Source organism: Dokdonella sp. (genome assembly GCF_035511235.1).
Taxonomy (GTDB): domain Bacteria; phylum Pseudomonadota; class Gammaproteobacteria; order Xanthomonadales; family Rhodanobacteraceae; genus Dokdonella.
In genome coordinates, this window is record NZ_DATKFQ010000003.1 from 1 (window position 1) to 57,671 (window position 57,671).

Consider the following 57,671-nt stretch of genomic DNA (forward strand, 5'->3'; position numbering starts at 1 on the left):
AGAATGGCGGCTCAGAATGCGCACAATTGAGCATCCACAGCGATTCACGCGCCTCAGACCGACTCCGGAGCCTCGAGCGCGTCGAGGACGCGACGAATGGGGTCGACCAACTCTCTCGGCGACTTGTTCAGACCTTCCCTAAGCTGCAGCGGACCGCTGCCGACCGGTCAGCACCCGGTGGACGTGCTCGTAATGTATACGCCGAACATGATCAACGGAACGTCGCCGCTTGGGTACACGTCGCTTGGCGCGTTCACGGCTGCGGTCCACTCGGCCATCGACGATGCCAACCAGGCGCTGCGCAACGTCGGCATCTATAGCTACTCGTATGCGCTGCGGGGCATCGAGCCCGCTGACACGCAGGTTCCCAGCGATTACCCTGCCATGGGCATTAGCGACGCACTGGCCGCCTTCTCGGGGAACGAGAATCTCGACCCATTCGTCGCGCCGTGGTGCACGTACACGACGAACGCCTACGTATCGAGCCGTCGCAATGTGATGTGGGCCGACGTGATGGCCTTGGCTCGCGCCAGTTCCATACCCAACGATAACTCGTGTGGTGTCTCCAAGGCCCAGCGGTATGTCGTGCAGTACGATTGTCCGCGTGAGCCGGGGCCGGGCTTCGATCGCTTCTCGTACCTGGTGTTCAACCCCAAGTGCGATCCGGACAAGCTCAATCTCGCCCATGAGCTGGGGCATCTGCTCGGGATGGAGCACGATCCACTCAATGCGAGGAACCTCGCTGGCGCAAATGCGCCGTCCTGCCCATGGTCCTTTGGCCATCGCAGGGCTGACGCTGCCCTCCCATCGCGGTTCCACTTTCGCTCGGTCATGGCGTACTACGATACGCCGTTGAATCAGCCTGGTCCGCCTGGTCCCCCCACGTGCGGAACATCAGCAAACTGTCCGCAAATCGATGCGTACTCCGATCCACTGCAGGACTGGCATGACGAGAATGACGGGATCAACCCGCCGCCCTATGGTCTGCAGCCCATCGACCCCCTGGATGGCGCGCCGGCGATCGGCGAATTGAGTCATCCGTCATGGACGCCTTCGCAGGCTACGCAGACGCTTCCGCGTCTCGCTCCGATCGTCGCCGCGTTCCGACCCCGTCCCGACTTGATCTTCGCCGATGGCTTCGAACCCTGATCACCGGCTGCGTCTGGTTGGCGTCGCTGCGCTCATAGGCCTCACGTCGAGTGTCGCAGCGATCGAGGTCGGTCCGCCGGTGCTGGTCAGCCACACGCCGGATGGCCAGCCCACAGGCGGTATCTGCTACGGCCCGCGGTTGTCGCCTACAGGTCGATTCACCGGCTTCAGTTGCATGGCCTTCGACGTGATCTACGGCGAGCCTGGCGTCGGCGATGCGCTTCTACACGATGGCGAAACCGGGGTGATTACCGGCCTCAGCTATACCGATCAAGGTGAATGGGGCTATTGCGACGGCGCGGAGTTGGGAACCTGTTCCAGCGGCAGTATCGCGGTCTCCGATGACGGCAGTCTTGCCGTACTGAACTCCAGCGCTCCGCTCATGGAGAACTCTCCACAGCCGACGCCGGATCACGGCTTCCCAGGTGTGTACATGCGCGATGTTGTCAACCAGACCACGACGTGGCTGATGCCTCCGCTACCGCCCCATCCCCCGAACGACTCGCCACGCGCGCTGGATGCATCGATGGAGAGAACCGAAGCACTCATCAACACGGAAAGAAACTACACGGGCAATCCCGATACCAACGGCCCCACGCCCGATGTGTTCGTCGTGAACTGGGAGACCCGCGAAGTCGAGCTGATCTCGGCGAAACCGAACGGTCAGCAAGGAGAGGGCGCTGGCAGCACCGGCGCGCTCTCGCCCGATGGGCGCTATGTCGTGTTCGGGACCACCGCTTCCGACCTCACGGACGACAATCCGCAGGGTCTGCGCAATCTGTTCCTGCGTGACCGCGTGTTGCGGACTACACGTCGGCTGACGTACCCCTGGAACGGCGGCGAGTTCACGTCGCAGCCGGATATCCAGCCCAACGTGCATATCACGTCCGACAACCGGTACGTGTTCTTCGCATCGAGCGGTCAGGAGTTCACGCCGGACTCCGATCCGAACGTGCCGCTGGCGGTCTACGAAATCGATCTGCAGACCGGCCAGACCCGCCTGATCTCGCGTGGGGTGAACGACGAACCATTGAACGCTTCCGCGTTCGGGGCGTCCTTCAGCCACGACGGCCGCTACATGGCTTTCGAGACCACTGCAACCAATGTTTCCGAGGATCCTGGCCTGTTGCCCGCCGTGTTCGTGCGGGATCGGCTGACCGGCGAAACCGTCAACGTCAGTGCGGCGCTCGGCGACCCTCCGCATACCCTGCCAGGCCATGTGACTCTGTCCGCAGACGGATCGAACGTCGCCTTTTCCTGGCCACAGTGGAACGTCACCTACCCGACGCTGCTCGACAACCAACAGATCTACACGGTGCGTCTGCGCGGCGATCCGCCGCCGCTCGAAGCCATCGCGCTGCCGGTCGTTTCTCGATCCGCGCTCGTGCTGCTAGCTCTGCTGCTGTCCATGGCCGCATTGCTTGGCGCAAAGGCCACTAAATAGGGGGGGGCGATCGGGAGGGTCCTTCCGCGCGTCGCTGAAGGAAGATTGCCGATGGAGCCCGGGATGTGGCGAGGTGGGTGCCGTCGCGTCGTTCCAACGCAATGCCCGGTTCGCACGCCTGGAACCGCGTCTCTTGCACGAACAGGAATTCCACGCGCTGCACCCTATTCGAAGCCTCCGCCCGGACCACGCCGAACCCACAGAGGAATCCGGATACCCAATTTATCATCGCCGTCGGCGAGCTGATCATCATTGAGCGGTACGTGATGCGCTGGCTCCGGTGCGAGCACAGCATGGCTGATTTGGGTCGAGATCGACCGCTCGCAACTCCTGACGAGGTGTTCTCGGTGCCGGATTGAATGATCACACCCTTCGAACTCCGCACTTGGAACGTTTCGCGACGTGGGTCGCGCGCTCACGAGCCTCCTGAAGTTCTTTCCTTGCATCATCCAGCTCAAGGAGCAGGCTCAGGACGCGACTAGCTTCAAACTGTTGCTTGATCGTGAGTTCGGCAACGACTGCCTTAAGCCGATTGGTGCCGTCTCCTTTTGTCAAAGGCTCGCCGGAGCTGTTCGCCTTGTTGTACGCCTGGATCTCGTCGACCAGTTCGGGAAATCTCTCCCTCCGAAGCGCCGATGGATGCTTGCCAGCTTCTCTCGCCGTGTTGTTCTGCGTTGCTTCCGAGCCCGCTTTAAGTACTCGCGGAATCCCGGCTTTGAGCCGTTCGTATGCCTCCCGAAACCGGGCCTCTGCTGTTTCACGCTGTGACATCGAGAATCTCCTTTATCGCGTGCAACTGGACCGCCAGGCTTTCCGCGACGAGTTCTTCGCCGGGTTGGCACTCCTCCAAGTCGGCCTCAATGAGCGCCTGCATTCGCTTGACCAGGGGACGCTTACTCCGTTGTGCATATCCGAAGGCGCATCCGACGCATTTGGCGACATCCTCCCAACCCCCATACGGGCACGGATCTGGATTGGTGCAAAGACCTGGGCCGGTTTCCCGAAGAGCGAAGCGCCCCTCTTCGGCGGCTTGCCTAAGCGCGCGCTCTTCGATACCGGTCAAGAGCCTGACCGCAATCGACTTGTCGCGGCGCGATAGCGGAACGAAGTCGCTGTCCGCTAGCTCCTGTCCCCGAATGAGCAAGATCTCGACCTGAGCCCGCGCAAACTCATCCGCAAGGTCCGGATCGACGTGCAGATCGAAGTAGTTCCTTCGATAGTGTAGGGCCATCCATGGGCCAACATGCTTCAATTGCCAAGCGGTCGAGGCGATCGAAACGCCCGCACCTGCCGCGAGACAGACAAACGTTCTCCTAAACTGGTGCCACGCTAACGGCCAGCGCTTTCCCACGGCGAACCGCTCAGGGTTGAGGTCAGGGTCGAGACGGAGGGCTTGTTCCAGGTCCTCCTTCTGAATCACTAGTTCCTTTTCGTCGAGGAGCTTCTTCGATACTCTAAGTACAACGGAGAGCGTGCTCATTGCGCGGACCGTGAGACCAGCAGCTGAAAGTGACTGAAGAACGTCAGTTCGGCCGATCCATGGATCGGTAACCCTGGGAAACAGCGGCTTGATCTTTGTGGAAAGCAAGCCCTTGTACTTGGGGTTTGATGCAGCTTCGCACGCTCTCAGGGCTGCAACGGACGCGGCAGCTTTGACTGCCTTCTCCGACACCGAGGATGTTATCCAATAGGCACGCTTATCTTTCTTCGTCTTCTTTGTGGCCCCAGAGAGAAGAAAAATGCGTCCAATTACCTCATCGTCGCGAGTCTCAAGGCAGTCACGTCGAAAGCCCGCGTGCTCCTCATCCCTTGCGGCGCTAAAGGCTGCAACAAGGATTCGTGCTGCCAATGCGACGGTCGTTAGATACGTGCCGAACTGCTGAGTTCCGAGAGTGCGCTTGGATTCAGTAAGCGACTCGATCTCGCCCAGTACGCCGAACTTCTCCGCCAGTTGCCTAAAAGAACCGCCTGCATACATGTCGAGCGCGCCGATCCTAACGCATCTTCCATCGACAACTCGCTCCTTGAGCGCGCCGATAAGCTTCTTCGGACCAAACTCAATCCTGGCCTTGGAGTAGGCATAAGAGCAAATCCTGTACAGCCGCTCCATCGCGTTCTGGTTTTTGAGGTACGCGTCAACCACCCTCTCGCAGCGCTCCAGGATGTAGAAGTAGATACGCTCCGGGATATAGGCTGTCTGCTCGTGCACTCGCGCAGGGATCTTTCGTCCTATCTCAGACAACTGCTCTGGTCCAAGCACCTCGAAGCCTAGGAGATCGCGATCGTTGTACAAGCGATGAAGCAGCGTTCGAAGTGTCGGCCATATCGACGCCGGAACGCTCGAGAGGCGTCGGTATATCCTCGGGAATCGACTCAGCTGGTCGATTCGGACGCCGGCCTCGGAGCAAACCTTCACGACGTAGCGAAAAGCTTCGAACATCTTTGCAATGGAGCCCGCCGCAACTGGAGTGCGGAGTCCGTACAGCGTCCAGAAGATCACTCGCTTCCAAGTCGCCTTGTTGGCTCCTGAGAGGACAGACCCTCGTCGCTCAAGCTTGAGTTTGAAATGCAGTCGCCGGATCCTGGATGAATAGGGAGTGAGATCCCATGTGTCATGGAAGAAGTAGCTCAAGACTGCCCCATTGTTGTCCATGGAGATAATGGATCGAACTGTGGGCTTGAGAGAGTCGGTGCCGTAGTTATCAACGCCCGGACCGGCGTTCGGATGGTCAATGTTCAACGTGTATGGCATTGTTCCCTCCGGCAATAGCGAGCAGCTCAATCCATCCGCTCCACGAACGGTGGTAGTCACCGTTATCGACTGCCTCAACGATCTCCTCGGACTCATGCCTGAGGCGTTCGCTACTTCCTGCTACTTCCTCGACAAAGTCATTGATCCTCTCAATGGTCGGAATGACCACTTCGTCGACCATGACCGTACTGCTCGCAGACATCCCCGACCTCAACCGGAGGAAAGCTCTGTAGCTGAGTATCCTGTGCAGATACTCCTTGGACTTGACACCTCTGTAGTGCTGGCAGAAGAAGCACCCCGCCGGGTTGATGCAATCGGGCGACGGACTGCCTTCACTCAGTCCCGGAATGGCCTGAGGCTTGTCGGGCCGCTTGCAATCTCCACCGACGCGCACCTGATGCCTTGCTCGACGCTCGGAGATGACCTTCAGGAACTTTAGGAACTCGATTGTCGCCATTTGCTGCGAACCAACTAGATAGCTTCGCATGACGACTTCCACGGTGTTTTGCAGCACGCTTGATACCGCAGCGAGGTCTCCTCCAGTCGCAGCGAGCCGAATGACCCGCTGGCCTTTGGCGAAGCGCAGCAGGGATGGCGGTACAAATTTCCGATCAACTGACTGGAAGATGCGTTGCAGGCTTCGAAAGCCCCTTGTCGCTACATACTTGCTTTGAGACCCCTCCCTTCCAAAGAACGGGAAGAGTGGCAGCGTTTCGTGAGAGCCGAAGATCTTTCGACGAAACTCCAAGTATCGATCGAAGGCAGGTCGATATGGCTTGCTTATCCGGACAACGATGTCATGCCCTGCCCGGTGCTTGAATCCAGAGAGCTCGTACTCGCCAGAGTAGCTTTGATACTCGATCTGTCCCACCGTCAGCTCCAGTACTTGCGCCAGGTTCATTGCGGTCGCCTCGATGAAGCGAAGGCACTCCGCCTGCACTCGGAGTTGGATAATCGGCTGTCGTCTCTCGAAGCTGATGTCAGCATTCTTCAGTTTGAACTTCTCTATACGTTTCGCGTTCCATCCCTTGAAGCTGTGAACTCCCCCGACAGGCTTTGGCCCGAATCCGAAGTAGAGAAATGTCTTATCGTCACTGAGATCTATTCGGATCGGGAATGAGCCAAACATTCGGTCAGAAAGCGATGCTATCAACAGTCGCAAGTCCTTGAGGAATGCATCGACCACCGCAAGATCGAGCTTTTCGTGTGCACACGCCTGCGTACCTGGGTTGACGCGAGGCATGGTTGTTCTGCCAATGAGCTGGACTGAGCTAAGATCGAGAGCACCCGCCAGGAGTCCCAGCGCACTCCATGCGATTTGGCCCGCAGTCCTCTCCTGGAGCCGGCCCTTTCTGTACTGCGCGACAAGGTCCGTTGCGAATGAAGAGATCGCGCGTTGAACGGGGAGGAACGCCGTGCCCCTGAACCGTAAGTCTTGTGCGTCGCAGAACCTCCAGAACATGCGGATAGCGACGATGGTGCTGCCCAAGGTTATCTGGGCGGCGCCAGCTTCCTTGCGTTCCAGATAGGCCTCATGCAATGCCCTGACAAGTTCGATTCGACCCTTTTGAATCGGACCAGAGCGCCTTCTGGCCAACTCGTCGACGGACTTTAGTGGCGAAAGTTTCGCGCCGCCCCTGTGCATGAAGGCCTGAAAGTCGTAGGTGAAGTGTCCGCCTTGGAGTTCACCGAATGCGAGCAGAGGATTGGAGATCAAGCGCAAAGTTCCTCGTCGATCTTGGAATTTGCTTCTTCCTTTTCGACAAAGTGAACGTAGCCAAGGGAAACCCTGGCGTCCTTGTGGCCCATCAGCGTCTTTAATCGGCTGAGGATCCTATCGAGGCTCACGCCGGCCCTCAGTCCGGCATTGACGATGGTCGTCCCAAACGTGGCGCGGCTGCAGTGGAAGTAGAAGTTCGCGAGATCGAGGACTCCCTTTGTCGCGCGTCGGAGCCGAGCCATGTCCTGAGCGATGGAAGTCGACTCGTCCGCTCCCCTGCGGTTGTACCGCTTGCCGAATCGGTTCAGGAACAGCACGTCGCAATCGACCTCGGAGGCCTTTGCAACCCTGAGAGCCCTTCTTGGTGAGACTGCGTACTCCCTCAGTCGCTCCAATAGGTCCAGCGGAACCTGCAACTCGTAGTTCACACCACCCTTCGTTGCGACCCCGTGCTTTGGCCCAACGGGAAGCATCAAGAGGGTCTCAGTCCTTCGCCTTCGCGCATTCTCGAGCGTCGCGCACTTCAGATCGCAGATCGTTTGGATTCTCGGCCCGCTTAGGAATCCGAGTTCCAGCATGAGCGCGAATTCGATGCTGCAATGCTTTCGAGCCGCCCCAAGAATCTCGTCCCGCATCGCACGGCTCACTGGCTTCAAGCCGCCTTCAACACTATTACGATCGGCAGCACGGTATCGAATTGCCAAGTCTGTGGTTCTGACCTGGATGCTTCTGCGCAGCCCGTGAGCTGTCCTGGTCTGGATGGTGATGTGCTTGACTTTGCACGGAGGGTGTTGGAACTGCGCTGCTCCGGTGTCAATTAGCCACAGGAAGAATCTCGCAATCGCCGCAATTCGATTCGATACCGTCGATGCAGCCAGTTGCTTGAGCTTCGATCCGTCGTCTCGTGTCGCCTTTCCATCGCGTTGTTGAATGAGTCGCCCCTTGAATAGGTAGGTCGGCTTTTCGTACCGACGCTTTCCAAACTTCATCGGGTCTAACGACTTCTCCTCACAGAACTCGAGATATGCGCGAAGTTGCCAAGCGGAAGACTGAACCGACTGGAGATCTGCCCCCGCCTGGTCCTCGGCGATATCTCTGGCCCATGAGGTCAGGTATAGCGCAGCCTCTTCCCATAGCCGGCCATCAGAGAAGTACAGAACCGGCAATCCCTCGATCACACCTAGGCGACCTGGGCGCAGCCCGGGACATCCATCTTCATTCGACTGGAAATGCTGGAAGGCGATTCGGCTGACTGAGGCCAAGGTGGCGCGCTCGCTGGTCTACAGCCGACATCGTTGCATCGCTCGCGCTCATTTGAAATCATTCATTTCTCGGATCTTTTGAAAGAATCTCACTTGACCCTTTCGGCAGTCGAGAGGCTTGCGAACAAGACTTGGGCGCGGAGACTCCGTTCGGCTGCACTGGAATCGGCCAATGCCGGCCTCTTGCGGACCGCGGGTCCCGTCCAGGACACGTGGACGTGGTTGGCCAAGGCATTGCTCGACCCCGGCGCTTTGGACGATCCAGAAGCCGATCGCTTCCAAGGCCTCTTCAATGTCAAAACCAAGGGTACCGATCCTCGCAAGGCGATCCGCTTGATCCGAGTCGATGCGGGTCGTCTTGAGGAAGTCCCTCAAGATGGGGTGTCCGTCCGGAGACCTCCAGGGCGGGCTCAGAAGGGGACTGACGCGGTCGCCGAGCCCGTCGCGTATCAGAAGGTGCCTATCGACCTTGTCGCCCGAGGCGAGCTGCTCGTCCCGGGGTCAAGCCGCTGGGCGGACTCGCCGCTATGGTGGTTAGCCGCGCAAGCGCAGCTTCCGGACCTGGAGCAAGTCCGAATTCTGATTCGAGAACTGCTGAGGCTGCATGGGCTCTGTCGGCTGCCGACCGCTTGGTCGGCAAGCTCGCCGGCTACGCAAGACTTTTCATCGGACAGCACCATCGCACGCGAGCGCTACCGGCGATCGCTGGCGCCCTTGGCTTGCTACTTGAATCCAGACTCGATCTGCTTGCTGGCAGCTCTCTCCATCGAAAGCTTCATCGTGGGAAACCACGAGCTGCTCGAGCTGCAGCAGTCGCTACTCTGTCGCCAAATTAGCAGCTTAATGTCGGACCCAAACATGCATGACATCCGCGATGAATTAGTGAGCGTTGTTGTCGAAAAACTAGTGAACATGGTTTGGGATGACCCGCCACCTTTCTCCGCTTGCTCTCTAGAAAGTCCTCTGATGCCTATACCTCCAGGTTCGATTTCGATTTAAAGAGCTCTCTTTTCTACCTGTTCGTGAGCTTCAACCAGACGTAAGAGGTCGTGATGGTGCGTCGCTGAGAGCTCGCTGAGGCCGCCCAGCCGATTCTAGAGCCAGGCAACCTGTGCCCCCGACCCGGCCCTGCCTCGTGCCATGTCGACGCTGGATGTCCGGCTGTTGATCGGATGGGCTCTATGTCAACTGTGGCCAAGAAGGTCTGCAACGTCTACGCCGGCTCGGCGCTGCTGCAGGACGAGGCCCTGGTCGGCCGCATCCTGGCCGCGGTCTGCGCGGCGGTCCAGGTGCCGGTGACCTTGAAGATGCGCACCGGCTGGGACCGCGACCACCGCAACGGCGTGCGCATCGCGCGGATCGCCGAGGACAGCGGCATCCGCGCGCTCGCGGTGCACGGCCGCACGCGCGCCGACCTCTACAACGGCCAGGCCGAGTACGAGACGATCGCCGCGATCAAGGCCGCGGTCTCGCTGCCGGTGCTCGCCAATGGCGACATCGACTCCCCGCACAAGGCGCGCGAGGTGCTCGCGCGCAGCGGCGCCGACGGCGTCATGATCGGACGCGCCGCACAGGGACGGCCGTGGATCTTCCGCGAGGTCGCCGCGTATCTGGCGACCGGCCGTGTTCCGCCGCCGCCGTCGCCGGCCGAGGTGCGCGATCTGCTGCTCGGCCATCTGCAGGCGCTGTACGCGTTCTACGGCGAGACGGCCGGCGTGCGCATCGCACGCAAGCACCTGGGCTGGTACGCCAAGGACCGGCCCGAGAACGCCGCGTTCCGCGGCGTCGTCAATCGCGCCGAGACGGCGGCCGCGCAGCTCGAGCTGACGCGCGAGTACTTCGACGCGCTGGCGGCGGGTCTGGAACCGGGCACGGTGCTGCGGCTCGCGAGCGCGGCCTGAACGGGGCTGCCGCGGCTGCGGCTCGGATCGGCCGCGCCGGCCATCGCGGCGTGCGGCGTTTTCGTGCAGATCGGATCGCGACGAGGGCGCGGATCGGTCTTCAGGCCGGTGCGCGGCGGGGCAGCGCCTGGCGATAGCCGACGTCGTGCGGGCCATCGGGCGCAGGTGCGCGGATCGTCGCGGCGGGATCTTGCGGCGTGCGGAGGCGATCGGTCGAGCGCCGCGTGGTGCGTGGTGCGAGACCGCGTGGCGGGTCGCGCCGCGCGTCGACCACGCGCGCTGCGATCAGCGCTCGCGGCGCAGCCGGATCGATTCGACGGCCTTGAGCCGTTCGGCATCCGCGTCGGCCGGATCGAGGCCGTCGCTGCGCGCGACCGCCACGCCGTCGAGCAGCAGCTGCAGCTCGGCGCGGCCGTCCTCGCGCGTGCCGATCGTGACCTCGAGACCGGCGAGCGCGTCGATGCGCCGGCGCAGCGCGATCGCGGCCGGCTTGTCGCCGAGGTCGCCGGTCGCGAACTCGCCGCGTTTCGAATAGGCGATCGTCAGCGAGAAATCACGGGCCGACGGTCCCTTGACCAGCAGGGCGGCCGGCGCATCGTCATCGTCCGATGCCACGGCGCCGGCGGCTTTCGTGTCACCGCCGCCGGTCGCGACGTCGCGGCGGAAATCGCTCAGGCCCACCGCATCGCGCAGATGCGCGACGAACGGCCCGGCTACCGCACGCGCCTTGTCGGCCCCGTGGCGCAGGATGTCCTCGAGCTCGTCGGGACGCGCGATCAGGGTCTGATAGCGCTCGCGCAAGGGCGCGAGCTCGCGCTCGACGCGCTCGAACAGGCGCTGCTTGGCCTCGCCCCAGCCGAGGCCGGCGATCAGATCCGCCTCGAGCGCGCGCGCCTCGTCGGCCGAGGCGAACGCGCGATAGATCGCGTACAGATGCGCCTCGTCCGGGTTCTTCGGTTCGCCCGGCGCGCGCGAGTCGGTGACGATCCGCGCGATCGTCTCGCGCAGGCGCCGCTCGCCGCCCTCGAACAGCGGGATCGTGTTGTCGTAGCTCTTGGACATCTTGCGGCCGTCGAGGCCGGGCAGGGTGGCCACGTTCTCCTCGATCAGCGCCTCGGGCAGCACGAACGGCTCGCGGTCGACGCCGGCGGCGGCGCGATAGGCCGCGCCGTGCAGATGGTTGAAGCGCTGCGCGATGTCGCGCGCCATCTCGATGTGCTGGATCTGGTCGCGTCCGACCGGCACCCGGTGCGCATTGAACGCGAGGATGTCGGCGGCCATCAGCACCGGGTACATGTACAGGCCGGCGGTGACGCCGGCGTCGGCATCCTCGCCGTTGGCGGCGTTCTGGTCGACTGCGGCCTTGTACGCGTGCGCGCGATTGAGCAGCCCCTTGGCGGTCACGCAGGTCAGCAGCCAGGTCAGCTCGGGGATCTCGCGGATGTCCGACTGCCGGTAGAACACGACGCGCTCGGCGTCGAGGCCGCAGGCCAGCCAGGTCGCCGCGATCTCCTGGCGCGAGCGCCGGACGCGGGCCGGGTCGTCGCTCTTGACCAGCGCATGGTAGTCGGCGAGGAAGAAGAACGACTCGACGCCGGCCTCGCGGCTGGCGGCGATCGCCGGCCGGATCGCGCCGACGTAGTTGCCGAGGTGCGGCGTGCCGGTGGTGGTGATGCCGGTGAGGACGCGCCGGCGCGGGCCCGTGTCGCGACCGGCCACGTCAGCGCAGCTCGCAGAAGCAGTGCGCGAACGTGCCGAAGCGGCGGCCGCGCAGCGTGTCGAGCACGGCGCTCGCCTGGCGTACCTCGTCGCTGGCCAGCCACGCCGACCACGGCAGGCCGCTGCGGCCGGCGATGCCGGCCAGCGCTTCGCTGCCGCTGAGGCTCAGCGCAAGGCGGTCCCAGGCCGACAGCGGCTGCTCGACGTAGGCGACCTGGACGTCGGCCGGCAGGCCGGCGCGCGTCGCAGCGGCCGCGATCGCCTCGTCGAGGCCGCCGAGCTGGTCGACCAGGCCGCGCTCGAGCGCCTGGCTGCCGGTCCAGACATGGCCCTGGGCGATCGCGTCGATCTCCTCGGGCGTGCGGTTGCGCGCCTCGGCGACGCGGCCGATGAACTGGCGGTAGCCGCGGCCGATGATCGAGGTCAGGATCGACTCGACCTGCGGCGACAGCGGCTGGCGGATGTCGAACGCATCGGCCAGCGGCGTGGTCGCGATGCCGTCGGTGTGCACGCCGATCTTCGCCAGCGTGTCGGGGATGCGCGGGAACAGGCCGAAGATGCCGATCGAGCCGGTGATCGTGGTCGGCTGCGCGTAGATCTCGTCGGCGTTCATCGAAATCCAGTAGCCGCCGCTGGCCGCGTAGTCGCCCATCGAGACGACGACCGGCTTGCCGGCGGCACGGGTCTGCTCGACCTCGCGGCGGATCAGCTCCGAGGCGACCGAATCACCGCCCGGCGAGCTGACGCGCAGCACCAGCGCCTTGACGGTCTCGTCCTCGCGCGCGCCGCGGATCAGCTGTGCGGTCGAATGGCCGCCGATCGAGCCTTGCGGCTGGCTGCCGGGCAGGATCGTGCCCTCGGCGACGATCACGGCGATCTTCTCGGACGCCGGCAGCTGCGGCGGCAGCTGCGCGTCGTATTGCTGCCAGCCGATCTGGCGGAAGCTGTCGCCTTCGGCCGGCACGCCCTGTTCGCGCAGCCACTGCCGCGCCTCGGCGCGCGTCGCGATGCGGTCGACCAGCTTCTGGTCGAGCGCCAGGGCCGCCAGGTCGCCCTGGTGCGCGGCGAGCCGCTGGTCGTAGTGCGCGATGTCCTCGGCGATGCGCGCCGCGTCGATCTTGCGCAGCGCCGCGACCTCGTCGAGGTACTGGTTCCACAGGTCGCCCATCCATTCGGCGTCGGCCTGCTTGGCCGCCTCGGAGGCCTCGTTCATGACGTACGGCTCGGCCGCGGACTTGTACTGGCCGACCTTGATCAGGTGCACGGTCACGCCGAGCTTGTCGAGCGCTTCCTTGAAGTAGCTGCGATGGCTCGACAGGCCGGTCAGGACCACGCCGCCCTCGGGGTCGAGCAGGATCTCGTCCGAATGCGCGGCGAGGTAGAACTGGCCCTGGCCGAGGTCGTTGGCGATCGTCGTGACCGGCTTGCCGGCTGCGCGGAAGCGCTGCAGCGCCTGGCCGATCTCGCGCAGGGTCGAGACGCCGGCGCCGGTCAGGTTGTCCGGGATCAGCACGATGCGGCCGATCCGCGCGTCGCCCGCGGCGGCGTCGATCGTGCGCAGCACGTCGCGCAGCTGGATTTCCTTGCGCTCCGAGCCGGCCAGCCGGTCGAGCGCGCGCTCGGTCGCGGCGGTGCTGTACTGCTCGACGATCGTGCCCTCCAGATCGAGCACCAGGGCGGTCTGGTCCTGCAGCGGCGGGCGCGACTGGAACAGCGCCGCCAGCACGAACACGAGGATCGCCAGGAAGATCAGGTTCAGCACGAGGCGCCGCGTGAAGTTCAGCGTATTCCAGATGCCGATGAAGAAGCGCAGCAGCGGGCCGCGACGGGTGTCAGCCATGGGGGTCGTCCTTCTGCGGGCCGCGAGGCGCCGCGTTCGATGTGAGGGTGAGACGCGGTGGCGCGGCGTCCACCTACGCCCGAAAGCCTAGCTCAACGGCTGCGCCCGCGCATGCGGCGATCGTCACCGTGCCGGCCGGCACGGTCCGCGCCGGGAAGCCGCTTCACTTGACCACGCGCAGGCGCGAGCGGCGATCCTGCGGTTCGGGCGGCGGCGTATCCGGTTCCGGCGCGGGCGGCGCGTCGTCGGCCGGGAACATCATGCCCTGGCCGTTTTCCTGCGCATAGATCGCCAGCACCGCGGTCATCGGCACGTCGACGCTCTGGCTGACGCCGCTGAAGCGGGCCAGGAAGCGGATGCCGTCGTTGCCGAGTTCGAGCTTGTTGACCGCGCGCGCGGCGATGTTGAGGACGACCTTGCCGTCCTTGGCGCTGCCCGGCGGCACGCGCACGCCGGGCTGCGCCGCGTCGACGAGCAGGTACGGCGACAGGCCGTTGTCGCTGATCCACTCGTACAGCGCGCGCAGCAGGTAGGGGCGATTGGACGTCATCGCCGGCGAATCGGTCATTTTTCCATCTCGTGCAGTTCCCGCTCCTCGGGCATCAGGCTGCGCGTGTAGGCGGGGTTGCGGAAGATCCGCTCGCCGTAGTCGAGCACGATCTGCGCTTCGCGCGGCAGGTCCACACCGAGCGAGGACAGCCGCCACACCAGCGGTGCCAGCGCGCAGTCGGCCAGGCTCATTTCGGGGCTGAGGAAGAACTTCGAAGCGCGGAACGCCTGGACGTTCTTGACCAGCTCCTCGCGCAGCGCCTTGCGCGCCGCGTCCGCGCCGCGCCCGCCTTCCTCGATCTGGTCGACCAGGGTCAGCCAGTCGTTCTCGATGCGTACGATCGACATGCGCAGGCGTGCCCGCGACAGCGGATCGACCGGCATCAGCGGCGGATGCGGGTAGCGCTCGTCCAGGTACTCGCAGATGACGTTGGTGTCGTAGAGGACCAGGTCGCGATCGACCAGGGTCGGCACCGAATTGTACGGGTTGAGGTCGATCAGGTCTTCCGGCGGATGGTCCAGATCGACCGCGATCAGGTCGTAGCTGACGCCCTTGGCCGCCAGCACCAGCCTGACGCGGTGGCAGTGTACGCAATCGCGGGCCGAATACAGGGTTAGAACGGTTCTCGAACGCTGACTCAAGGCCATGCTTTTGACCCCTCCCTCCCGCCGTTGGCGGACGGAACGATTCCGTCCGTTGGCGATGTTTTGAATGCCCCCGCGGACCGCAGGCGGCCCGGCCCGGGCAATCCCGGATCCGGACCGTCACGGTCTGGATGTCGGCGGACAATCTACTACGCAGCCGCCGTGACGCATAGGGACGGGGGAGGGTGGTTCAGTGTACGTCCTTCCAGTATTCCTGCTTGAGCAGCCAGGCCAGGAACGTGAACAGCGCCAGGAACAGGATCACCCAGACGCCGACCGCGTGCCGCTTGAGCGCCGCCGGCTCGGCCGCGTAGCGCAGGAAGTTGCTGATGTCGCGCGCGACCACGTCGAACTCGGCCGGGCTCAGCGTGCCGGGCTGGTGCAGCTCGAAGCGGTCGAACACGTGTTCGCCTTCCGGGCCGGTCTTGAACACCGCGGTCTGCACGCCCTGCAGCTCCCACAGCGGATTGGGCATCGACACGTTCGGGAACGTGGTGTTGTTCCAGCCGAGCGGGCGCGTGGGATCCAGATAGAACGACTTCAGATACGTGTAGATCCAGTCCGGACCGCCGGCCTTGGCGCGCGCGACCAGCGACAGGTCCGGCGCGGCGTTGCCGAACCAGGCCTTGCCGTCGTCGGGATTCATCGAGCGCGGAATCTGCTCGCCGAACTTGGCGCCGGTGAAGTTGAGGTTCTGCATGACCTGGTCCTCGGTCAGGCCTAGATCCTCGGCGATGCGCGAGTAGCGCATCAGCTTCAGCGAATGGCAGCCCGAGCAGTAGTTGAAGAACAGCTTGGCGCCGTTCTGCAGCGAGCCGCGGTCGGACAGGCTGGTGCTGGAGGCCTGGAGCGCGCCGCCGCCGGCGGCCATCGCCGCCGGCGCGAGCGCGAGGCCCAGGCCGAGGACGAAACCAACGATCGAACGTCGCGTCTGCTGCATGATCGTCTCAGTCATGGGTGGTCACCCGTTCCGGAACCGGCTTGGTCTTTTCCCACCCGAAATAGGTGTACGCCCACACGAACGCGAAGAAGCCGAAATACAGGGCGGTCAGGAAGCGGCCGATGATCGTCTCGACCGGGTCGGTGCCCGGGCCGGCGCCGATCTTGCCGAGCCACACGAAGCAGATGCCGAGCACGAACAGGGCGACCCGGAAGCCGGTGCCGCGGTAGCGCCAGGACTTGACCTTGCCGCGGTCGAGCCACGGCAGGAAGAACAGGATGACGATCGCGCCGAACATCGTCAGCACGCCGAACAGCTTGTCCGGGACTACGCGCAGCATCGCGTAGAACGGCGTGTAGTACCACACCGGCTTGATGTGCTCGGGCGTCACCAGGCGGTTGGCCTCGATGAAGTTGTCGTGCTCGAGGAACCAGCCGCCGACGGTCGGTTCGAAGAACAGGATGAACGCGCAGATCATCAGGAAGAAGCCGGTGTAGAACGTGTCCTTGACCGTGAAGTACGGGTGGAACGGGACGCCGTCGGCCGGGGCGGCGGGCGACCAGCGGTTGCCCTTGGGGCCCTTCTTGATCTCCACGCCGTCGGGGTTGTTCGAGCCGACCTCGTGCAGCGCGAAGATGTGCAGCACCACCAGCAGCAGCAGGACCAGCGGCAGCGCGATCACGTGCAGCGCGAAGAAGCGGTTGAGCGTCGCGTCGGACGGCAGGTAGTCGCCCATGATCCATTCGGTCAGCGCGCCGCCGACGTACGGGATCGCGCCGAACAGCGAGATGATCACCTTGGCGCCCCAGAACGACATCTGGCCCCACGGCAGCACGTAGCCGAGGAACGCCTCGGCCATCAGCACGAGGTAGATCAGCATGCCGAGCACCCAGACCAGTTCGCGCGGACGCTTGTACGAGCCGTACATGACGCCGCGGAACATATGGATGTAGACCACGATGAAGAACGCCGACGCACCGGTGGAGTGCATGTAGCGGATCAGCCAGCCCCACTCGACGTCGCGCATGATGTATTCGACCGAGTTGAAGGCTTCCGCCGCACTCGGCTTGAAATGCATCGTCAGGAAGATGCCGGTGACGATCTGATTGATCAGCACCACCATCGACAGCACGCCGAAGATGTACCAGATGTTGAAGTTCTTCGGAGCGTAGTACTCCGACATGTGCTTGCGGTAGAACGGGCCGAACGTCGGTGCGCGTTCGTTGAACCAGTCCTGCAGGCCGGCGCCGGCGCGGGTCAGGAAGTTGGCCATCATGCCGCCCCTTCGGCGTTGACGCCGATCATGATGTGGTTGTCGTCGACGAACGAATACGGCGGGACCACCAGGTTGCTGGGCGCCGGGACGCCCTGGTAGACGCGGCCGGCCATGTCGAAGCGCGACTTGTGGCAGGGGCAGAAGAAGCCGCCCTTCCACTCGGCGTCGAACGGCTCGGGCTTGAGCTCCGGATGCAGCTGCGGCGCGCAGCCCAGGTGCGTGCACAGGCCGACCAGGACCAGGACCTCGGGCTTCATCGAGCGGTACTCGTTCTGCGCGAAGGACGGCTGCTGCTCGGTGTTGGTCGACTTCGGATCGCGCAGGCGCGCATCCTGGCTCGGCAGCGCATCGAGCTGGGCCTGGGTGCGCCGGATGATCCACACCGGCTGGCCGCGCCACTCGAAGATCACCATCTGGCCTTCTTCGAGCTTGCTGATGTCCGCTTCGACCGGAGCGCCGGCGGTCTTCGCCCGCGCGCTGGGTTCCCACGATTTGATGAAAGGCACGGCCGCCACGACGATTCCCGCACCACCGACGACAGCCGTCGTCGCGGTGAGGAATCGGCGGCGGCCCTTGTCTACGCCGTCAGTCGCCATCCGGTACTCCGCAATAGCTCGCATTCAAACTCGGCACGCCGGACGCCGCTGCCCGCTTAAGGGCGGTATCCGACCGCTGGCTATGCACCCTAACGCGCCGCCGTCTCGCGAATCGATCGTCCGGCGCGGCAGCGACTGCCCCTCGGAACCGCTCCGGAAACGATGCGCGCCGGTTAGGGCGGCCCTCAAAATCATGTTAGTTTAGCGAAGCACCCCAACCCGCACAATCAACGCGGACGCGACGCCGGCCGATCTGCGCCGCCTCCGTCGAACCGGCCCTCCATGCGCAGCAGCACCGTCCGCCTCCTCGCTTTCATCGGCCGCTTCGCCGTGCTCGGGCTCGCGCTCGCGTTCGTGTTCAGCCTGATCTCGCCGGCGCTGGTCGAGCGGCTGCGCGGCGCGTTCGCGCGGCCGGCGGCGGTCGGCACGCCGCCGCCGGCCGGCGCTGCGACCAATGGCCGCAGCCGCGGCCCGGTCTCCTACGCCGACGCGGTCAACCGCGCGTCGCCTTCGGTCGTCAACATCTATGCCGACAAGATCACGCCGTACCGCCAGCTGCAGCCGCGGGTCGTGCTCGACCCGCTGACCCAGCGCCTGCTCGGCACCTACTCGATGGGGCCGCTGATGCAGCGGCGCGACCAGAGCCTGGGCTCGGGCGTGATCTTCAGCGCCGACGGCTACGTGCTGACCAACAATCACGTCATCAGCGGCGCCGACGACATCCAGGTGCTGCTCGACGACGACCGCGTCGCCAAGGCGCGCGTGGTCGGCACCGACGCCGAGACCGACCTGGCGGTGCTCAAGATCGACGTCGGCAACCTGCCGGTCATCGCCATCGCCGACGGCGCCGAGGCCACGGTCGGCGACGTCGTGCTGGCGATCGGCAATCCGGTCGGCATCGGCAAGACCGTCACGATGGGCATCGTCAGCGGCACCGGCCGCCAGCTGCGGCTGTCCTCGTACGAGGATTTCATCCAGACCGACGCGGCGATCAACGCCGGCAACTCCGGCGGCGCCCTGGTCAACGCGCTCGGCGAGCTGATCGGCATCAACACCGCGATGTATCCGCGCACGCCGACCCGCGACGGCCGCGGCAGCGTGACGCCGGGCGCCGAGGGCATCGGCTTCGCGATCCCGGTCGCCACCGCGCGCGCGGTGCTCGACCAGATCGTCCGCAACGGCGTCGTCGTGCGCGGCTGGTTCGGCGTCGACTACGCCGACATCCCGGTCGCCAACGGTGAGACGGTCGCGCGGCGCGGCGTGGTCGTCGCCAACGTCTATCCGGATGGTCCGGCGGCACGCGCCGGCCTGCGCGCGGGCGACCTGCTGCTCAAGCTCGACGGCAAGGACATCCTCGACCAGGCCGACCTGCGCAACCGCGAGGCCGCCCTGGCGCCGGGCAGCACGGTCCGGCTGGAAGGCATGCGCGGCACCCGTCCGCTCGACCTGTCCCTGGCGCTGGCCCAGCGTCCGACGCCCGGCAGCACCGGCACCTGACGGCGCCGCGTCACGGCGGCGGCGTGTCCTCTTCGTCCTCGTCCTCGCCGACGATGCGGTTGCGGCCGCGCCGTTTGGCGCGATAGAGCCGCCGGTCGGCCAGCGCGAGCAGCGGGCGCGGGCCGAGCGGTGCGCGCCAGACCGCCAGACCGATGCTGGCCGTGCACTGCAGCGGCCGCTCGCCGCTGCCGTCCAGGCGCCACGCGGCGATCCGCTCGCGCAGGCGCTCGAACGTCTGTCGCGCCGCGGCCGGCGGCTGGCCGGTCAGCGCGATCAGGAACTCCTCGCCACCATGGCGCGCCGCGAAGCCGTCGGCGCCGAGCGCGTCGATCAGCAGCGCGGCGACCTCGCGCAGCACCGCGTCGCCGGCATCGTGGCCGTGCTCGTCGTTGATCCGCTTGAAATGGTCGACGTCGAGCAGGCCGACGCAGAGCTGGCCGCCGCCGGCCGTGAGCCGCGCGATCGTCTCGGCCAGGTAGGCATCGGCGGCGCGCCGGTTCGGCAGGCCGGTCAGCGGATCGTGCAGGGCCTGGTATTCCAGGCGGCGCAGCAGATCCTCGCGCTCGCGGTCGGCGCGCTCGAGCGCGGCGTTCTTCGCGCGCAGGTCGCGCGTGTGCTGGTCGATCAGCGCGGCCAGGCGCCGCTCGCGGCGCCGGTAGTGCAGCGAGCGCAGCCGGCTGGCGAGGTCGACCAGGATCACGGCGGCGACCAGCGCCGCGGCGACGAAGCCGCTGCGCCGCCAGAACGGCGGCTCCACCTCGATGTCGATCGTCGCCGGCGCCGCGTCGCTCTCGCTCCAGTCCACCGGCACCCGGGTGGCCTGCACCTCGAACCGGAACCGGCCCGGCGGCAGGTTCGTGTACACCGCCTCGGCATCGGCGCCGGCCTCGAGCCAGCCCTCGTCGAAGCCGCTCATGCGATAGCGGTAGCGCACGTCGCGCGGCGCCCGGAAGCTCAAGCCCGCGAACGCGATCGCGACGCGCCTGACCTCCGGTCCGAGCGTGTAGCGCGGCGCCGGCGGCCGTGCCTGGCCGTCGATGAGGACCCGCTCGAACGCGATCGGAATCTCGCCGCGCGGCTGGCGGTCGGTCGCCGCGGGATCGATCACGGCGACGCCGGCCGCGGTCGGGAACCAGAGCCGGCCGTCGCGGCCGATCCAGCCGGCCGGCGCGCTGCCGCCGTTGCTCTGGCTGCTCGGCATGCCGTCGGTGCGGTCGAACACCTCCAGTGCGAGCTGCCGGCGCCGGCCCTGGTCGAACGCGTCCAGCGCCTCGCGGGCGATGCGGAACACGCCGTGGTTGCTCGACAGCCACAGCTGGCCGCGGTCGTCGTCGAGGATCCGGAACACGGTGTCCTTGGGCAGGCCGGCGTTGCGGTCGTAGACCGTGAAGCGGCCGTCGCGCAGGCGCAGCAGGCCGCGGTCGCTGGCGATCCACAGCGTGCCGTCCGGATCGCCGAGGAAATCGAAGCTGCCCATCGCCGGGAAGTCCCGGTCCGGGTGCCAGGCGCGGATCGCCTCGTCCGCGCCGATCGCGGCGATGCCGGCCGAGGTGCCGATCCACAGCACGCCGTCGGGCGCGCGGTAGAGCACGCGGATGAAGCCGGCCGGCAGGCCGTCGGCGGGGCCGAATACGCGCATGCGGCCGTCGCGGCGACGCGCCAGTCCGTGCGTGGTGCCGATCCACAGCGTACCGTCCGGGTCTTCGAGCAGGGCGCGGACGTGGTCGGCCGGCAGCCCGTCGGCGCGCGTCAGCCGCGGCAGCGGCGCACCGCCGGCGGGACCGGGCAGGTGCAGCACGCCCTGATCGTAGGTGCCGAGCCAGAGGCCGCCGTCGCGGGCCGGCGCCAGCGCCAGCACCGAGGCCGGGCGGTCCCCGAGGCCGGGCAGCGGCACTGCCTCGACGCGCTCCTCGCGCAGACGATCCAGGCCGCCGGCGTGGCCGATCCAGACCGTGCCGTCCTCGCTCTCCATGACGACGCGCGCATAGCCGTCGCTGAGCCCGCGCGCCGAGTCGATGCCGTAGACCGGCCCGTCGGCAATCCGGTACAGGCCGTTCGTGGTGCCGACCCAGATCAGGCCTTCGCGATCCTCGAACAGCGCCGGGCTGCCGCGGCCCGACAGCGCCAGATGCGCCGGGGCGTCCCGGAACCGGTCGTCGCGATAGCGGAACAGGCCGTCGCCGGCCGTCGACAGCCAGATCTGCCCGTCGCGATCCTCGAGCATCGCCTCCACGCGCGTCTCGATCAGCCGCTGCGCGGCGGTCGCGCCGGGACCGATCCGCCAGGCGCCGGCATGGCCGCCGGCGAGCAGGCTGCCGTCGCGCACGGTCAGCAGGCTGCGCACCGGTGCCGCCGGCAGGCCGAGCGCGGCGCCCCACGGCGTCGCCGCGCCGTCATGGACGCGCTCCAGGCCGCGCTCGGTGCCGACCGCCAGGTCGCCGTCGGCGAGCTGCAGCAGGCTGAAGACGAGCCGCCCGGCCAGTCCCTGCTCGGGACCGAACGAGGCGAGCCGGCCATCGGCGTCGAGCCGGTGCAGGCCGTTCTCGGTCCCGATCCACAGCGCGCCGTCGCGGTCGCGCAGCAGCACCGTGACCTGCAGACGCTGCGCGTCGGCACCGCCGAGTCGCTGCCAATGGCCGTCGGCCAGCCGGAACACGCCGTACTGGGCGGTGCCGAACAGCATCGCGTCGCCGTCGAGCACGATGCTGCGCACGCCGACCAGATCGACGCCGGGCACGGCATGCGCGTCGAACGTCGTGAAGCCGCGGCCGTTGAAGCGTGCCGCGCCTTCCCAGGTGCCGATCCACAGAAAGCCCTCCGGACTCTGTGCGACGCGCTGCACGAGGTTGTGCGGCAGCCCGTCCTCCATCGTCCAGCCGGTGATCGTGTACTCGTCGACGCGGCGCTCCGGGTCCAGCGCATGCGCGCCGCCGCCGGCCAGGGCGGCCAGCAGCAGGAGCAGGGTGCGCGCGGTGCGGCGCGAACGGGCGAGGGCGGTGGTCGGCGAAGGCATCGAACGGGACGGGGAAAGGCGAATCGACGGGAGACGGCCGGTCCGGCGCGCGGGCGCGCACGGTCGACGGCCGCCGGCGGCGGTCCATCCCGGGAGGCTGCACGCAGGCTTGGCGATTTAACCATCAATCCCGGCCCGGCGAGCAATCGGCGGCTGCGCCGGCGCTGCGCCGGTCGGCGGCGCGTCAGGTTGTCGCAGGTGCTCGTCAAGTGCGTGCCGCTCGGCCGATGCCGGCATCCGACTTGATCCTGGTCAAGTCGTCCCGGCAGCGCGGCGCCGACACTGCCGCCCGGGATCTTCAATGGGATGGCACATGCAAAGCGGCGAGGACATCTACAACGACACCGTCGTCCGCCAGTTCACGATCGCCACCGTGGTCTGGGGCATCGTGGGCATGGCGGTCGGCCTCTTGATCGCCGCCCAGCTCGCCTGGCCGGCACTGAACTTCGGGGTGCCGTGGCTGAGCTACGGGCGGCTGCGTCCGCTGCATACCAACGCGGTGATCTTCGCGTTCGGCGGCAGCGGCCTGTTCGCGACGGCCTACTACGTCGTGCAGCGCACCTGCCATGTGCGCCTGTTCGGCAACGCGCTGGCCTCGTTCACGTTCTGGGGATGGCAGGCGGTGATCGTGCTGGCGGCGATCACGCTGCCGCTGGGCTTGAGCCAGGGCAAGGAGTACGCCGAGCTGATCTGGCCGATCGACATCCTGATCGCCCTGGTCTGGGTCGCCTACGCGGTCGTGTTCTTCGGCACGATCGTCAAGCGCCGCGTCAAGCACATCTACGTCGCCAACTGGTTCTTCGGCGCGTTCATCCTGGCCGTGGCGGTGCTGCACATCGTCAACAGCATCGCCATTCCGGTGAGCTGGACCGAGTCCTATCCGGTCTACTCCGGCGCGGTCGACGCGATGGTGCAGTGGTGGTACGGCCACAACGCGGTCGGCTTCTTCCTGACCGCCGGCTTCCTCGGGATCATGTACTACTACGTGCCCAAGCAGGCGCAGCGGCCGATCTACTCCTACCGCCTGTCGGTCGTGCACTTCTGGGCGCTGATCTCGGTCTACATGTGGGCCGGTCCGCACCATCTGCACTACACGGCGCTGCCCGACTGGGCCCAGTCGCTCGGTATGGTGTTCTCGCTGATCCTGCTCGCGCCGAGCTGGGGCGGCATGATCAACGGCATCATGACGCTGTCGGGTGCGTGGCACAAACTGCGCACCGACCCGATCCTCAAGTTCATGATCGTCTCGCTGTCGTTCTACGGCATGTCGACCTTCGAAGGTCCGATGATGTCGATCAAGACGGTCAACTCGCTCTCGCACTACACCGACTGGACGATCGGACACGTCCACGCCGGCGCGCTGGGCTGGGTCGCCTTCATCACGATCGGCGCGATCTACAGCATGCTGCCGCGGCTGTACGGGCGCGAGCGCATGTACTCGATCAAGGCGATCGACGCGCACTTCTGGATCGCCACGATCGGCATCGTGCTCTACATCGCCGCGATGTGGATCGCCGGCGTCATGCAGGGCCTGATGTGGCGTGCCACCAATGCCGACGGCACGCTGACCTACACGTTCATCGAGTCGGTCCGGCAGACCTATCCCTACTACGTCACCCGCTTCGTCGGCGGCCTGATGTTCCTGTCCGGCATGCTGCTGATGGCCTGGAACGTCTGGCGCACCGTGGTGCCGCTGCGCGAGCCGCCGCGGATCCCGGTTGCGGCACCGGCGCACGCCTGAGGAGCCCGCGATGAAACACGAACTGATCGAGAAGAACGTCGGCCTGATGGCGATCCTGATCGTCCTGGCGATCGCGGTCGGCGGCCTGGTCGAGATCGTGCCGCTGATGTTCCAGGCGCAGACGATCGAGCCCGCGCCCGGCGTCAAGCCGTACTCGCCACTGCGCCTGGCCGGCCGCGACGTCTACATCCGCGAGGGCTGCTACGGCTGCCATTCGCAGATGGTGCGCACGCTGGCGTCCGAGACGCTGCGCTACGGTCCGTACTCGACCGCCGGCGAGTCGGTCTACGACCGTCCGTTCCAGTGGGGCTCCAAGCGCACCGGACCGGATCTGGCGCGCGTCGGCGCCCGCTACTCGGACGACTGGCATCGCGTGCATCTGAAGAATCCGCGCGACGTGGTGCCCGAGTCGAACATGCCCGGCTATCCGTGGCTGTCGCAGGCACTGGTCGACCCGGACCAGATCGAGAAGAAGATGAAGGTGCTCGCACTGATGGGGCATCCATACAGCGAGGAGGACTTCGCCGGCGCACGCGCCGCGGTGACCGGGCAGACCGAGGTGGACGCGGTCGTCGCCTATCTGCAGGGCTTGGGCGTCACGCCGAAGGAGGCCGCGCCATGATGTCGGGAATCTTCACTGCATTGCTGCTGACGCTGTTTCTCGGCGTCTGGGTCTGGGCCTGGGGCGCGCCGCGCCGCCAGCGGTTCGGCGAGGCGGCACGCCTGCCGCTCGAGGACGATGCGGCCGCCAAGCCGGCACGCGAGGTGCGGCCATGAGCGGCGGCTGGAGTCTCTACGTCATCGCGCTGACCGTGCTCAACATCGTCGGCCTGGTCTGGCTGCTGCTGGCCACCGCCCGCGGCAGCGCGCCGACCGCGCCGGATGCGCCGGTCGAGACGATGGGCCACGTCTGGGACGGCGACATCGCCGAGCTCAACAATCCGCTGCCGCGCTGGTGGCTGTGGCTGTTCGTGCTCAGCGTGGTCTTCAGCATCGGCTATCTGGTGTTCTATCCGGGCCTGGGCAACTTCGCCGGCCGGCTCGGCTGGACCTCGGGCGGCGAGGTCGAGCGCACGCTGGCGGCGACCAACGCCAAGCTCGAATCGCTGTACGCGGGCTTCCGGGACCGGCCGCTGGCCGAGCTCGCGCGCGATCCGGCCGCGACCAAGGTCGGCCGCAACGTGTTCGCGAACCAGTGCGCGGCCTGCCACGGTTCCGATGCGCGCGGCGCCAAGGGCTATCCGAACCTGGTCGACGCCGACTGGCTGTACGGCGGCGATCCGGACACGGTGCTGGCCAGCGTGCTGCACGGCCGGCACGGCATGATGCCGCCGCTGGCCGCGACGCTGCCGGGCGAGGGCGTCGACGAGGTCGCCCATTACGTGCTGTCGCTGTCCGGACAGGATCACGACCAGCGGCTGGCCGCGCTCGGCAAGCCGAAGTTCGAGACGATCTGCGCGGCCTGCCACGGCGTCGCCGGCACCGGCAACAACGCGCTCGGCGCGCCGAACCTCACCGACGACGTCTGGCTGCACGGCGGCGGCGATCTGGCCGCGATCCGCGAGGCGGTCGTCTACGGACGCAGCGGCACGATGCCGGCCTGGGAGCCGCTGATCGGCACCGACCGGGCGCGCCTGGCCGCGGCCTGGGTGCTCTCGCAGGCGGCCGAGAATGCCGCGGCCGATGCCGCCACCAGCGCCGACCGCGCGACGCCGGGAGCGGGCGCCTCGCCATGAGCACGTACCGCCCCGAGCCAGGTGCATTGCGCCCAGCCGAACGATCCGCGCGCGACTCTGCCGCGCGCCGGATCGGGGCGGTGGTCTGGCCCTCGTTCTTCGCCGCCGGCGTCGCGACGATGGTGTTCTTCGCGATCGTCGATCCGCTCGATCTGGCCGCGATCACCTGGCCCAAGGTCGAGATCAGCCGCCAGGCCGGCTATACGATCGGCTTCTTCATGTTCTGGCTGTGCACGTTCGGCGCGTGCGCGTTCACGGCGCTGCTGATCGCGCCGCCGCTGCACGCGCCCGACCGCGATCCGCCGGAGCCGCTGTGAAGCCGCGCCTGGACATCGCCGTGCTCGGTGCCGACGGCGGGCTCTACGCGAAGGAGTCCAAGGTCTATCCGCGCGAGGTCGACGGCCGCTTCCAGCGCCTGCGCACGGCGGCGGTGTTCTGGCTGCTCGGCATGTTCTACGTGTTCCCGTGGATCAGCATCGGCGGCCAGCAGCTGGTGCTGTTCGACCTGCCGGCGCGGCGCTTTCACGTATTCGGTCTGACGTTCTGGCCGCAGGACTTCTACCTGCTGACGATGCTGCTGGTGATCGCCGCGGTCAGCCTGTTCTTCTTCACCGCGCTGGCCGGCCGGCTGTGGTGCGGCTATGCCTGTCCGCAGACGGTGTGGACCGAGGTGTTCCTGTGGATCGAGCGCCGCATCGAGGGCGACCGCAACGCGCGCATCAAGCTCGACAAGGCGCCGTGGAGCCGCGCCAAGCTGCTGCGCAAGACCGCCAAGCAGGCGGTGTGGATCGGCTTCGCGCTGTGGACCGGTTTCACGTTCGTCGGCTTCTTCACGCCGATCCGCGAGCTGTCGGCCGAGCTGCTCGGCTGGACGCTCGGCGGCTGGGAGGCGTTCTGGATCGTGTTCTATGCGCTGGCGACCTACGGCAACGCCGGCTTCCTGCGCGAGCAGGTCTGCAAATACATGTGCCCGTACGCGCGCTTCCAGAGCGCGATGTTCGACAAGGACACGCTGGTCATCAGCTACGACACCGCGCGCGGCGAGCCGCGCGGCCACCGCAAGCGCGGCGCCAACCTGCGCGTGGTGTCCGACGCCGCGCGCAGCGAGAGCGCCGAACCGGTCCTCGGCGACTGCATCGACTGCCTGGCCTGCGTGCAGGTCTGTCCGACCGGGATCGACATCCGCAACGGCCTGCAGATCGAGTGCATCGCCTGCGCGGCCTGCATCGACGCCTGCGATGCGGTCATGGACAAGATGCGCTACCCGCGCGGCCTGATCCGCTACACGACCGAGAACGCGCTGGCCGGCCAGCGGCCGCGCCTGCTGCGCCTGCGCACCGCGATCTACGCCGGGCTGTTGAGCGCGTTCGTCGGCGCGTTCGTCTGGGCGGTGGCGGCGCGCGCGCCGGTCATCGTCGAGGTGCTGCACGACCGCAACACGCTGTTCCGCAGCATCCGCCAAGGCGCGATCGAGAACGGCTATGCGGTCAAGCTCGTCAACAAGACCGACGCCGAGCTCGCGCTGACGATCCGTCCCGATACCGACCTGCCGCTGCGCATGCTCGGCGCGCCGGCGGTGACGCTGGCCGCCGGCGAGGTGTACTCGCTGCCGATGACGCTGCGCGCCGAAGGCGGCCAGGTCCACGGACGCCACCGGATCGCGGTGCTGGTGACCGGCCCCGACGGCACGGTGCTGGCGCGCGGCAAATCCCACTTCTTCGCCCCGGAGTCGCCATGAACGCCCATTCCGCTGCGCTGCATCCGTCGACGCGGCCGGCTCTGGCCTGGTATCGCGTGCCGGAGGTCTGGCTGATCGTGGTGCTGCTCGGCGCCACGGTGATCGGCTCGCTGTCGCTGGTCGTGACCGCGGTGCGCACGCCCGATGCGCATATCGCCGTGCCCGGCGACGTGCCGCGGCCGAGCAAGATTCCGCCGATCGCCCAGCAGCCGCCGCCGCTGCCGGCGAAGGCCGGCTGACGAAGCCGCCGTGACGCGCTGCTTCCATTGCCACGAGCCGGTGCCCGCCGCGGTGCGGCTGAACGCTCGCGTCGGCGGCGGCGAGCGGCCGGTGTGCTGCATCGGCTGCCGCGCCGCGGCCGAATGGATCGACGGCCTCGGCCTGGCCGACTACTACCGCCTGCGCAGCGAGCCGGCCGCGCCGGCCGCAGCCGCCGATGCCTACGAGGCCTGGGATCGTCCGCAGCTGGCGCGGCTGCACGTGCGCCGGCGCGGTCCCGATCGCGCCGAGGTCGTCGTGCTGGTCGAGGGCCTGCGCTGTGCGGCCTGCGCCTGGCTGATCGAGCGCGCGCTCGGTGCCGAGCCGGGCGTGCACGAGGTCGGCGTCAACGCGGCCGCGCGCCGCGTCGTGCTGGCCTACGATCCGAAGCGTACGCAGCTCTCGTCACTGCTGTCGGCGCTGGCGCGGCTCGGCTACACGCCGCATCCGCTGACCGCCGACGCGATCGATTCGCTGCGCCAGCGCGAGACGCGCGATGCGCTCAAGCGGCTGGTCGTGGCCGGACTCGGCGCGATGCAGGCGATGATGTACGCGGTCGCGCTGTATGCCGGCGTGTTCGACGGCATCGACCCGGCGGTGCGCGACTTCTTCCGCTGGCTCGGCTTCCTGGTCGCCACGCCGGTGGTGCTGTACTCGGCGCGTCCGTTCTTCGCCGGCGCGCTGCGCGAGTGGCGCGCGCGCCGGCTGTCGATGGACACGCCGGTCGCGCTGGCGATCGGCGCGATCTACGTCGCCAGCCTGGTCGAGACGCTGCGCGGCGGCCACGAGATCTATTTCGATTCGGTCAGCATGTTCGTGTTCTTCCTGCTGGCCGGGCGCATGGTCGAGATGCGCGCGCGGCATCGCGCCGGCGACGTCGTCGACGCGCTGGCGCGGCTGCAGCCGCCGCTGGCCGAGCGCCGCGGCGGCGAGGGCTTCGAGACCGTCGGCGTGCACGAACTGGTCCCCGGCGACGTGGTACGCGTCGGCGCCGGCGCGGCGATCCCGGCCGACGGCGTGCTCGCCGGTCCCGCCTGCCGCGTCGACGAGTCGCTGGTCAGCGGCGAATCGGCGGCGCGCACGCGCCGGCCCGGCGAGACGGTGATCGCCGGCAGCCTCGTGCTCGACGGCCCGGTCGAGATCCGCGTCGAGCGCGTCGGCGCCGATACCGTGCTGGCCGGCGTGGTGCGTCTGGTCACGCGCGCCGCCGGCGAGCGCCCGCAGCTGGCACGGCTGGCCGACGCGCGCGCGTCGCGCTTCGTCGTGCGCGTGCTGCTGCTGACTATCGCGACCGCGGCGGTCTGGAGCCTGATCGACCCGGCGCGCGCGTTCACCGCAGCGCTGGCGGTGCTGGTCGTCAGCTGCCCCTGCGCGTTCGCGCTCGCGGTGCCGGCTGCGCTGACGCGCGCGGTCGCGGTGCTCGCCGCGCGTGGCGTGCTGGTCGTCGACGCCGACGCGCTCGAGGCGCTGGCGACGGCCGACCGTTTCGTGTTCGACAAGACCGGCACGCTGGCCGAGCCGCAGCTCGACCTGGCCGCGACCGAGGTCCGGCGCGGCAGCCGCGATGCGGCCGTCGCGATCGCCGCCGCGCTCGAGCAGGGCAGCGATCATCCGCTGGCGCGCGCGGTGCGCCGCGCCGCCGGCGCGTGCGCAGTGCCGCCGGTCGAGGAGCTGCGCCATGTCGGCGGCGCCGGCGTCGAAGGCCGCGTCGGCGGCCGCCGCTACCGGCTCGGCCGCGCCGCGTTCTCGCTCGGCGATGCGGCAACCGGAGACGATGCGCTGGTGCTGTCGGACGCCGACGGCATCGTCGCGCGGTTCGCGCTGTCCGAGCAGCCGCGCGCCGGCGCTGCGCGCCTCGTGCACGGCCTGCGCGCCGAAGGCGCCGGCTGCGAGATCGTCAGCGGCGACGCGCCCGCGCGCGTCGCGGCGATGGCCGATCGGCTCGGCATCGAGTGCTGGCAGGCCGCCGCGCAGCCGGCCGACAAGCTGGCCCGACTCGGCGAGCTGCGCGCACAGGGCCATCGCGTCGCGATGGTCGGCGACGGCGTCAACGATGCGCCGGTGCTGGCCGGCGCCGATGTCGCCGTGGCGATCGGCGAGGGCGCCACGCTGGCGCAGGCGGCCAGCGGCATCCTGCTGCCGGCCGAGCGACTCGATGCGCTGCTCGACGCGCGCGCGATCGCGCGGCAGATGCTGCGTACGCTGCGCCAGAACCTCAACTGGGCGCTCGGCTACAACCTGTCGGTGGTACCGCTGGCCGCGTTCGGCCTGGTGCCGCCGTGGCTGGCGGCGATCGGCATGTCGGCCAGTTCGGTCGTCGTGATCGTCAACTCGCTGCGGATCGGCCGTGCCGCGCCGCGGCCGCAGGCGCCGCCGCGCGCGGTCGCGGTACGCCCTCGGGAGCGCACGGCATGAACATCATCCTGCTGCTGATCCCGCTCAGCATCGCCTTGCTCGCGCTGGCGGTCTGGGCGTTCTTCTGGGCCGTCAACCACGCCCAGTTCGACGATCTCGACACCCCGGCGCTGAGTCCGCTCGCCGAGGACCGGCCGCCGGCCGGGGAGGGCGGCCGATGAGCACGCCGCTCGGCTCCGTCGCGGCCCTGCTGCTCGGCGTCGTCGCCAGCGGCCATTGCGTGCTGATGTGTGGCGGCATCTCCGGCGCACTCGGCATCGTCACCGCGAAGGACCGGCGCGGCGGTACGCGCCGCCTGCTGCTGGTCGGCTACCAGGCCGGTCGGATCACGTCCTATGCGCTGGCCGGCGCGCTGATCGGCGGCATCGGCGGCGGCATCGTCGGTCTGCTCGACATCGACGGCGTCCGCGCCGCCCTGCGCGCGGCGAGCGCCGCCGCACTGCTGCTGTCGGCGCTGGTGATCCTCGGCCGTTTGCGCGATCCGGGCGACATCGTCGGCCGCCGGATCTGGCTGCGCCTGGCGCCGCTCGGACGCAGGCTGATGCCGGTCGCGACGTTCCCGCGCGCGTTCGCGTTCGGCATGGTCTGGGGCTGGATGCCGTGCGGCTTCGTCTACACGGTGCTGCTGATCGCGGCGGTCTCGGCCGATCCGGTCCAGGCCTCGGCGACGATGGCCGCCTTTGGTCTCGGCACGCTGCCGGCGATGCTGGCGGCCGGCTGGGGCGCGCCGCGGCTGATGGCCTGGTCCGGCCGCCGCAACGTGCGCCGCGCCGCCGGCATGGCGCTGCTGACCTGCGCGGCACTGGTGATGTCGGGGCCGTGGCTGGTCGCGCAGATGCCGGGCCTGCATGGCTGGTTGCCGTTCGACTGCACGACGGCGTACTGAGGCGTCGCTGCGGCGAGGCGGCGGACGAGGCGCATTCCATGCGTTTCTCAATTGCGAATGGTTCGCATCTGATTTAGACTGCCAAATCTCCGCCCCAGCCGCGTCAGCCCGGGCTCCGCTTTCTCTCGGGGATCCCGCCATGAAGTCACCCTCCTCACTGGTCGGCGGCCTGCTCGCCGCGCTCGTTCCATTTCTCGCCCACGCGCACACGCCATACCTGGCGCCGGCCAGCTTCGAGCCGATGCACGGCGGCCGGGTCACGCTCGACGCCGCGTTCGCCGAAGAGCTGTTCGTGCCCGAGGTCGTGTTCGACGACAGCGAATTCGTCGTGCTCGGTCCCGACGGGGCGCGCGTGCCGGCGCAGACCGTGCATCGGCTGAAGACGCGCGCGGTGATCGAGCACACGCTGGACGCGAAGGGCACCTACCGTTTCAGCAGCGGCCGCCGGCTCGGCGCGGTGTTCCGCACCTGGACGCTCGACGGCAAGACCGAGAGCACGCGCGATCCGGCCAAGCAACTGCCGCCCGGCGCTCAGCTGATCGCGCACTACCAGTCGGTCAACCTGGCCGAGAGCTACGTCACGCTCGGCGCGCCGTCGCGCGCGGCATTGACGCCGACCGGCTCGGGCCTGGAGATCGTGCCGGTCACGCATCCGAGCGACCTCTACACCGGTGAGGACTTCGCGTTCGAGCTGCGCTTCGACGGCGCGCCGCTGCCCGGCGCGACGGTCGAGATCTTTCCGGCGACCGGCGACGGCCGCAGCAAGCAGGCGGCCGCCAAGCTGACGACCGATGCCGCCGGCAAGGCGACGTTCGCGCTGACCACGGCCGGGATCTGGCTGGCCGTGGTCCGCCATCGCGGCAAGGCACCGGCCGGTGCGGCCGCGCCGGAGTATGGCTACGGCTACACGCTGAGCTTCCGCGTGCTCGATCCCTGAGTCCGCGCGCCATCCGTTTCCGCACCTGCACCGAGGCTGCCGCGAATCCGGACTCCGCAGGACCTTTCACGCCGGCGCGATCGCGCCGCCGGCGCTCCATTCGTTCCGTTCGACGAGGTTGTCATGAACAAGCATCCGCTGGGCGTGCTGATCGCCCTGGTCCTCACCGCGTGCCCGGCGTTCGCCGCCGGGACGTCCAACGCCGCCACGGACGCTGCCAAGGGCGCCGCCAAGGGCGCCGCCAAGGCGACCCTGGCCGAGCCGGCCGGCCATCGCGAGGACGGTGCGGCCGCGATCGCGCGCTTCGTCGAGCAGTTCGACAGCAGCGGCGACGGCCGGGTCGATCGCGCCGAGTTCGACGCCTTCCGCCTCAAGCGCTATGCCGAGACCGACGAGAACGGCGACGGCAGCGTCGAGGTGGACGAGTACGTGCTCGAGTACGCCGTGCGCAACGACCGCCAGATCGAGGCGGCGCGCGCGCGTCATGTCGAACAGACCCATACGCGCTTCCGTTCGCTCGACGCCGACGGCAACGGCTACGTCGACCGCGCCGAGTACGACGCCTCGGGAACCCGCGCATTCGCGCGCGGCGACGCCGACAAGAACGGGCGCATCGAGGCCGCCGATCCGGAGCCCGGGCGCGAGGCGCCGGCCGCCGCGGCTGGCACGGAGATGGTGGCGGCCAAGGCGGCTAGCACCGGTGCCGCGCGCGCGTCCGGTGCACCGCGGCGCGACGTCATCGCGATGCCGAGCACGCATACGCGCGCCGGCATGCTCGAGATCTACGATGCCGACGGCGACGGCGCGGTATCGCGCGAGGAGTTCGACCGGCTGCGCGGCGAGGCGTATGCGCGCACCGACGCCAATGGCGACGGCCGGATCGACGCGGAGGAATACCTGCTCGAGTTCGAGGACCGCCTCGACCGCCAGATCGCGCGCACGCGCGAGAATCGCGACAAGCAGTCGGCGGTGCGCTTCAAGGCGCTGGACACCGACAAGGACGGGCGCATCAGCCCTGCCGAGTACGCCGCGTCCGGCAAGCGCATGTTCGAACGCCTGGATACCAATGGCGACGGCGTCGTGGCCGGTGACGATCCGCCGCCGCCGCCGCGCGAGAACGCCGCAGGCGCCGCGTCGCGCTGATCGCGCCACCCGACATCCGCCGGCCCCGCGAACGCGGCAGCCGGCACCGGAGACAACGACGATGAACCATGCCATTCGCGGCGTGCTGGCCGCGCTCGCGCTCGCGCTGGCGGTACCGGCCGCAGCCGAGCCGTCCCTGCGTCAGCGCGACAACGTGCTCGGCACCTCGTTCGAGCTGGCCATGGCCGGCGTGCCCGAGGCCGACGTCGACCGGGCACTGGACGCGGCACTCGCCGAGATCGCGCGCCTGGACGGCGTGCTCAGCGTCTGGCGCGACGACAGCGAGCTGGCGCGCTACAACGCGGGCAGCGAGCCGCGCAGCCTGTCGCCGGAACTGAAGGCGGTGCTGCGCGCCTGCGAACACTGGCGCGAGCAGACCGCCAGGGCCTTCAGCTGCCGGCTCGGCAGCGTACTCGCGCGCTGGCGTGCCGCGGCCGGCGCCGATGCCCCGCCGGACCGGGCCGAGCTGCGCAAGCTGGCGCGTGCGATCGATCGCGCGGCGGTCGACCTCGATGCCGAGCGCGTCGTGCGGCCGGCCGGGATCGCCTGGGAAGCCGATGCATTGGCCAAGGGCTGGATTCTCGACCGCGCGCTGGAACGGGTGCGCCGGGCGGCGCCGGCCGCGACCGGCATCCGCATCGACATCGGCGGCGACGCGGTCTACTGGGGCGAGCCGGCGCGCGGCACGCCATGGCGCGTCGCGCTGGCCGATCCGCAACGGCCCAGCGACAACGGCGGTGCGATCGCCACGCTCGAGCTGCGCTCGCAGGCGATCGCGGCGAGCGGACACGGCAGCCGCGGCATCGAGATCGCGCGCAAGCGCTACGGCCACATCGTCGATCCGAAGGAGGGCTGGCCGCTGGCGTACGCGCCGTCCGCATTCGTCGTCGCCCCCGACGCCGCCACCGCCGATGCGTTGGCTACCGCGCTGACGGTGATGCCGATCCGCGCCGGCCTGGACCTCGTCGAGAGCCTGCCGGACGTCGAGGCGCTGATCGTCACCGAGGCCGGTACGCCGTTCGCGTCGTCCGGCTGGCCGGCGCTGCTCGGCGCCGGGACGCGCAGCGATCCGTCCTGGCCGGCGGGCTTCGCGTTCGCGGTCGACTACGAGATTCCGCAGCAATCGGCGGCCGGGTACCGCCGGCCGTACCTGGCGATCTGGATCGCCGCCGCGGACGGCGCGCCGCTGCGCCAGCTGATCGTGCTCGGCGACAGTGCGCGCTGGCTGCGCGAACTGCCGACCTGGTGGCGCCGCTACGGCCGGCGCGACGAGTCGGCGATCCACGGCATCGCGCGCGAGACGCGCCGGCCCGGCCGCTACACGGTGACCTGGGACGGCCGCGACGACCACGGCCGGGCGCTCGCCGCCGGCGACTACGTGCTCGTCGTCGAAGCGGCGCGCGAACACGGCGGTCACGAGCTGCTGCAAGTGCCGTTCGCGGTCTCGGCGCAGCCGGTCGAGGTCGAGCGCAGCGGCAGCAGCGAGGTCGGCCGCGTCCATCTGAGTTTCGGCCCGCAGGCGCGCTGAGCCGCCGCGCAACCCATTCCCCCGCAGCGACGCCGGACGGCGCCGCTGCCGATCACCGAGCAACGCAGCGGCCGCACGGCCGCCCGCCCCGCAGCCAGGTATCGAAGCCGCGCCCCATCGGCAGCGGCCTCCTTCTTCGTTCTCTCACTGCGGAGCTTCCACGACATGAACGCGCTTCTCCCTTCCCGCCGCCGGCCTCTGCCGGTGCGCTCGCTGCTGGCCCTGGCGGTCGCCGCCGCACTGGCCGTCCCGGCCGCGGCACAGACCGCACCCGCAGACGGCGATGCCGACAGCGCCGACACGCTGCAGACGATCCTGGTCGAGGCTGCCGCCGAGCAGCCGGCGCAGTCGGCCACCGCCAACGTCACGGTGATCTCGGCCAAGCAGCTCGACGAGGAGATGGCACGCAGCTTCGACGATGCGGTGCGCTACATCCCCGGCGTCAGCGTGACCGACATCGGCCGCTTCGGTTCGACCGGCTTCAACATCCGCGGTCTGGAAGGCGATCGCGTCGCGATCACCGTCGACGGCCTCAGCCTCGGCGACACGCTCGACCCGGTCAGCTACCAGGCCTACGACTTCTTCCGCGCGATGCGCGGCGGCGTCGACATCGACGCGCTCAAGACGATCGAGGTCATCAAGGGCGCCGACTCGATCACCGCCGGCAGCGGCGCGCTCGGCGGCGCGGTGGTCCTGGTCACCAAGGACGCGGCGGACTATCTCAAGGCCGCCGGCAACGACACCTACGTGGCGATCAAGACCGCCTACGCCAGCGACAGCGACGAGGCCGCGGCGACCGCCACGTTCGCGAACCGGACCGGCATCGTCGAATCGATGCTGCTCTACACCCGGCGCCGCGGCAACGAGCGGATGTCGCACTTCGAGGTGCCGGGCACGACCGGCCCGGAGCGGCGCACGCCCGATCCGATGGAGACCGACAGCGACAACCTGCTGGCCAAGGTCGACTTCGTGCTGTCGCAGGCGCACCGGTTCGGCGTGGTCGTCGAACGCGCCGAGTCGACCGTCGACAGCGCCGCGCTGTCGCGCCTGGACGCGAGCTATCTGACGCGCACCGGCCACGACGTCTCCGACCGCGACCGCTACGGCCTGCACTACACCTGGACCGCCGACGGCGCGCTGTTCGACACGATGGAATGGCGCTACGACCACCAGAAGCAGGACACCGCCGGCCTGACCACGATGCTGTTCAATTCCTCGACCTGTCCGCAGGGCCAGCGTCCGTGCCTGCGCACCGAGGATCGCGACTATGCGCAGACGCTGGACCGGATGACGGTGCATTTCGACAAGGCGTTCGAGAGCGGCGCGGTGACGCACGCGCTGATGTACGGACTGGCCTACCAGAGGCGCGACGCGTCGTTCTCGGCGGTGGATACGCGCTACGTCGGCCAGACCGGCGAGATCGGTTTGATCGAGGTCGATCCGGACCTGGTGCCCGAGACCGACATCGACAGCTGGAACCTCTACCTGCGCGACCGCATGACGATCGGCGAGCGCTTCGGCGTCACCGCCGGCCTGCGCTACGACCGCTACGACTACCAGCCCTCGTTCGACCCGCAGTTCGAGGATCCCAGCGGCACGATCGGCGACGTCAGCTTCTCATCGCCGACCTGGCAGCTCGGCGCCGACTTCCGGCTCACCGACGCGCAGACGATCTGGGCCCAGGTCGGCCGCGGCTTCCGCGCGCCGACGGTCGAGGACATGTACTCGCCGACCTCGACCACGCCGGGCGTCGAGGCCGGCAGCGGCGCCGAGGTCGAGCTGTGGGATTCGGTGGCCAATCCGGACCTGGAGGCCGAAAAGAGCCTCAACGCCGAGATCGGCTGGCGCTGGCAGAGCGACCGCCAGCTGTTCGGCATCTCGGCCTATCGCGACCGCTATTCGAACTTCATCGAGCAGGTCACGCGGGTGCGCAATCCGGACACCGGCTACGAGGTCTGCAATACTGACGGAAGCTGCACGATCGAGTACGGCGACGAGTACCTGACCCCCGAGAACGCCGGCCGCGTGACCGTCAAGGGCATCGAGGTCGAGGGCCGCTGGCTGCTCGGGCGCGACTTCAGCCTGCGCCTGGCCTATTCGTACAACGAGGGCGAGAAGCGCAACGGCGATCCGCTGACCAGCATCGTGCCGGCGTCCGGCGTGATCGGCCTGCGCTACCTGGCGCCGTCGCGGCGCTGGAGCGTCACCGGCAATCTGACCCACTCGGCGGCCAAGAAGCGCGGCGACGCGGTCGAGACCGCCGAGGACGGCAGTCTGGAGCCGACTTCGGACTTCCTGAGCGACCGCTACACGGTGTTCGATCTGCTCGCCAACGTCGCGATCACCGACAAGCTGCGCCTCAACGCCGGCGTCTACAACCTGTTCGACGAGGAATACCTGCGCTGGCAGCGCGTGCGCTTCGTCACCGAAGGCTCGGGCGGCGTGCGCGGCGGCGTGCGCGGCGACGGCATCGACCGCTATACCGAGCCCGGTCGCAACGTGCGCGTCTCGTTGACCTATCGGTTCTGACGACGCCGCCCCGCGGTGCGGATCGGAACCGGTCCGCGCCGCACCGCCTTGGATGCATCGCCGCATCGGGGCGCGCAGCGCGATCAGGCCAGCGCGCGATTCTCGTCCTCGCCGCCCTCGGCCAGCGCGTGCAATGCGGCTGGATCGAGGATGCGCACGGTCCTGCGGTCGACCCGGACCAGACCCTGCGCCTGCAGCCGCGAGAACAGCCGGCTGATCGTCTCGATCACCAGGCCGAGGTAGTTGGCCATGTCCTGGCGCGACATGCTCAGCCGCAGCTCGAGCGGGTCGTGGCCGGTCGCGGCACGGCGCTCGGACAGGTGGCGCAGGAAGATCGCCAGGCGCGACAGCGCCTGCTTGCGGCCCATCATGACCGGATGCTGCTGCTCGCGGACGAACTCGCGGCTCATCACGCGGAACAGCTGATGCTGCAGTCCCGGCACCTGGGCCGCGACGCGGCTGAGCTGCTCGAACGGTATCTCGCAGACGCTGGCGCGCTCGAGCGCCTCGGCGGTGCATTGGTGGCGCTCGCCGGCCAGGCCGTCGAAGCCGACGATCTCGCCGCTCAGGTGAAAGCCGAGAATCTGGGTGTCGCCTTCGGGCAGCGTGACCGACGTCTTCAGCGAGCCGGAGCGCACGACGAACAGCGAGGGGTGTTCGGAGCCTTCGCGGAACAGCGTCGCGCCGCGGTCGAGCGGCTGGCGCCGCTTGACCAGATGATCGAGCCGGGCCAGATCCTGGCCGCCGATCGACGCCGGCAGGCACAGCGCGTGCAGCGCACAGGCCGAGCACGACTGGCGCAGTTCGCCGAGGTCGACGACGCGCGCCTCGGCGTCGTGTGCTGCCGACCGCGGCGCGGCCGGCGCAGCGGAGCTCGGGGGCGGCGCGCTCACAGCGTGCGCGAGTAGCGCGCGGCGGGCGCCGCGCCGGGGTGCAGATAGGCGTCGAAGCACATCGCGACGTTGCGCAGCAGCAGGCGGCCGGCCGGATGCACGACGATCCGCTGCGGCGTCAGCGCGACCAGCCCGTCGCGCTCGAGCGCCTGCAGGCGCTGCAGGGCGTCGGCGAAATAGGTCGCGAAGTCGAGCCGGTGGCGCCGTTCGACCGCGCCGACATCGATCGCGTCGTGGCACATCAGCTGCTGGATCACGTCGGCGCGCGCCAGATCGTCGCCGTCCAGGCGCAGGCCGCGGTCGATCGGCTGGCGGCCGGCGTCGAGCGCCTGCTCGTAGGCGGGCAGGTCGCGCAGGTTCTGGCTGAACGTCGCGCCGACGTGGCTGATCGCGCTGACGCCCAGGCCGATCAGATCGCACTCGGCATGCGTCGAATAGCCCTGGAAATTGCGCTGCAGCGTGCCGCCGGACTGGGCGCGGCTGAGCTCGTCGTCGGGCAGCGCGAAGTGGTCCATGCCGATGTAGCGGTAGCCGGCCGCGGTCAGCACCTCGACGCAGCGGCCGAGCAGGGCCAGGCGCATCGAGGCATCGGGCAGGTCGGCCGCGGCGATCCGGCGCTGCGCGCGGAAGCGCTCGGGCAGGTGCGCGTAGGCATAGGTGACGATGCGCTGCGGCCGCAGCGCGACGACGGTCCGGAGCGTGCGCGTGAAGCGCTCCGGCGTCTGCTTCGGCAGGCCGTAGATCAGGTCGACGCTGACCGAGCGGAAGCCGTGCGCATGCGCCGCGTCGATCACCGCGCCGACCTGGGCCGGCGACTGGACGCGGTTGATCGCCTTCTGCACGTCCGGATCGAAATCCTGGATGCCGAGCGAGAGCCGGTCGAAGCCGAGTTCGGCCAGATCGCGCACGTAGGCCGCGTCGGCATGGCGCGGGTCGAGCTCGATGCCGAACTCGCGCTGGCCGCGTTCGGCCGGCGCGAAGCGCGCCTCGATCGCCTCGACCAGCGTGCGCAGCTGGCGCGTGTCGAAGAAGTTCGGCGTGCCGCCGCCGAGGTGCAGCTGCAGCAGCGGCCGGTCGCGGTCGAACAGCGGCGCGACGCGGTCGAGCTCGGCGAGCAGGTGTGCCAGGTAGCGATCGGCCTTGCGCCGGTCGCGCGTGATGAGGCGCGTGCAGCCGCAGTAGAAGCACGGGCTGGCGCAGAACGGCACGTGCACGTACAGCGACAGCGGCCGCGGAATCGGATCCTCGTTGGACGCGCGGGCGGCGCACCGGAAGTCCTCGGCGCCGAAGTCGGCACGGAACTGCGGCGAAGTCGGGTACGAGGTATAGCGCGGGCCGCTGGTGTCGTAGCGGGCGATCAGGTCGGCATCGAAGACCGGAACGGCATCGGCCGGAAGCGGGGCGGTGCGGAGCAGGGACATGCCGCCATCGTGCCGTGGCCGCCACAGGCGGACTTGATCCGGATCAAAGTCGCCGCGATCCATCGCCGCCGGGCGAAGATCAGTTCGCCTTGCCGTAGCGCTCGCGCAGCGTCGCGACGCGCTCGACGTAGAGCTTGGTCTCGGCGTACGGCGGGATGCCGCCGTGCTTCTGCACCGCGGCGGGCCCGGCGTTGTAGGCGGCCGTGGCGAGGCGCTCGTCGCCGTTGAAGTGCTTGAGCATCTGTGCGAGATAGCGCGCGCCGCCGCGGATGTTCTCGCCGATGTCGAACGCGTCGATCACGCCGAGGTCGCCGGCCGTGCCCGGCATCAGCTGCATCAGGCCTTGCGCGCCCTTGTGCGACAGCGCCAGAGGGTTGAACGCCGACTCGGCATGGATGACCGCGCGGATCAATGCCGCGTCGACGCCCGACTCGGCCGCGGCTGCGGCGATCTCCTCGCGGTACAGGTCGGTCTTGAGCCGGGTGCTGAGCCAGTCGATCGTCGAATGCACGTCGCAGGCGATGCAGGTCGCGATGTAGGTGAACATCGTCGCGTAGCGCCCGCCGCGCGGCTTGATGTTGGTGTACTCGGTGATGCCGTCGCCGCGGTCGACGCGGTAGACCGCGCCGCTGGTGACCTTGGCCGTGCTGCGCCTGGGCGGCGCGGCGGGCGGCGCGTCCGCCGCGGGCCCGGCCGCCGGTGCGGTGCTGGTCACCCCGGCCGCGGTCGCCTTGACGTCGGGGCGGCTGCTCTGTTCGTAGGTCCACTTGCTGGTGGCGGCCATGCTGCCGGCCGCCGCCGGCTTGCTGGCGGCGGCGCTGGCGGTCGCGAACACCTTGCAGTTGCGAAAGCCCGCGGTGACGTTGCCGTAAGCGATCGTGCCGTCCGGACCCTCGCACTTGTAGACGGTGTCGGCACGCGCCGCGGCGCCCGGCAGCAGGGCCAGGGCGAGCGGCAGCAGCAGCGCGAGCAGCGGTCGGGACGTCATGTGGCGAAGATGGATAGCGCAGCTTCCGGAAAGTTTCCGCCGCCCGTGTCGCAGTTCCCCCTGGCCGATACGTGGCGGCGGCGCGGCGTCCATCATAAACTATTGGGCCATCACCGGTTTCGGACCATCGCTGTCCGCGCCGCAGCCCCGACGACGGCCAGCCCATGCCCGGCAAGCTCTACATCAAGACCCACGGTTGCCAGATGAACGAGTACGACTCGACCAAGATGGTCGACGTGCTGCAGGCGGCGCACGGCCTCGAACTGACCGAGGACGAGCGCGAGGCCGACGTCATCCTGATCAACACCTGCTCGATCCGCGAGAAGGCGCAGGAGAAGGTCTTCAGCCAGCTCGGCCGCTGGCGCGAGCTCAAGCAGCGCAACGAGCGCCTGGTGATCGGCGTCGGCGGCTGCGTCGCCAGCCAGGAGGGCGAGGCGATCGTCAAGCGCGCGCCGTTCGTCGACCTGGTGTTCGGCCCGCAGACGCTGCACCGCCTGCCCGAGATGATCGCCGCCCAGCGCGCGACCGGCCGGCCGCAGGTCGACATCTCGTTCCCGGAGATCGAGAAGTTCGACCGCATGCCCGAGCCGCGCGCCGAAGGACCGACCGCGTTCGTCTCGATCATGGAAGGCTGCTCGAAGTACTGCACCTACTGCGTCGTGCCGTACACGCGCGGCGAGGAGATCAGCCGCCCGTTCGACGACGTCGTCGCCGAGGTCGCGATGCTGGCCGAGCAGGGCGTGCGCGAGGTGACCCTGCTCGGGCAGAACGTCAACGCGTACCGCGGCCCGATGTTCGACGGCGGCACGGCCGACCTCGGCCTGCTGATCCACGCGATCGCCGAGATCGACGGCATCGGCCGGATCCGCTTCACGACCTCGCATCCGATGGAATTCTCCGATTCGCTGATCGACGCCTACGCGAACGTGCCCAAGCTCGCCAATTATCTGCATCTGCCGGTGCAGGCCGGCTCGGACCGGATCCTGGCGGCGATGAAGCGCGGCTACACGGTGCTCGAGTACAAGCAGCGCATCCGCAAGCTGCGCGCGGTGCGGCCGGACATCAGCGTATCGACCGATTTCATCGTCGGCTTCCCCGGCGAGACCGATGCCGATTTCGACAAGACGATGAAGCTGATCGCCGACGTCGGCTTCGACCAGAGCTTCTCGTTCGTCTACTCGTCGCGGCCCGGCACGCCCGCCGCGAACCTGGCCGACGAGACGCCGGCCGCGGTCAAGCAGCAGCGGCTGGCGCGGCTACAGGCGGCGATCAACGACAACGCGCGGCGCATCGCCCAGGGCATGCTCGGCAGCGTGCAGCGCGTGCTGGTCGAAGGCCCCAGCCGCAAGAATCCCGACGAGCTGACCGGCCGCACCGAGAACATGCGCTACGTCAACTTCGCCGGCCCGCGCCGCCTGATCGGCCAGTTCGCCGATGTCGCGATCACCGAGGTCATGAGCAACTCGCTGCGCGGCCGCATCCGCCTGGCCGAGGACGTCGCGGCCTGAGAGCCGCGGCACCGTTCAGCGCAGGCCGGCGATCGCGACCGCGTCCGGCTCGCGGCCGGTCTTCCAGCGCTCGAGGATCGTCCAGCTTTCCGTGTCGATCACCGCGACCTGGTCGCCGCCGCTGATCGCGACGTAGGCGCGGCGGCCGTCCGCGGCGACGCGCACGCCGATCGGCAAGGCGCTGTCGCCGAGCATGCTCGGCTGGTAGCGCACGCCGGGCTCGTCGAGCGTCACGGTCGCCACCGCGCGCCGGGCCGCCCGCTCGAACACCGACAGCGTCGCCGCCTTGGCATTGACGACCAGCACGTGGCGCGCGTCCGGCGTCATCGCGACGCGGATCGGAAAGCCGGCGCTCGGCAGCGTCGCGACCACGGCCAGCGTCGCGATGTCGATCACCGAGACGCTGTCGTCGGCGCGATTGGCGACCCACAGTTCCGCGCCGTCGGGCGTGATCGCGATGCCCTCGGCGCCGGCACCGGTCGCGACGTCGCGCAGGCGCCGCCCGCTCGCCAGGTCGACCACCGACACGACGCCGGCGGCGACCTGGGTCACGTAGGCGCGCTCGCCGTCCGGCGCGAGCGCGACCATGTGCGGCTTGCCGGCGCCGACCGCGATCGCGCGCAGCACGCGGCCGCGCTCGAGGTCGACCTCGACCAGGCTGCCGCTGCCCTCGGTCGTGACCACGGCGCGGCGGCCGTCCGGCAGGAAGCGCAGGCCGTGCGGCCGGCGGTGCCGGCCCAGCGCGATGCTGCGCGTGGCGCGCGACGGCCAGTCGATCACGGTCAGCGTGTCGCCGGCGGAGGCGGCGCCGCCGTAGTCGGCGACGACGACGCGGCGCCCGTCCGGCGAGACCTCGATCTCGTGCGGGCCTGCGCCGGTCGCGATGCGGCCCTGCGAGACGCCGCTGCCGAGGTCGAGGATCTCGACCGAAGCCGCGCTCTTGTTGCCGACCAGCAGCACGCCTTCGGCGCGGGCGGCCGGAGCGGCCAGGGCCGCGCCGAGCAGCAGGATCGTCAGGGCATTCATCGGCTCTCTCCGGCACGGCGTCGCGGCATGTCGCCACGCGTGCGGCAAGGTGTCAACCCGGCGGCGCGCGGATACAATGCGCCGATGCGCCTGTTCATGCAGACCCAGCCGGTCGCCAGCGAAACGCCGAAGTTCTACCAGATCGATCTGGAGCAGGACCTGCTCGGCGGATGGACGCTGTCGCGCGAGTGGGGCCAGCAGGGCGGGCGCAGCAGCCGCAAGCGCGAGCTCTACCTCGAGCGCGATGAGGCCCTGGCGGCATTCGAGAGCGCGCGCGACTCGCAGCTGCGGCGCGGCTTCCAGATCATGTTCAGCCGCGGCCTGTAGCGCGCCTGCGTCCGTCCAGCGCGGCGCATCCCCATTCCCGTGCGCCGCCGCCGGCGGCGCCCCGAGCCGGAACCGACGATGACCCTCAAGAACGATCGCCTGCTGCGTGCCTTGCGCCGCCAGCCCGTCGACCGCACGCCGGTGTGGATCATGCGCCAGGCCGGCCGCTATCTGCCCGAGTATCGCGCCACGCGGGCGCGCGCCGGCAGCTTTCTCGCGCTGGCCAAGACGCCGGAGCTGGCCTGCGAGGTCACGCTGCAGCCGCTCGAGCGCTTTCCGCTGGACGCGGCGATCCTGTTCTCGGACATCCTGACGATCCCCGACGCGATGGGCCTGGGTCTGCACTTCGTCGAAGGCGAAGGCCCCAAGTTCCACCATCCGCTGCGCGACGCGGCCGCGATCGCGCGGCTCGGCGTGCCCGATCCGGAGCGCGATCTGCGCTACGTGACCGATGCGGTGCGCCTGATCCGCCGCGAGCTCGACGGCCGCGTGCCGCTGATCGGCTTCTCCGGCAGCCCGTGGACGCTGGCCTGCTACATGATCCAGGGCGAGGGTTCGTCGGACTTCGCGCACGCCAAGGCGCTGCTCTGGAACGATCCGGCCAGCCTGCATCGCCTGCTCGACGTCAATGCGCGCGCGGTCGCCGCGTACCTGTCGGCGCAGGCCGCCGCCGGCGCGCAGGCGCTGATGCTGTTCGACACCTGGGGCGGCCTGCTCGGGCCGGGTCCGTTCCTCGAGTTCTCGCTGCGCTACATCGCCCAGGTCGTCGCCGCGCTGGACGCCGATCCGGCCGCGCGCGAGCTGCCGCTGATCGTGTTCTCGAAGGGGGCCAACGGCCATCTCGAGGCGCTGGCCGGCACCGGCTGCGCGGCGCTCGGCGTCGACTGGACGATCACGCTCGGCGAGGCGCGCGCACGCGTCGGCGACCGCGTCGCGCTGCAGGGCAACCTCGATCCGTCGGTGCTGTACGCGCGGCCGGAGTCGATCCGTGCCGAGGCGCATGCGACGCTGGCCAGCTTCGGCGCCGGACCGGGCCTGGTCTTCAATCTCGGCCACGGCATCACGCCGCAGGTCGATCCGGCGCATCTGGGCGTGCTGATCGACGCCGTCCACGCCTGGCGTCCGGCCGAACGCTGAGCGCGGGCGCCGCCGCTCAGGCGGCCGGTGCCACTGCCTGCAGCAGGCGCTCGATCGCCTCCTGCAGCCGGCTCTCGGTCAGCGGCTTGCGCAGGAAGCCGTCCATGCCGGCCGCTTTCGCGGCGGCCTCCTCCTCGCCGCCGGAGCGCGCGGTGACCGCGAGCACCGGCAGGCCGGCATGCGCGGCCTGCTTGCGGATCATGGCGGTCAGCTGCAGGCCGTCGATGCCGGGCAGGTCCAGATCGACGATCGCCAGATCGAAGCGACCGCGCGACAGCTCGACCAGGGCGGCTAGCGCCTGTGCGGCGTGGACGACGCGATGTCCGGCCGCCTCGAGCAGGCCGCTGGCGACCGCCGCGACGGTCAGGTCGTCCTCGACCAGCAGGATCGTCAGCGCCGGCAGCGGCGCCGTGCGCGGCGCCTCGACGGCCGGAGCCGCCGCGGCCGCCTCGCGCGCGAGCGCGGCCTCGGCCGAATCGGGCGGCGGAATGCGCGGATCGAGCAGCGGCAGCTCGACCGTGAACACGCTGCCGTGACCGGGCACGCTGGTCGCGTGGATGCGCCCGTGCATCAGCTGGGTCAGTTCCTGGCAGATCGCCAGGCCCAGCCCGCTGCCGCCATGGCGGCGGCTGACGCCGTCGGACTGCTCGAAGCGGCTGAACAGCCGTTCCAGCATGTCCGCGCTCATGCCCGGCCCGCTGTCCTCGATGCGGAAGCGCACGATGCCGCCGTAGCCGATCGTCAGCCCGAGGTGCACCTGGCCCTGCTCGGTGAACTTCAGCGCATTGCCGACCAGGTTCAGCAGGATCTGCTTGATCCGCACCGCGTCGCCGACGACGCGGGCCGGCACGCCGGGCGCGATGTCGACGACCAGGCCGACGCCCTTCGCCGCGGCGATGCCTTCCTCGACCGCGGCGACCTCGTGCAGCAGGGCGCCCGGATCGAACGCGACCGGGTCGAGCGACAGCTTGCCGGCCTCGATGCGCGCCAGGTCCAGGCTGTCGTTGACGATGCGCAGCAGCACCTCGCCGGACTTGCGGATCGCGTCGGCCTGGCTGCGCTGGCGCGTCTCCAGCGGCGTGCGCAGCAGCAGATCGGTCATGCCGAGCACGCCGGTCAGCGGCGTGCGGATCTCGTGGCTCATCATCGCGAGGAAGCGCGACTTGGCATCGGCGACCAGCTCGGCGGCGCGGCGGCGCTCCTCGGCCAGCTGCAGCGCGTGCTGGCGCTTGATGCGCTCGCGGTAGCCGCGCATGACGATCCAGCCGATGCCGAGCAGCGCGGCGAAGTAGACCAGATAGGCCTGCTCGGTCGCCCAGGCCGGCGGCGCGACCTCGAGCAGCAGCGGCGGATCGAGGTCGCTCCATTCGCCGCCGCCGTTGGTCGCCGAGATCCGCAGCGGATAGCGGCCGGCCGGCAGCTGCGAGAACACGCGCTGGCCGCGATCGCCGGTGTCGATCCAGCCCTCGTCGAAATGCGCGAGCTGGAACCGGTACCGGTTGGCGGCCGGATTGACGTACGAGAGCGCGCGCACGTCGACCTGCAGGTCGCGGTCGTCGTAGCCGAGCACCACCGGCCCCGACGGCGGCAGATCGACCATGCGGCCGTCGCGCCGCACCGTCAGCGCGGTGACGCGCACCGGCGGACGCGCCAGCTCGATCCGCAGCGCGCGCGGGTCGAACGCGACCAGGCCGGACAGCGTCGACATCCAGATCGTGCCGTCCGAGGTGCGCGCCGCGGCACCGTTGCGGAACTCCACGCTCGGCAGCCCGTCGCCCTCGCCGTAGCGGTTCAGGCGGCGCGCAGCCGGATCGAAATGCCACAAGCCGCGCCGGCTGGCCAGCCACGGGCTGCCGTCGTCGGCGATCACCAGGGCGGCGCCGGGCATCGTCGGCAGCGCCAGATCGCGCTCGACCTGATCGATCCGGCGCGCGATGTCGCCGTCCATGCGGTAGCGCTCGAGCCGGCCCGGATGATGGGCCCAGAACGTGCCGTCGGGCGCGAACGCGAACGCGTCGATCAGATCGAACGGCACGCCGGTGACGCGGCGGAAGCGATCCTCGGCCGGCACGTAGCGCTCCACGCCGACCGTCGTCGCGATCCAGATGCCGCCGTCCGGCGCGCGCGCCAGCACCTTGATGTCGGCGCTGGTCAGGCGGTCGTTCTCGCGCCGGTAGCGGCGCAGCGCGTGCGTGCGCGGATCGATCGCGACGACGCCCTGGCCGAGCACGACCGCCCAGATCCGGTCGTCGCCGGCCGCCAGCGCTGAGACCAGCCCCGGCGGCAGCGCGTCGTCGCGGTCGGCATCGACCGGGAAATCGTAGGCGCGCGTGCGGCCGGCGCGATCGATGCGGCGCAGGCCGTTGCGCTGGCCGATCCAGATCGCCTCGTCCTGCACGAGCAGCGCGGCCATGCGCTGGCGATTGCCGTCGAGCCGGTGTCCGTGCCGCTCGACGTGGCCGCTCGCCGGGTCGATGCGGTCCAGGCCGTCGTGCGCGCTGAGCGCCCAGACCGCATCGTCGGGGCCGACCGCCAGCGCATTGACGGTGCCGTGCGTGAGGCTCGCCGGCGAGCCCGGCAGGAACCGGTAGTTCGAGAAGTTGCGCCAGGTCGGCGGCAGGCGCGCGACGCCGCCCTCCTGGGTCGCCAGCCAGACGCTGCCCTCGTGGTCGCACAACACGTCCATGATGCGCGCGCCGGGCAGGGTGCCGGGGATCTGCTCGTGGGTCAGGAAGTGGTCGGCCTGGTCGCCGTCGAACACGCCCAGTCCCGAGACCGTGCCGATCCAGAGCCGGCCGCTGCGGTCGCGCGCCGCCGACAGCGGCGTGAAGCCGTCGATCGGCAGGCGCCGCGTCACGCTCAGGTCGGCGCCGACCGCGAACAGGCCGCGCGGCGTCGTCAGCAGCGCGCCGCCATCGGGCTCGCCGATGATCGCGCTGACCTGGGCCACGCCGGCGCGCGCGTCGAGGCCGGGCAGGTCGACGTGATGGATGCGGCCGTCGAGATCGCGCACGTCCAGGCCGTGATCGGTGCCGATCCACAGCCGGCCGGCGGGGTCGCCGTAGAGGCTGATCACCGCGTCCGAGCGCAGCCCGTCCGGATCGTCGGCGTCGTGGCGGAACTGCGTGAAGCTGCCGTCGCGCTCGTAGCGCGCCAGGCCGCCGCCGTAGGTGCCGACCCAGATCGTGCCGGCGGCGTCCTCGGCGATCGCGAAGATGTCGTTGCTGCCGATCGTGGTGCGGTCGCTCGGCACGTGGCGGTAGCGTACGAAGCCGCGTGCGCCGGGATCGAGCCGGCTGATGCCGCTGGCCTCGCCGCCGCTCCAGACGCGGCCGTGGCGGTCGACCAGCAGGCTCGCCACGTCGTTGCCGGCCAGCGAGCCGGCGTCGCGCGGATCGTGCCGCCAGACCCTGACCTCGACGCCGTCGTAGCGGGCCAGGCCGTCGGCGGTGCCGATCCAGATGAAGCCGTCGGCGTCCTGCGCCAGCGCGTAGACGCGGCTCGACGGCAGACCGTCGGCGACGCCGAGCACCTCGAAGCGCGGTTCGGCCGGCGGCGGCGCGGCCGCCGCCAGCAGCGGCACGAACATCGTGAGCCAGCGCGCGAACATGAACGGCATGGTGCCATGCCGGCCCGCATTTCTCATCGTCGGCGTGCCGGCACGGATCGCGCGATGCCGATCCGTCGCCGAAGCGGAGCCGGCCCGCCTAGAATGAATCGACCCCCGCCGCGCCGAGGATGCCCATGTCCGCCAATCGACTGCCGCTGCGCCTGCTGCTGATCGCCGCCCTCGCGATCGGCGCGGCACTCGCGGTCGGCCTGGTCGTCGGCGCACTCAACAGCGTGCTGGAATTCCATGCGCGCGTCGCGGCGATGCCGCTGTGGCTGCGTCTGCCGCTGATCGTCGCGGCGGCCTGCGCGGTGGGCGGCCTGGCGCTGGTGTTCTGGCGCCTGGCGCGGCCGGCGCGGCGGCGTCTGCCGCCGCTGCGCGAGCCGCCGCAGCGCGCCGAGGTCGACGCGCGCGTGGAGGCGCTGCGCCTGCGCGAGGTCGACACCGCAGCGCTCGAGGCGGAACTGCACGAGCTGGACCGGCGCCGCGCCGACGGCGAGGTCTACGTCGCCGTGTTCGGCGAGATCTCGACCGGCAAGTCGAGCCTGATCGGCGCGCTCGCGCCGGAGCAGGCGCCGGCGACCGACCCGCGCGGCGGCACCACGCGCCGGGTCGCCACCTATCGCGGCCGGCTCGCCAGCGGACGCACCCTGGTGCTGGCCGACGTGCCCGGCACCGGCGAGGTCGACGGCGCCGCGCGCGAGGCGCTGGCGCGCGACGAGGCGCTGCGCGCGCATGTCGTCGCGGTGGTCGCGGCTTCCGACCTGACTGCGCGCCAGGATCGCGAACTGCGCTGGCTGGCCGGCTTCGGCAAGCCGCTGCTGCTGGTGCTGAACAAGATCGACCAGTTCGACGCCGCCGAGCGGGACGCGCTGACCGGCGCGCTCGAACGCCGCTACGCCGGTCTGGTCGCGGCTCTGGTGCCGGTCAGCGCCGGCGGCCTGGAGCGCTTCGAGCGGCGCCTGGCCGACGGCCGCGTCGAGAAGATCGAGCGCGAGCGGCTGCCGGCGGTCGAGCCGCTGGCCGCCGCGCTCGACCGCTACGCCGCGCACGGCGCGGCTGCGCTGGAGCCGGCGCGCGAGGCGGCCGTGCTGACGCGCGTGGAGGAGCGCCGCGCGGCGCTCGAGCGCGACGCGGCCGCGCGCGAGGCCGAGGCGATCGTCGTGCGCTACACGCGCCGTGCGGTCGTCGGCGCGCTGGCGGCGGTCGCGCCCGGCAGCGATCTGGTGATCCAGGGCGCGCTCGGCACCGCGCTGATCCGCGAGCTGGCCGCCGTGCACGGCGTGCCGGTTCGCGAGCTCGCGGTCGACGATCTGCTCAAGCGGCTCGGCCTGACCGTGCGCAACACCACGGCGCTCGTGCTCGCGATCGCCGGCAACGCGTTCAAGGCGTTTCCGGGCCTGGGCACGCTCGGCGGCGGCGTGCTGCACGCGGTCGCCTACGGTCTGGTGTTCGACAGCGTCGGCCGCGCGGTATCGGCCAGCTTCGCCGAGAAGGCCGCCTTCGATCAGGCCGATGCCGAGCGGCGCGTCCGCGAGCTGCTGGCCGAGCCGGGGCGCGAACGGCTCGAGCGCGTCGCACGGATCGTGCTGGACGCGGTGCGCGGCAGCGGCGCCGCCGAGTGAGATCGTCGGGGGCCGGGTCGATGCGCGGCGCCGGATTGGTCAGCGCGGACCGACAGTCCTTTCATGTCCCGGCGGTGGCGGGGGCGCCGGGTTTTTGCCAAGCTGGCGCCATGTCGACGCTCCGTATCCTCGCGCTCGCCGCGCTGCTGGCCGTCCCGGCCGCCGCCGTGCCCGGCCGTGCCGCGGCCGCCGGCGCGACGACCTGGCGTTTCGATCCGGTGCACACGCAGATCACGTTCTTCGTCGACCATCTCGGTTTCGCGCAGGCGGCCGGCCGCGTCCGCGTCGCCGGCGGCTGGTTCCGGTTCGATCCGGACGACTGGTCGAGCGCGGCGGTCGAGGCGACGATCGATCTGGCCTCGCTCGACATGGGCGACGCGAAATGGAGCGAGGCGGTGCATTCGGGCCAGTTCCTCGATGTCGAGCGCTGGCCGACCGCGCGCTTCGTGGCGCAGGCGCTCGATACCGGCGGCCAGCCGAAAGGGCAGGCGATCCTGCGCGGCCAGCTCACGCTGCGCGGACAGACCCGGCCGGTCGAGCTCGCGGTCACGTTCAACCGGATCGGGCGCGATCCGTACGCGTTCAAGCGCAAGGCCGGCTTCTCGGCGCGCACCACGCTGGCGCGCAGCGCGTTCGGCATGAAGCGCTACGCCGAAGTGGTCGGCGAGACGATCGAAGTCAGAATCGAGGTCGAAGGCATCGCCGACGACCAGGCAGCGACCCCGGACGAGGCAGCCGATGGCGATCCGAAGCACTGACGCACGCTGGGGCGCGATCGCCCGCAGCTTCCACTGGCTCATCTTCGTCCTGATCGCGGTCGCCGCGACGGTCGGGCTGATCATGGTCGAGCTGCCGAAGCGGCCGAACATCATCCCGGTCTACAGCTTCCACAAGTCGGTCGGCCTGACCGTGCTGGCGCTGGCGGCGCTGCGCCTGCTCTGGCGCCTGTTCGACCGCCGCCCGCGCGAGCCGGCGATGCCGGCCTGGCAGCGCTGGGCCTCGCGGCTCGTGCACGGCGCGCTGTACGTGCTGATCTTCGCGATCCCGCTGAGCGGCTGGCTGTTCGATTCGGCCGGCGGCCTGCGGCCGCTGCACTGGTTCGGCCTGTTCGAGGTGCCCAAGCTGCTGGCGCCCGACGGCGACGTCGAGGACGTCGCCGAGGCGCTGCACGAGGCCTTGTTCTGGGTGCTCGCGGCCGCGCTGGTGCTGCATGTCGGCGGCGCGCTCAAGCATCACTTCGTCGATCGCGACGACGTGCTCGCGCGCATGCTGCCATGGCGCACGCGGCGCCTGCGCGCCGCCGCCGCGCTCGAGCCGCCGTCTCCCGCGCCGGCACCGCCGCCGTGAAGCCCCGATTCCTTTCTCGTTCCGATCCGGAGACCGCCATGTCGCGACTGTTGTGGACCCTCGTACTGCTGATCGTTCCGTTCGGCGCGCAGGCGCGCGACTGGCAGGTCGACGCCGCGAAGAGCACGCTCGGCTTCAGCGCCGTCTACGACGGCGAATCGTTCGACGGCCGCTTCGCGAAGTTCACCGCGGCGATCCGCTACGACGCGGCCGATCCGGCGTCGGGCCGCTTCGACGTGAGCGTCGACACCGCCAGCGTGACCACGCATAACGACGAGCGCGACGAGTCGCTGACCGGCAGCGATTTCTTCGACGTCGCGCGATTCCCGAAGGCGCGCTTCCAGACCACCGCGTTCACGGTCGGACCCGACGGCGCCGTCAGCGCCGATGGCACGCTGACGATCCGCGACCGCAGCCGTCCGGTGCGGCTCAGGGTCGTGTTCGCCGAGAGCGGCGCGAGCGCGACGCTCGACGTGGAGACCACGCTGCAGCGTACCGATTTCGACCTCGGCGCCAGCAGCGACTGGAGCGACGTCGGCAAGGACGTGGTCGTCAAGGGCCACCTCGTGCTCAACGCCGGCTGATCGCGCCGCCGGCGTGAGCGTCCTGTCCTCGTCCTGGCGGCGGCTGCGCGGCTGGTTCGGCGCATCCGGAGCGGCGGCGCCCGACGCCGCCGAACCGGGCGCCATCGCTGCGGTCCAGGGCGCGCAGGCCGCCGACAGCCTGCGCGCACTGCTCGACGATCCGAACATCCCGGCCGCGGTCCGCAGCGGCCTGGCCGAGGACTTCGCACGGCTCGAGGCGCTGCTCGCCAAGCTCGAGCGCGACGAGCTGCATCTGGCCGTGTTCGGCCGCGTCAGCGTCGGCAAGTCGGCGCTGGCCAATGCGCTGCTCGGCGAGCCGGCGTTCGAGGTTGGCGTACTGCACGGCACCACGAGGGCGGCCGGGCAGCGGCTGTGGCAGGACGTGGCCGGCTCCGGCGTGCACCTGATCGACACGCCCGGCATCGACGAGCTCGACGGCGAGGCGCGCGAGCAGCTCGCGTTCGAGGTCGCCGGGCTGGTCGACCTGGTGATCTTCGTCGTCGACGGCGACATGACCCAGCGCGAGCGCGACGCGCTGCGGCTGCTGGCGGCGACGCGCCGTCCGCTGCTGCTCGCGCTGAACAAGGCCGACCGCTACGCCGAAGCCGATCGCGAGCGCCTGCTCGAGCGCCTGCGCGAGCATGCCGCCGGTCTGGTGCGCGGCGAGGACGTGGTCGCGGTCAGCGCACGGCCGGCCGCGCTGCGCACGCTGCGTCAGGACGCCGACGGCCGCGAGCACGAGATCCTGGTCGAGCAGCTGCCGGCGATCGACGCGCTGCGCGAGCGCCTGGTCGCCGTGCTCGCGCACGAGGGCAAGACGCTGTCGGCGCTCAATGCGAGTCTGTTCGCGGGCCGCCTCTCCGATGCGGTCGGCCGCCGCATCGCCGCGGCGCGGCGCGATCTGGCCGACACCGTGATCCGCCAGTACTGCCTCGCCAAGAGCGTGGCGGTGGCGCTCAATCCGATTCCGGTCGCCGATCTGCTTGCCGCCGGTGCGCTCGACGCGGCCCTGGTCATGCACCTCGGGCGCGTCTACGGCCTGCCGCTGACGCGCAGCGAAGCCGGCGGCCTGATCGCGACGATCGCCGCGCAGCTGGCCGCGCTGATGGGCGCGATCTGGGGCATCCATCTGGCCTCTTCGGCGCTCAAGGGGCTGAGCGCCGGCATGTCGACCGTGCTGACGGCCGCCGCGCAGGGCGCGCTGGCCTGGTACGCCACGGCCCTGGTCGGCCGCGCCGCCGAGAGGTATCTGGTCGCCGGCAAGTCCTGGGGCGCGCAGGGCCCCAAGCGCGTCGTCGAGGACATCGTGCGCAGCCTCGACCGCGACTCGATCCTGCGCGAGGCGCGTGCCGAGATCCTGGCGCGGCTGCGCCGCGGCGAGGAATCTGAACGACCGCGCGCGTGATGCGCCGGGCGGCGTATGATCCACGGCGATCGGCGGACACGGCTCCGTCCCGGTCCGATCCATGCGACGTCGGGGATGCGACGCCGTGTCTTCTTGCCCACCACGAGAGATTTCGATGAACCATTCCGTGCGCGTCACCCTGCTGGCCGCGGCGATCGGCGGCTGCTTGGCCGGCGGCCTCGCCGTCCACGCCGCCGACACGACCGCCGATGCGGCCGCGATCCGCTCGACCTATCTGATCACGTTCGCCGAGCCGGGCGTGCTCGACAACGACGGCAGCCTCGGCACCGCCGCGACGGCGCCGCGCAGCGACGGGTCGCTGCGCTTCGATGCGCGCAGCCCGGAGGTGACGGCCTATCGCGGCGTGCTCGCGCAGTCGCGGCAGCAGCATCTGCAGGCGATCGCCGCACGGCTCGGCCGCACGGTCATGCCGAGCCACGAATACGAGTTCACCCACAGCGGCATCGCCGCCGAGCTGACCGCGGCCGAGGCCGCCGAGGTCGCGCGGTTGCCGGGCGTGCGCGAGGTCGAGGCCGAGCCGTTCTACGAGCCGGGCACCTATCGCGGCCCGACCTTCATCGGTGCCGACACGATCTGGAACACCGCGCCGGTCACGCCGGTCAACCGCGGCAAGGGCGTCGTGATCGGCGTGCTCGACACCGGCATCGACGCCGACCATCCCTCGTTCGCCGACGACGCGTCCTGCGGCTTCGGCGGCAGCGACCACAAGCTGCTGAGCTACCGCGACTGCTCGACGACCGCCTCGGGCGTGTGCAACGGCCCGTCACCGGAGATCACGCTGTCCAGTCACGGCGCGCATACGGCGAGCACGGCCGGCGGCAACTTCCTGCTGTCGAGCGGTCCGGCACCGGCACCGGCGCCGCCGACCGGCTTCACCTCGATCTCCGGCGTGGCGCCGTGCGCGAGCATCCGCTCGTACAAGGTCTGCAACGAGTCCAACGGCCAGTGCGGCGGCGCCGACATCGTCGCCGGCATCAACAACGCCATTTCCGATGCGGTCGGCGTCATCAACTTCTCGATCTCCGGCGGCACCAGCCCCTGGAACGACAACGACCGCACCTTCCTGAACGCCGTCAACGCCGGCATCTTCGTCGCCGCTTCGGCCGGCAATACCAGCGACGGCGTGCCCAATCCGGTCGGTCAGGTCAACCATCGCGGCCCGTGGGTGATGTCGGTGGCCGCCTCGACGCACGACCAGATCCTGGCCGCGCAAATGAGCGTGGACGGCCCGGCGCCGGCCGATGACCTGCAGGGCATGGTCATCATCAAGGGCAGCACGACGCCGGCCGGCAGCGCGTTCACCGATCTGCCGCTGCGCACCTATGCCGCCAACATCGAAGGCTGCACCGCCACCGGCGGCATCCCGGCCGGCCAGTTCGCCGGCGTCGGCGCCTACATCCGCCGCGGCAACTGCTCGTTCACCGAGAAGATCACCAATGCCGTCAATGCCGGCGCGAGCTTCGTGCTGATCGGCAACAACGAGACCGGCGGCATCTCGATGAACACCACCGGCGCGCCGACCACGGTGCCGGCCTACAGCATCGGCTCGCCGGCCTCGGACCGGCTGTTCGCCTATGTCGCGGCAAACCCGGCCGCGACGACGTTCTCGTTCACGCCGAACGTCGGCAATCCGGACATGCTCGGCGACTTCTCGCTGCGCGGCCCGACCTCGGGCGTGACGATCGGCGTGACCAAGCCCGACATCACCGCGCCCGGCGTCAACATCTACGCCGCCGTCAACGGCGGCTACGGCCGCATGAGCGGCACCTCGATGTCGAGTCCGCACGTGGCCGGCGCCGCGGCGCTGATCCGCGCCGTGCACCCGGACTGGAATCCGGTCGAGATCAAGTCCGCGCTGCAGATGACCGCCAAGCGCACCGGCCGCAAGGACGACGGCGCGACGCCGTGGGATCCGGACGACGTCGGCAACGGCCGCGTCGACCTGACCGTCGCGGCCCAGGCCGGCCTCGTCATGAACGAGACCTACGCCAACTACCTGGCCGCCAATCCGTCGACCGGCGGCGATCCGAAGACGCTGAACCTGCCGTCGATGCGCAACATGGCCTGCGCGCCCTCGTGCACGTTCACGCGCACGGTCAGCAGCAAGCTGGCCGCCTCGGCCGCATGGAACGCGTCGTTCGAGGGCGCCGACGGCCTCTCGGTCACGGTCAGCCCGGCCAGCTTCAAGCTGGCGCCGGGCGCCAGCCAGACGCTGACGATCACTGTGGCGCCCGAGGACTACGGCCCGTCGTTCGCGAACCGGATCGGCTTCGGCTTCGTCGTGCTGAAGACCGCCACGGCCGGTCAGGCGCCCGATGCGGCGATCAGTCTGGCCGTGCGCGGCGCCGCCAACGGCATCTATCGCGACGGATTCGATCCGCTGCCGTGACCTGTGGCCGATTGCCTGCCGGGCAGGGCAGGGGTATAACCCTGCGGCTGTCCGGCGGGCAGCGCACCCCAGCGTGCGCGTCCGACCGGCCGAAGGACTCGGCCGGTGCCGCCGGCGCACTCACCATCTTCTGCACAGCAGTGGCCGGTCGAAACGGCGGGGCTGATCGAGACCCCACGCTCCGCGGTCGCTTCGAAAACAATCGTGGAGGCACCATGGGTATGTCGTTTCGGGTAAAGGTTCTGGCATCGGCAGTGACGTTCGCGCTGTCCGCCGGAGGCGCAGGACTGGTCATCGCGGCGGAATCCGTGGATGCCGGCCAGGAGGCGTCGCAGGCGACGCAGTCGAACGTATGGCTGATCGAGTTCGACGAGCCGGGCCTGCTGTACTACACCGGCGGCGGCGACTCGACCCAGGCGACGGCACCGTCGATCCGCGGCCAGCGCAAGTTCGATGCGAAGTCGCCCGCCGCGATCGCCTACGGCCACGTGCTGACCACCAAGCAGAACGAACATCTGGCGCGGATGCAGAGCCGGCTCGGCCGCACCGACCTGGAGGTCGTGTTTCGCTACGCGGTCACGCACAGCGGCATGGCCGTGCGCCTCAGCGACGAGGAAGCCGCCGCGCTGAGCGGGCTGCCCGGCATCGCCAAGATCGAGCGCGAGCAGATCTACTACCCCGACACCTATCGCGGCCCGTATTTCATCGGCGCGCCGGCCGTGTGGAACGGCGACGCGACGCCGACCGGCCTCGGCACCAAGGGGCAGGGCGTCGTCGTCGGCGTCTTCGACACCGGCGCCAACCAGGCTCATCCCTCGTTCGCGCCGATGGGCGCGGCCTGCGGCTACGACTACCCCAAGCCGAAGCTGACCGCGCGTGACTGCCTGGTCAGCGGCTGCGAGGGTGGCAACCCCGAGGACGCCGACAGCCACGGCAGCCACACCGCGAGCACGACCGCCGGCAACCGCGTCACGATCGCCGACACGCCGGCGCCGACGCGCGACATCACCGGTGTCGCGCCGTGCGCGCAGCTGATCACCTACAAGGTCTGCAATTCGGGCTGCCCGGGCGGTGCGATCACCAATGCGATCAACCGCGCGATCATCGACGGCATCGACGTCGCCAACTTCTCGCTCGGCCCGAACGTCAACGGCCAGCTGAACCCGTGGACCGAGAGCACCGACCGCCGCGCGCTCGATCTGTTCAACAACGACGTATTCGTATCGATGTCGGCCGGCAATACGCGCAGCTCGCCGGTGATCAATCCGCCGGCCGAGGTCAAGCACGTCGGTCCGTGGAACATCACGGTCGCCAACAGTGCGCACGACGGCCTGCCGAACGCTCCGGGTGCGATGCAGATCACCGGCCCGGGGTCGGTGCCGCCGGCGCTGGCGACGTTCGAGATCCGCCCGAGCGACACCACGCCGGTCGCCGCGCAGACCGGCCTGACGATCCGCCACGACTCGAGCAATCCGGCCGGCTGCAGCCCGTTCCCGGCCGGTTACTTCAACGGCGCGGCCGCGCTGATCCAGCGCGGCGGTACGCCGTCCTCGTGCGCGTACTCGGAGAAGGTCGCCAATGCGGTCGCCGCCGGTGCCCACACGGTGCTGATCTACAACAACGCCGCCGGCAACATCACCTCGATGCTGACCAACGCGCCGGACGGCGTGCAGGTGGCATCGATGAACCAGGCGGCCGGCGACGCGCTCGCCGCGTTCGTGGTCGCCAACGGCGCCACGCCGACCGTCGCCACCGTCAATCCGGCGCCGACCAGCCTCGCCAACGTGCTCAACAGCGGCAGCCTGCGCGGTCCGAACCTGTGCTGCGACACGACCGGCAGCATGGACGTGACCAAGCCCGACGTCACCGCCCCGGGCACGCAGATCTACGCCGCCGGCGCCGCGCCGGGCAACTACGCGACGATCTCCGGCACGTCGATGTCGAGCCCGCACGTCGCCGGCGCCGGCATCCTGGTCCGCGCCGCGCAGCCGCACTGGACGCCGGCCGAAGTGATCTCGGCGCTGATGATGACGGCCAACACCGGACAGCTGATGCCCGACCGCGTGACGCCGGCGACCGCCGACGAGATCGGCAGTGGCATGGTCAACCTGCGCAAGGCGCCGCTGGCCGGCCTCGTGCTCAACGAGACCTATGCCAACTTCCTCGCCGCCAACCC

At 69.5% G+C, this 57,671-nt stretch carries 45 protein-coding genes and 1 pseudogene (1 of these 46 running past the window's edge); 29 read left to right on the top strand and 17 right to left on the bottom strand.

The annotated features are described in order from the left end of the window. Nucleotides 1-177: 177 nt before the first annotated feature. Together VMR06_RS01110 and VMR06_RS01115 are read left to right on the top strand one after the other, a co-directional pair. Complete coding sequence (locus tag VMR06_RS01110; protein ID WP_325372111.1) at nucleotides 178-1,149, top strand: hypothetical protein; 972 nt, start codon at nucleotides 178-180, stop codon at nucleotides 1,147-1,149. After that, nucleotides 1,133-2,593: a hypothetical protein gene (locus tag VMR06_RS01115; protein ID WP_325372113.1), complete on the top strand. Its 1,461-nt coding sequence runs from the start codon at nucleotides 1,133-1,135 to the stop codon at nucleotides 2,591-2,593. Before VMR06_RS01110 ends, VMR06_RS01115 begins: the two co-directional genes overlap by 17 nt. A 363-nt stretch (nucleotides 2,594-2,956) precedes the next feature. Here VMR06_RS01115 and VMR06_RS01120 read toward each other — a convergent pair whose 3' ends face one another. From VMR06_RS01120 to VMR06_RS01135, 4 genes are read right to left on the bottom strand one after another with little or no spacing between them, the layout of a single operon-like run. Further along, entirely contained in the window at nucleotides 2,957-3,364 is a 408-nt protein-coding gene (locus VMR06_RS01120; protein WP_325372115.1) for a hypothetical protein, read from the bottom strand. Further along, nucleotides 3,351-5,345: a hypothetical protein gene (locus VMR06_RS01125; protein WP_325372117.1), complete on the bottom strand. Its 1,995-nt coding sequence runs from the start codon at nucleotides 5,343-5,345 to the stop codon at nucleotides 3,351-3,353. Before VMR06_RS01125 ends, VMR06_RS01120 begins: the two co-directional genes overlap by 14 nt. Beyond that, nucleotides 5,323-7,062 (bottom strand): hypothetical protein, encoded by a 1,740-nt coding sequence (locus VMR06_RS01130; RefSeq protein WP_325372119.1) that lies wholly within the window; start codon nucleotides 7,060-7,062, stop codon nucleotides 5,323-5,325. Before VMR06_RS01130 ends, VMR06_RS01125 begins: the two co-directional genes overlap by 23 nt. After that, on the bottom strand, nucleotides 7,059-8,243 hold the full coding sequence (locus VMR06_RS01135; RefSeq protein WP_325372121.1) for a hypothetical protein: 1,185 nt from the start codon (nucleotides 8,241-8,243) through the stop codon (nucleotides 7,059-7,061). The genes VMR06_RS01130 and VMR06_RS01135 overlap by 4 nt, the downstream gene beginning before the upstream one ends. A gap of 306 nt (nucleotides 8,244-8,549) precedes the next feature. Here VMR06_RS01135 and VMR06_RS01140 point away from each other — a divergent pair, with 306 nt between their 5' ends. Next, the gene (locus VMR06_RS01140; protein ID WP_325372123.1) at nucleotides 8,550-9,326 is read left to right on the top strand and encodes a hypothetical protein; all 777 of its coding nucleotides are present in this window, start codon (nucleotides 8,550-8,552) and stop codon (nucleotides 9,324-9,326) included. Nucleotides 9,327-9,457: 131 nt separating this feature from the next. Then, a pseudogene (locus VMR06_RS01145) lies at nucleotides 9,458-10,228 on the top strand (tRNA dihydrouridine synthase); the annotation flags it as partial. 285 nt (nucleotides 10,229-10,513) lie between these two features. On the opposite strand, the gene VMR06_RS01150 reads toward VMR06_RS01145, so the two are convergent. From VMR06_RS01150 to petA, 7 genes are all read right to left on the bottom strand, one after another. Next, entirely contained in the window at nucleotides 10,514-11,947 is a 1,434-nt protein-coding gene (locus VMR06_RS01150) for a tryptophan--tRNA ligase (RefSeq protein ID WP_325372125.1), read from the bottom strand. Nucleotide 11,948: 1 nt separating this feature from the next. Next, on the bottom strand, nucleotides 11,949-13,787 hold the full coding sequence (gene sppA, locus VMR06_RS01155; protein WP_325372127.1) for a signal peptide peptidase SppA: 1,839 nt from the start codon (nucleotides 13,785-13,787) through the stop codon (nucleotides 11,949-11,951). Between the two features lie 163 nt (nucleotides 13,788-13,950). After that, nucleotides 13,951-14,355 carry a ClpXP protease specificity-enhancing factor gene (locus VMR06_RS01160; RefSeq protein ID WP_325372129.1) on the bottom strand — a complete coding sequence of 135 codons (405 nt, stop codon included), beginning with the start codon at nucleotides 14,353-14,355 and terminating at the stop codon, nucleotides 13,951-13,953. After that, nucleotides 14,352-14,984 (bottom strand): glutathione S-transferase N-terminal domain-containing protein, encoded by a 633-nt coding sequence (locus VMR06_RS01165; protein WP_325372131.1) that lies wholly within the window; start codon nucleotides 14,982-14,984, stop codon nucleotides 14,352-14,354. Before VMR06_RS01165 ends, VMR06_RS01160 begins: the two co-directional genes overlap by 4 nt. Before the next feature lie 187 nt (nucleotides 14,985-15,171). Continuing rightward, nucleotides 15,172-15,936: a cytochrome c1 gene (locus tag VMR06_RS01170; protein ID WP_414648036.1), complete on the bottom strand. Its 765-nt coding sequence runs from the start codon at nucleotides 15,934-15,936 to the stop codon at nucleotides 15,172-15,174. Next, the gene (locus VMR06_RS01175; protein ID WP_325372133.1) at nucleotides 15,929-17,194 is read right to left on the bottom strand and encodes a cytochrome bc complex cytochrome b subunit; all 1,266 of its coding nucleotides are present in this window, start codon (nucleotides 17,192-17,194) and stop codon (nucleotides 15,929-15,931) included. The genes VMR06_RS01170 and VMR06_RS01175 overlap by 8 nt, the downstream gene beginning before the upstream one ends. Further along, a complete protein-coding gene (gene petA, locus VMR06_RS01180; RefSeq protein ID WP_325372135.1) occupies nucleotides 17,194-17,793 on the bottom strand; it encodes a ubiquinol-cytochrome c reductase iron-sulfur subunit in 600 nt (199 codons plus the stop codon). The genes VMR06_RS01175 and petA overlap by 1 nt, the downstream gene beginning before the upstream one ends. A gap of 282 nt (nucleotides 17,794-18,075) precedes the next feature. Between petA and VMR06_RS01185 the strand changes: the two genes are divergently transcribed. Beyond that, on the top strand, nucleotides 18,076-19,290 hold the full coding sequence (locus VMR06_RS01185; protein WP_325372137.1) for a S1C family serine protease: 1,215 nt from the start codon (nucleotides 18,076-18,078) through the stop codon (nucleotides 19,288-19,290). A 10-nt stretch (nucleotides 19,291-19,300) separates the two neighbouring features. Here VMR06_RS01185 and VMR06_RS01190 read toward each other — a convergent pair whose 3' ends face one another. Further along, entirely contained in the window at nucleotides 19,301-22,303 is a 3,003-nt protein-coding gene (locus VMR06_RS01190; RefSeq protein ID WP_325372139.1) for a two-component regulator propeller domain-containing protein, read from the bottom strand. A gap of 313 nt (nucleotides 22,304-22,616) precedes the next feature. Here VMR06_RS01190 and ccoN point away from each other — a divergent pair, with 313 nt between their 5' ends. The 14 genes from ccoN to VMR06_RS01260 all read left to right on the top strand — a co-directional run bounded on the left by ccoN (nucleotide 22,617) and on the right by VMR06_RS01260 (nucleotide 37,214). Next, nucleotides 22,617-24,044 carry a cytochrome-c oxidase, cbb3-type subunit I gene (gene ccoN, locus VMR06_RS01195; RefSeq protein ID WP_325372141.1) on the top strand — a complete coding sequence of 476 codons (1,428 nt, stop codon included), beginning with the start codon at nucleotides 22,617-22,619 and terminating at the stop codon, nucleotides 24,042-24,044. A gap of 10 nt (nucleotides 24,045-24,054) precedes the next feature. Next, nucleotides 24,055-24,666 carry a cytochrome-c oxidase, cbb3-type subunit II gene (gene ccoO, locus VMR06_RS01200; protein WP_325372143.1) on the top strand — a complete coding sequence of 204 codons (612 nt, stop codon included), beginning with the start codon at nucleotides 24,055-24,057 and terminating at the stop codon, nucleotides 24,664-24,666. Further along, nucleotides 24,663-24,821, top strand: coding sequence for a cbb3-type cytochrome c oxidase subunit 3 (locus VMR06_RS01205; protein WP_325372145.1), 159 nt, complete (start codon nucleotides 24,663-24,665; stop codon nucleotides 24,819-24,821). The genes ccoO and VMR06_RS01205 overlap by 4 nt, the downstream gene beginning before the upstream one ends. Then, on the top strand, nucleotides 24,818-25,780 hold the full coding sequence (gene ccoP / locus VMR06_RS01210) for a cytochrome-c oxidase, cbb3-type subunit III (protein ID WP_325372147.1): 963 nt from the start codon (nucleotides 24,818-24,820) through the stop codon (nucleotides 25,778-25,780). The genes VMR06_RS01205 and ccoP overlap by 4 nt, the downstream gene beginning before the upstream one ends. Before the next feature lie 80 nt (nucleotides 25,781-25,860). After that, entirely contained in the window at nucleotides 25,861-26,097 is a 237-nt protein-coding gene (locus VMR06_RS01215) for a hypothetical protein (RefSeq protein ID WP_414648038.1), read from the top strand. Continuing rightward, the gene (ccoG, locus tag VMR06_RS01220) at nucleotides 26,094-27,518 is read left to right on the top strand and encodes a cytochrome c oxidase accessory protein CcoG (RefSeq protein WP_325372149.1); all 1,425 of its coding nucleotides are present in this window, start codon (nucleotides 26,094-26,096) and stop codon (nucleotides 27,516-27,518) included. The genes VMR06_RS01215 and ccoG overlap by 4 nt, the downstream gene beginning before the upstream one ends. Beyond that, on the top strand, nucleotides 27,515-27,757 hold the full coding sequence (locus VMR06_RS01225; protein ID WP_325372151.1) for a hypothetical protein: 243 nt from the start codon (nucleotides 27,515-27,517) through the stop codon (nucleotides 27,755-27,757). The genes ccoG and VMR06_RS01225 overlap by 4 nt, the downstream gene beginning before the upstream one ends. A gap of 10 nt (nucleotides 27,758-27,767) precedes the next feature. Further along, nucleotides 27,768-30,191 (top strand): heavy metal translocating P-type ATPase, encoded by a 2,424-nt coding sequence (locus tag VMR06_RS01230; RefSeq protein WP_325372153.1) that lies wholly within the window; start codon nucleotides 27,768-27,770, stop codon nucleotides 30,189-30,191. Beyond that, nucleotides 30,188-30,352, top strand: a complete 165-nt coding sequence (gene ccoS / locus VMR06_RS01235) for a cbb3-type cytochrome oxidase assembly protein CcoS (protein WP_325372155.1) — start codon at nucleotides 30,188-30,190, stop codon at nucleotides 30,350-30,352. Before VMR06_RS01230 ends, ccoS begins: the two co-directional genes overlap by 4 nt. Then, nucleotides 30,349-31,077 carry a sulfite exporter TauE/SafE family protein gene (locus VMR06_RS01240; RefSeq protein WP_325372157.1) on the top strand — a complete coding sequence of 243 codons (729 nt, stop codon included), beginning with the start codon at nucleotides 30,349-30,351 and terminating at the stop codon, nucleotides 31,075-31,077. The genes ccoS and VMR06_RS01240 overlap by 4 nt, the downstream gene beginning before the upstream one ends. 139 nt (nucleotides 31,078-31,216) lie before the next feature. After that, on the top strand, nucleotides 31,217-32,014 hold the full coding sequence (locus tag VMR06_RS01245; RefSeq protein ID WP_325372159.1) for a DUF4198 domain-containing protein: 798 nt from the start codon (nucleotides 31,217-31,219) through the stop codon (nucleotides 32,012-32,014). Between the two features lie 123 nt (nucleotides 32,015-32,137). After that, on the top strand, nucleotides 32,138-33,157 hold the full coding sequence (locus VMR06_RS01250; protein ID WP_325372161.1) for an EF-hand domain-containing protein: 1,020 nt from the start codon (nucleotides 32,138-32,140) through the stop codon (nucleotides 33,155-33,157). 61 nt (nucleotides 33,158-33,218) lie between these two features. Beyond that, entirely contained in the window at nucleotides 33,219-34,685 is a 1,467-nt protein-coding gene (locus VMR06_RS01255) for a DUF2271 domain-containing protein (protein WP_325372163.1), read from the top strand. Between the two features lie 165 nt (nucleotides 34,686-34,850). Next, complete coding sequence (locus VMR06_RS01260; protein WP_325372165.1) at nucleotides 34,851-37,214, top strand: TonB-dependent hemoglobin/transferrin/lactoferrin family receptor; 2,364 nt, start codon at nucleotides 34,851-34,853, stop codon at nucleotides 37,212-37,214. 83 nt (nucleotides 37,215-37,297) lie between these two features. On the opposite strand, the gene fnr is transcribed toward VMR06_RS01260, so the two are convergent. The 3 genes from fnr to VMR06_RS01275 all read right to left on the bottom strand — a co-directional run bounded on the left by fnr (nucleotide 37,298) and on the right by VMR06_RS01275 (nucleotide 40,516). After that, nucleotides 37,298-38,107: a fumarate/nitrate reduction transcriptional regulator Fnr gene (gene fnr, locus VMR06_RS01265; RefSeq protein WP_325372167.1), complete on the bottom strand. Its 810-nt coding sequence runs from the start codon at nucleotides 38,105-38,107 to the stop codon at nucleotides 37,298-37,300. Beyond that, the gene (gene hemN / locus VMR06_RS01270; protein WP_325372169.1) at nucleotides 38,104-39,528 is read right to left on the bottom strand and encodes an oxygen-independent coproporphyrinogen III oxidase; all 1,425 of its coding nucleotides are present in this window, start codon (nucleotides 39,526-39,528) and stop codon (nucleotides 38,104-38,106) included. Before hemN ends, fnr begins: the two co-directional genes overlap by 4 nt. Before the next feature lie 79 nt (nucleotides 39,529-39,607). Then, nucleotides 39,608-40,516, bottom strand: a complete 909-nt coding sequence (locus VMR06_RS01275) for a lytic transglycosylase domain-containing protein (protein ID WP_325372171.1) — start codon at nucleotides 40,514-40,516, stop codon at nucleotides 39,608-39,610. A gap of 164 nt (nucleotides 40,517-40,680) precedes the next feature. Here VMR06_RS01275 and miaB point away from each other — a divergent pair, with 164 nt between their 5' ends. Then, nucleotides 40,681-42,024: a tRNA (N6-isopentenyl adenosine(37)-C2)-methylthiotransferase MiaB gene (gene miaB, locus VMR06_RS01280; RefSeq protein WP_325372173.1), complete on the top strand. Its 1,344-nt coding sequence runs from the start codon at nucleotides 40,681-40,683 to the stop codon at nucleotides 42,022-42,024. Between the two features lie 15 nt (nucleotides 42,025-42,039). Here miaB and VMR06_RS01285 read toward each other — a convergent pair whose 3' ends face one another. Then, nucleotides 42,040-43,050, bottom strand: coding sequence for a YncE family protein (locus tag VMR06_RS01285; RefSeq protein WP_325372175.1), 1,011 nt, complete (start codon nucleotides 43,048-43,050; stop codon nucleotides 42,040-42,042). Between the two features lie 84 nt (nucleotides 43,051-43,134). On the opposite strand from VMR06_RS01285, the gene VMR06_RS01290 reads away from it, so the two are divergent. Together VMR06_RS01290 and hemE are read left to right on the top strand one after the other, a co-directional pair. Then, on the top strand, nucleotides 43,135-43,377 hold the full coding sequence (locus VMR06_RS01290; protein ID WP_325372177.1) for a WGR domain-containing protein: 243 nt from the start codon (nucleotides 43,135-43,137) through the stop codon (nucleotides 43,375-43,377). A 78-nt stretch (nucleotides 43,378-43,455) separates the two neighbouring features. Beyond that, nucleotides 43,456-44,514 carry a uroporphyrinogen decarboxylase gene (gene hemE / locus VMR06_RS01295; RefSeq protein WP_325372179.1) on the top strand — a complete coding sequence of 353 codons (1,059 nt, stop codon included), beginning with the start codon at nucleotides 43,456-43,458 and terminating at the stop codon, nucleotides 44,512-44,514. A gap of 16 nt (nucleotides 44,515-44,530) precedes the next feature. On the opposite strand, the gene VMR06_RS01300 is transcribed toward hemE, so the two are convergent. Further along, nucleotides 44,531-48,133, bottom strand: coding sequence for a hybrid sensor histidine kinase/response regulator (locus VMR06_RS01300; RefSeq protein WP_325372181.1), 3,603 nt, complete (start codon nucleotides 48,131-48,133; stop codon nucleotides 44,531-44,533). A 125-nt stretch (nucleotides 48,134-48,258) separates the two neighbouring features. Between VMR06_RS01300 and VMR06_RS01305 the strand changes: the two genes are divergently transcribed. From VMR06_RS01305 to VMR06_RS01335, 7 genes are all read left to right on the top strand, one after another. Continuing rightward, nucleotides 48,259-49,749: a GTPase gene (locus VMR06_RS01305; RefSeq protein WP_325372183.1), complete on the top strand. Its 1,491-nt coding sequence runs from the start codon at nucleotides 48,259-48,261 to the stop codon at nucleotides 49,747-49,749. 110 nt (nucleotides 49,750-49,859) lie between these two features. After that, nucleotides 49,860-50,507 (top strand): YceI family protein, encoded by a 648-nt coding sequence (locus tag VMR06_RS01310; RefSeq protein WP_325372185.1) that lies wholly within the window; start codon nucleotides 49,860-49,862, stop codon nucleotides 50,505-50,507. Continuing rightward, the gene (locus tag VMR06_RS01315) at nucleotides 50,488-51,096 is read left to right on the top strand and encodes a cytochrome b (protein WP_325372187.1); all 609 of its coding nucleotides are present in this window, start codon (nucleotides 50,488-50,490) and stop codon (nucleotides 51,094-51,096) included. The genes VMR06_RS01310 and VMR06_RS01315 overlap by 20 nt, the downstream gene beginning before the upstream one ends. Before the next feature lie 38 nt (nucleotides 51,097-51,134). Next, nucleotides 51,135-51,680 carry a YceI family protein gene (locus tag VMR06_RS01320; RefSeq protein ID WP_325372189.1) on the top strand — a complete coding sequence of 182 codons (546 nt, stop codon included), beginning with the start codon at nucleotides 51,135-51,137 and terminating at the stop codon, nucleotides 51,678-51,680. A gap of 13 nt (nucleotides 51,681-51,693) precedes the next feature. Beyond that, entirely contained in the window at nucleotides 51,694-53,085 is a 1,392-nt protein-coding gene (locus VMR06_RS01325; protein ID WP_325372191.1) for a GTP-binding protein, read from the top strand. 115 nt (nucleotides 53,086-53,200) lie between these two features. Next, a complete protein-coding gene (locus VMR06_RS01330; RefSeq protein ID WP_325372193.1) occupies nucleotides 53,201-55,495 on the top strand; it encodes a S8 family serine peptidase in 2,295 nt (764 codons plus the stop codon). A 308-nt stretch (nucleotides 55,496-55,803) separates the two neighbouring features. Then, nucleotides 55,804-57,671 carry the 5' portion of a S8 family serine peptidase gene (locus VMR06_RS01335; RefSeq protein WP_325372194.1) on the top strand. It continues 391 nt past the right edge of the window, so the window shows 1,868 of its 2,259 coding nt (coding positions 1-1,868); its start codon is at nucleotides 55,804-55,806; its stop codon lies beyond the right edge, outside the window.

Excerpts from the sequence above, each read along its gene's own strand:
- VMR06_RS01125 (WP_325372117.1), bottom strand. The coding sequence starts at position 5,345 with ATGCCATACACGTTGAACATTGACCATCCGAACGCCGGTCCGGGCGTT.
- hemN (WP_325372169.1), bottom strand. The coding sequence starts at position 39,528 with ATGTCCCTGCTCCGCACCGCCCCGCTTCCGGCCGATGCCGTTCCGGTC.
- VMR06_RS01175 (WP_325372133.1), bottom strand. The coding sequence starts at position 17,194 with ATGGCCAACTTCCTGACCCGCGCCGGCGCCGGCCTGCAGGACTGGTTC.
- ccoP (WP_325372147.1), top strand. The coding sequence starts at position 24,818 with ATGAGCGGCGGCTGGAGTCTCTACGTCATCGCGCTGACCGTGCTCAAC.
- VMR06_RS01320 (WP_325372189.1), top strand. The coding sequence starts at position 51,135 with ATGTCGCGACTGTTGTGGACCCTCGTACTGCTGATCGTTCCGTTCGGC.
- VMR06_RS01205 (WP_325372145.1), top strand. The coding sequence starts at position 24,663 with ATGATGTCGGGAATCTTCACTGCATTGCTGCTGACGCTGTTTCTCGGC.
- VMR06_RS01290 (WP_325372177.1), top strand. The coding sequence starts at position 43,135 with ATGCGCCTGTTCATGCAGACCCAGCCGGTCGCCAGCGAAACGCCGAAG.
- petA (WP_325372135.1), bottom strand. The coding sequence starts at position 17,793 with ATGGCGACTGACGGCGTAGACAAGGGCCGCCGCCGATTCCTCACCGCG.
- VMR06_RS01255 (WP_325372163.1), top strand. The coding sequence starts at position 33,219 with ATGAACCATGCCATTCGCGGCGTGCTGGCCGCGCTCGCGCTCGCGCTG.
- VMR06_RS01300 (WP_325372181.1), bottom strand. The coding sequence starts at position 48,133 with ATGCCGTTCATGTTCGCGCGCTGGCTCACGATGTTCGTGCCGCTGCTG.
- VMR06_RS01120 (WP_325372115.1), bottom strand. The coding sequence starts at position 3,364 with ATGTCACAGCGTGAAACAGCAGAGGCCCGGTTTCGGGAGGCATACGAA.
- VMR06_RS01225 (WP_325372151.1), top strand. The coding sequence starts at position 27,515 with ATGAACGCCCATTCCGCTGCGCTGCATCCGTCGACGCGGCCGGCTCTG.
- hemE (WP_325372179.1), top strand. The coding sequence starts at position 43,456 with ATGACCCTCAAGAACGATCGCCTGCTGCGTGCCTTGCGCCGCCAGCCC.
- VMR06_RS01170 (WP_414648036.1), bottom strand. The coding sequence starts at position 15,936 with ATGACTGAGACGATCATGCAGCAGACGCGACGTTCGATCGTTGGTTTC.
- VMR06_RS01160 (WP_325372129.1), bottom strand. The coding sequence starts at position 14,355 with ATGACCGATTCGCCGGCGATGACGTCCAATCGCCCCTACCTGCTGCGC.
- VMR06_RS01275 (WP_325372171.1), bottom strand. The coding sequence starts at position 40,516 with ATGACGTCCCGACCGCTGCTCGCGCTGCTGCTGCCGCTCGCCCTGGCC.
- VMR06_RS01190 (WP_325372139.1), bottom strand. The coding sequence starts at position 22,303 with ATGCCTTCGCCGACCACCGCCCTCGCCCGTTCGCGCCGCACCGCGCGC.
- VMR06_RS01185 (WP_325372137.1), top strand. The coding sequence starts at position 18,076 with ATGCGCAGCAGCACCGTCCGCCTCCTCGCTTTCATCGGCCGCTTCGCC.
- sppA (WP_325372127.1), bottom strand. The coding sequence starts at position 13,787 with ATGGCTGACACCCGTCGCGGCCCGCTGCTGCGCTTCTTCATCGGCATC.
- VMR06_RS01310 (WP_325372185.1), top strand. The coding sequence starts at position 49,860 with ATGTCGACGCTCCGTATCCTCGCGCTCGCCGCGCTGCTGGCCGTCCCG.
- ccoS (WP_325372155.1), top strand. The coding sequence starts at position 30,188 with ATGAACATCATCCTGCTGCTGATCCCGCTCAGCATCGCCTTGCTCGCG.
- ccoO (WP_325372143.1), top strand. The coding sequence starts at position 24,055 with ATGAAACACGAACTGATCGAGAAGAACGTCGGCCTGATGGCGATCCTG.
- miaB (WP_325372173.1), top strand. The coding sequence starts at position 40,681 with ATGCCCGGCAAGCTCTACATCAAGACCCACGGTTGCCAGATGAACGAG.
- VMR06_RS01260 (WP_325372165.1), top strand. The coding sequence starts at position 34,851 with ATGAACGCGCTTCTCCCTTCCCGCCGCCGGCCTCTGCCGGTGCGCTCG.
- VMR06_RS01165 (WP_325372131.1), bottom strand. The coding sequence starts at position 14,984 with ATGGCCTTGAGTCAGCGTTCGAGAACCGTTCTAACCCTGTATTCGGCC.
- VMR06_RS01240 (WP_325372157.1), top strand. The coding sequence starts at position 30,349 with ATGAGCACGCCGCTCGGCTCCGTCGCGGCCCTGCTGCTCGGCGTCGTC.
- VMR06_RS01315 (WP_325372187.1), top strand. The coding sequence starts at position 50,488 with ATGGCGATCCGAAGCACTGACGCACGCTGGGGCGCGATCGCCCGCAGC.
- ccoN (WP_325372141.1), top strand. The coding sequence starts at position 22,617 with ATGCAAAGCGGCGAGGACATCTACAACGACACCGTCGTCCGCCAGTTC.
- VMR06_RS01305 (WP_325372183.1), top strand. The coding sequence starts at position 48,259 with ATGTCCGCCAATCGACTGCCGCTGCGCCTGCTGCTGATCGCCGCCCTC.
- VMR06_RS01245 (WP_325372159.1), top strand. The coding sequence starts at position 31,217 with ATGAAGTCACCCTCCTCACTGGTCGGCGGCCTGCTCGCCGCGCTCGTT.
- VMR06_RS01115 (WP_325372113.1), top strand. The coding sequence starts at position 1,133 with ATGGCTTCGAACCCTGATCACCGGCTGCGTCTGGTTGGCGTCGCTGCG.
- VMR06_RS01250 (WP_325372161.1), top strand. The coding sequence starts at position 32,138 with ATGAACAAGCATCCGCTGGGCGTGCTGATCGCCCTGGTCCTCACCGCG.
- VMR06_RS01285 (WP_325372175.1), bottom strand. The coding sequence starts at position 43,050 with ATGAATGCCCTGACGATCCTGCTGCTCGGCGCGGCCCTGGCCGCTCCG.
- VMR06_RS01330 (WP_325372193.1), top strand. The coding sequence starts at position 53,201 with ATGAACCATTCCGTGCGCGTCACCCTGCTGGCCGCGGCGATCGGCGGC.